The following is a 57,671-nucleotide window of genomic DNA, read 5'->3' on the forward strand; positions in this document are numbered from 1 at the left end:
GACGGGGCTGGAATTTTGCCGGGCGCTGCGGGCCATGCCGTCTCAGGCCTATTGTTATTTTATCCTTTTCACCTCCAAGAGCGGCAAGGGCGAAGTTGCCCAGGGGCTGGATGCCGGTGCGGACGACTTTTTGACCAAACCTGTAAATTCGGATGAATTGAGAGCCCGAATCGCCGCGGGTGCGCGAATTCTCAGTATGGAGCGCGAGCTATCCGAAAAGAACCGGATGGTCTCTGAAACCTTGGGGGAATTGCAGCGGGTCTATGATGCGATTGACAAGGATCTGATCCAGGCGCGCAAGATCCAGGAATCTCTGGTCCCAGAGTTGTCGCGAGAATTTGGAACGTCCCAGGTAAGCCTGCTTTTGAAACCCTGTGGGCACATCGGAGGTGACTTGGTTGGGATGTTTTCACCGGGTGTGAACCGGTTGGGGTTCTACAATATTGACGTGTCTGGACATGGTATCACTTCGGCGATGATGACGGCCCGGTTGGGTGGATATCTGTCTTCTCAGTATTTTGATCAGAATGTTGCCATGGAAAAGCGGTTCAATCGCTTTTATGCCCTGCGCCAGCCCAGCGAAGTTGCCAGCATGTTGAACGCAAGATTGGTCGCGGATGCGGGAATAGAAGAATATTTTACAATGGCTTATTGTATCGCTGATTTGCGAAACGGGCATGTAAAAATGGTCCAGGCTGGCCACCCGCATCCGGTAATTTTGCGGCTGGACGGAACAGCTGAATTTGTTGGCGATGGCGGTGTGCCAATAGGTTTGATCCCCGATATCCCTTACTCGCAGATAGATATCCATCTGAAACCGGGAGATCGGTTGTTGCTGTATTCCGACGGATTCACCGAAGCTCGGCTGCAAAACGGAGAGATGTTGGAACCAGAAGGTTTGTTGGACTTGATCCAGCAATGCCAGTCCCGACAGTCCGGGCAGGAGTTTCTGGACGATCTGTTCTGGAATTTGACACAGGTTCAATCGCAAGAATTTGGTATGGAAGATGATGTTTCAGCCACTTTGTTCGAATACAATGGGGCTTGATCCGAACATGATTTGCGTCGATCCACCCTGGTGCACCTACAGGCGCAATCATCCGCTTGGATAAAACGATGCAATGGACACCCATGGCGTAGGTAATGCGTTTTCAACTGATCGTCATGATGTATGGATGCGATGTGTTGTGCAGAACCACGCCGGATGAATGACCATATAGAAAACCGATGCTGGAGATTGAACATCACAGCGCGGGTCAGGAGCGATCAGATAGATCCCGCGTTCAGAAGACGATGCGCAAAATATCGGTCTCCGGCATTGCCAAGCGCTGCCGAGGCCTGATCGATGTCCAACCAAACCGCTTCGTGGTCTGGTTCACTGGGCGGCCCACGACGAACCAAAGGGCGGGCCAGATAGATGTTGCAGATCTTTTCTGCCCATAGGTCATATTCCGGCATATAGACGAAACGGCGGAACACACCGAACCATTTGGGCGTTGTAATCGACCAGCCGGTTTCTTCACGTACCTCCCGGTGGAGGGCCAATATCGGTGATTCGCCTGGGTCCACACCTCCACCCGGCAGCTGCAAATCCGGGTTTGGATCATAGTAGCAGGTCAAAAGTAATTTCCCGTCCCGAGGCAACAGAGCATAGGCTCCGGGGCGGCGATTATAGGTTTTGTCCGCCTGTGGCGGCTCTCCAAATCGTCTGATCACGTGCTACCCTCTTCCATCCGCTGTCACGAGCCCTATATAGGCTCGATATGCCAATCCTGGGCGTGTAAGGAAACCCCATGACTTTCGGATCAAAAATCGCGTGGGACGATACAGTCCTGCCTTTCCAGCTTGATGTCTCTGACATGCGCGGGCGCATTGCGCGTCTCGACGGTGTTCTTGATGGCATCCTCAAACAACACGACTACCCTGCAACCGTCGAAGCATTGGTTGCCGAGATGGCTGTGCTGACGGCGCTGATCGGGCAAACCATAGATTTGCGTTGGAAGCTGTCGCTGCAAGTGCAGTCCAAAGGTGCGGTGCGCATGATTGCCACCGATTACTATGCGCCTCAAGTCGACGGTGAACCGGCCCAGATCAGGGCCTATGCCAGCTATGATGCTGACCGGCTGACTGACGCGGTGCCGATCGCGCAGGTCGGCGAAGGTTATTTCGCCATCATGATCGACCAGGGCAAGGGTACCAAACCCTACCAGGGGATCACTGCGCTGACCGGTGAATCGCTGAGCAATTGCGCCGAGGCCTATTTTGCCCAATCTGAACAATTGCCGACACGGTTCTCTCTCAGCTTTGGCAAATCCACAGAAGCAGGTGGACAGGAGCATTGGCGTGCCGGCGGCATTATGTTGCAGACCTTGCCCAAAGCGTCGCCGTTTGTGGCAGCAAATGATGGGGACGGGGATCAACTGAAACCAGCGGATCTGGTGTCAGGCGAACAAGAAGAAAACTGGAACCGTGTCAACGTTCTGCTGAATACGGTCGAGGACCTGGAACTGATCGGACCCTCGGTACCGCCCATTGACCTGCTGGTACGCCTGTTTCACGAGGAGCAGCCGCGGGTTTATGATGCGCAACCGGTTCGATTTGGATGTACCTGTTCTGAAGACCGAGTGCGTCAAAGCCTGTCGATCTATTCGGCAAAGGATATCGCAACGATGACAACGGATGACGGGGACGTCACAGCAGACTGTCAGTTCTGCGGAGCACATTACGTCCTGGATCCGAAATCGGTCGGCTTTGAGGCGGAGACACCCGAGGGTGAATGATCTCGCCCGGACATTGCAGGCTGCGCTGGGTCAGCCGGGAGAGGGATCTTCGGATTTCGATTTGAACCCTGACACCGTGCTGCCCGAGGGGCGCAGGCTGCGTCCGGCCGGGGTTTTGATTCCGGTTAGTGTGGCGCATGGGGAGCCACGGGTGATTCTGACCAAACGGTCATCGGCTCTAAAACATCATCCTGGGCAGATTGCCTTTCCCGGAGGCAAGCAGGATGACGGGGATCGGGATGTGATTGCCGCGGCGCTGCGTGAGGCACGCGAAGAAATTGGTCTGCCCGAAACCGTGCCGCAAGTCATCGGACACCTGCCGCAACATGAGACGGTTACAGGGTTCAATGTAACACCGGTTGTCGCGCTGATCACCCAGACGTTTGAAGTTGTTCCTGAACCCGGTGAAGTGGACGAAGTATTCTCGGTACCGCTGTCACATCTGACGAACCCGGCCAATTACCTGATCGAATCTCGGATCTGGAGGGGGACACGGCGCTATTACTTTACTGTTCCGTTCGGGCCTTATTACATCTGGGGGGCCACGGCTCGCATGTTGCGGGGGTTGGCGGCACGGATTGCGGAATGACACGGATTGATCAACCTTGGCTGACGGACACGGCGACGCAAACCGTTTGCGCGGCCTTGACTGTTGAAGGGGCGCAGGCACTGTTTGTGGGCGGATGCGTGCGCAATGCCCTGTTGGATCAACCGGTTTCCGACCTGGACATTGCCACAGATGCGCAGCCTGAAACTGTTATTGCATTGGCAAAACGCGCCGGAATCCGGGCAGTTCCGACAGGGATTGATCATGGTACAGTGACGTTGATCGAACACGGGGTTCCGTTCGAAGTCACCACATTTCGTCGTGATGTTCTTACAGATGGTCGGCGCGCTGTGGTCGCGTATTCCACAGATATTGCCGAAGATGCCCGGCGCCGTGATTTCACTATGAATGCGATCTATGCCCGCCCGGATGGCGAGATCGTTGACCCGCTAGGCGGGCTGGCCGATCTGAATGCGCGCAGGGTGCGTTTCATAGGAAACGGTGAAAACCGAATTCGCGAAGATTACCTGCGCTCGTTGCGATATTTTCGGTTTCACGCCTGGTACGGTGATCCGCAGGCGGGAATTGACCCCGAAGCACTGGCTGCGATCTCTGCCAATCTGGATGGGCTGGCACAGCTGTCCCGGGAACGGGTTGGGTCGGAGGTGCTAAAATTACTGGGCGCGCGGGATCCGGCCCTATCGGTTGCTGCGATGCGTCAAAGCGGCGTGCTCGCTCAGATCCTGCCGGGGTCAGATGACCGGGCGCTGGCCATTCTTGTACATTTGGAAGGAGAAGCTCCAACAAATCCAATTCGTCGTTTGGTCGCGCTGGGCGATCCGGAGATTGCCAAGGATTTACGCCTGTCCAAACAGCAGTTCACCGAATTACGCATGTTGCGAGAGGCTGCCGTCGGTTCTCAGGGTGCGGCCGAGCTGGGGTATAAGCTGGGTCATGACCATGCGCGTGATGCGATGTTGCTGCGTGCCGCCTTGATGGAACAACCGATATCACCTGAAGTCGAGACAGATATCGCATTAGGGGCAGGCGCGACATTTCCTGTGTCGGCCCGTGATCTGATGCCGGAAATGACAGGTCCAGAATTGGGTCGCGCGCTGAAATCGCTTGAACGGACCTGGATTGACAGCGGGTTCACCCTGGACCGTGATCAGTTGGTGGGAACGCTTGGCTGACCCTACGTCAAATTGTCGGGGGGTGACAAAACGGCGAATCTGTTTTACCTCTTTGAGGCAATCGTACGTATTGGGAGGAATGCTAATGTATTACGGGATCTGGTTTCAATAACGCCTGAGACCCTGCCCGTTTGGTTCGGGGGGCCTTTGGCGCTGCCCTGAAAACTCATTTGCATTTCACTATGCTCGCACTTTGGAGCACCCCAATGTTTCGCTTTTTCGAAAATCTGATCGACCCCTATTGTGACTACGTCGAATCCGACACGCCGCCAACGCGGTTGTGGCCGTTTTTGCGCGATTATGCACAGCCGTTCAAACGCATCTTTTGGCTGACTGCCATCATGTCGGTGATTGTGGCGGCGATTGAAATCGGCCTGATCTATTACATGGGGCGGGTGGTTGACCTTTTGTCAGGTGAACCGGCGCAGGTCTGGGCCGAATACGGCACGGAGTTGATTGTTCTGGCTGTATTAATTCTGACGGTGCGGCCCGCATTACAGTTGTTTGACGTGCTGTTGCTCAACAATACGATCCTGCCCAACTTTGGCACCTTGATCCGATGGCGGGCGCATAAACATGTGCTGCGCCAGTCGGTGGGGTGGTTTGAAAATGATTTTGCCGGGCGGATCGCCAACCGGATCATGCAAACACCTCCGGCCGCTGGCGAAGTGGTGTTCCAAGTGTTTGACGCCATTACTTTTGCTTTGGCTTATCTGATCGGGGCGGCAATCCTGCTGATGGCGGCAGATCCACGTCTATTGGTACCGTTGGTAATCTGGTTTGGGTTGTATGCGCTTCTGACCAAATGGACGGTCAAACGGGTTGGTCCGGCCTCCAAGGCCGCCTCTGATGCGCGGTCAACGGTGACTGGACGGGTGGTCGATAGCTATTCAAATATTCATTCGGTCAAAATGTTCGCCCACCACAATCGCGAGCTGAGTTTTGCGAAAGAGGCCATAGAGGGCACCCGCAAGACGTTCCAGGCCGAAATGCGGATCTATACGATCATGGACGCGGTTCTGGTGACATTGAATGGTTTGTTGATCGTCGGCGTTGTTGGGTGGGGAATTGCCCTGTGGATGCAGGGATCGGCCTCGGTCGGGGTGGTAGCGGCGGCAACGGCGTTGACCCTGCGATTGAACGCGATGACCGGCTGGATCATGTGGGCGCTCACCACGTTCTTCCGCCAACTGGGTGTTGTGGCCGAAGGGATGGAGACCATTGCTCAGCCTATCGACCTGGTGGATGCAGCCAATGCAGAACCGTTGCGTCTGACAGAGGGCAAAATCGAACTGCGCAATCTGTCCCATCATTATGGGCGCGAGGCTGGCGGTCTGGATCAGATCAACCTGACCATACGACCGGGTGAAAAGATTGGTTTGATCGGCAGGTCAGGTGCCGGGAAATCGACCTTGGTCAAACTGTTGCTTCGCTTTTATGACGTGGATCGGGGGCAAATCCTGATTGATGGGCAGGACCTGCGCGCCGTGACCCAGGACAGTCTGCGCAGCCACATTGGCATGGTGCAGCAGGACAGTTCGCTGTTGCATCGGTCAGTGCGTGACAACATCCTGTATGGCCGCCCCGATGCGACAGAGGCTGAAATGCTGGGTGCTGCCAGTCAGGCAGAAGCCCATGAATTCATTCTGGACCTTGAGGATCCACAGGGGCGCAGCGGCTATGACGCCCATGTGGGCGAGCGCGGGGTGAAACTTTCCGGTGGACAACGTCAGCGGGTCACTCTGGCGCGGGTCATTCTGAAAGATGCACCAATTCTGCTCTTGGATGAGGCAACTTCGGCTTTAGATAGTGAAGTCGAGGCCGCCATTCAGGACACGCTTTATGGCATGATGCAGGGGAAAACCGTGATAGCCATTGCGCATAGATTGTCGACGATCGCCCAGATGGACCGAATTCTGGTGATGGACCAGGGTCGGATCGTGGAAGAGGGCAACCATTCCGAGTTGCTGGGCGCTCAGGGTCTGTATTCGCAATTTTGGGCACGTCAATCTGGCGGGTTCCTCAATCCGGAGGCCGCTGAATGAGGCTGGGCCACCTGATCAACCCGTTTGGATCGGACCACACCCCTCCACCGGAAACTCTGGGCGCATTCCTGCGCTGGGCCTTGAAGGGGGCCTGGCCGATCCTGTTTGTGGCAGCCTTCTTTTCTGCTTCGGCTGGCGCGATGGAAGCGGGAACTGCCTGGATCCTGGGGCAGGTGATTGACACTGCGGTGGCGACCGGGACTGACGGGTTTTTTGATCCGCGCAATGTCGGAATGATGATTGCGGCTGTGGCCTTTTTCATGCTGTTGCGCCCGGCGTTGTTCGGGATGTCGGCGCTGTTCAACAACTATGTGGTCATGCCCAATGTGATGCCTTTGGTGTTGGCCAAACTGAATCGGTGGACGTTGGGTCAATCGGTGACCTATTTCGACGATGATTTCGCGGGGCGGATCGCGCAGAAACAGGTGCAGACATCGAATGCCGTGGCATCGGTGGTATCCGAGATCATCAGCGCCATCGTGTTTTCGCTGGCGTCTCTGGTTGGCGCCTTGGCACTTCTTGGATCGATTCATCCATATGTAGTGCTGCCGTTTATCGGTTGGTTGGCGATCTATTTCTTTCTGATCCGCTGGTATTTGCCGCGGATTCGAAAACGCTCGGCGGCGCGGGCCGGCGCGCGCGCAACTGTGACCGGGCAGGTGGTCGATACCATTACCAATATCAAGACGGTCAAGCTGTTTGCGTCTGCAAACCACGAAGACATTGCCGCCCGTGATGCCATGGTGACCTACCGGGAGCGCGCGCTGGAATTTGGTGCGATGGCAGCGTCCTTTCGGTTTCTCCTGATGGCGCTGGCCGGAGTCCTGCCGGTATTACTGATCGGAGCCACATTGCTGTTGTGGCGCAACGGAATGGCAACCGCTGGGGACATTGCAGCGATTGGGAATGTTGCAATTCGCATCGCTCAGATGACTGGCTGGGTCAGCTTTACGCTGATGGGCATGTACGCGAATATCGGCGAGGTAGAGAATGGCATGCGCACCCTGGCACCTGCACGCCGCATAGAAGACTCTGAAAACGCACCGGACCTGAAGGTCGCGGGAGGAGAGATCCGGTTCGAGAACACCGGTTTTGCCTATGGGCGGGACATCGGCGGGGTTCAGGACATTTCTCTGACCATTGCTCCGGGTGAAAAGCTGGGTATTGTCGGCGCGTCAGGAGCGGGTAAATCGACACTGGTTTCGCTTTTGCTGCGGCTCTATGAAGGAGAAAATGGCCGAATTCTGATTGATGATCAGGATATTTCGACCATCACTCAGGACAGCCTGCGCCGTCAGATCGGCATGGTTACCCAGGAAACCGCGATGTTCAATCGTTCAGCGCGGGACAATATCTTGTATGGCCGGCCCAATGCGTCTGAGGCCGAGGTTATCGCTGCTGCGAAAAAGGCCGAAGCGCATGAGTTCATTTGTGGATTGCAGGATGGACAGGGACGCCAGGCCTATGATGCGCATCTGGGTGAGCGCGGTGTCAAATTGTCGGGTGGTCAACGACAGCGGATTGCATTGGCCCGCGCGATCCTCAAAGACGCTCCGGTTCTGGTGCTGGACGAAGCGACCTCGGCATTGGATTCCGAGGTCGAAGCCAGTATTCAGACGGCATTGCACCGGGTGATGCAGGGCAAAACCGTTTTGGCCATTGCGCACCGTTTGTCGACGCTCAGCGAAATGGACCGGATCATTGTGCTGGACAACGGTCGCATTGTCGAAGAAGGCAGTCACGAAACATTATTGGTCCAAGGCGGGCTGTACGCCCAGTTCTGGCATCGCCAATCTGGCGGGTTCATTAAAACCGACGCTGACGTCGAAGCTGCTGAATGAGGTTTCCGCTCTTTCTCCAGCTGCCAAGTCAGGCTATTGAGCGGCCATGAACACCACAGTCACAATCAATCGTTTGGGACATCAAGGCGACGGCGTCGCCGATGGTCCCTTGTTTGCACCGCGCACCCTGCCGGGTGAAATCGTTAGCGGTTTCGCCAAAGGTACCCAGCTGACCGATATCCGGATTGAAACGCCGTCCGAACACCGCGTAGCCGCCCCCTGTCGCCATTACAAATCCTGCGGCGGGTGCCAATTGCAACATGCCGACGACGGATTTGTTGCAGCGTGGAAACTGGACATCGTACGCCACGCCCTGGCCGCGCAGGGATTGGAAACCGAAATGCGACCGATCCACACATCGCCACCACACAGCCGTCGTCGGGCAACTCTGGCAGCCCGTCGAACAAAAAAAGGCGCTTTGGTTGGATTTCATGGCCGGGCGACAGATGTGATCACCGAAATTTCCGACTGCCAGTTGTTGGAGCCGGTTTTGATGGGGGCTATTCCAGTGGCCGAAGATCTGGCCATTTTCGGAGCCAGCCGCAAAACACCCTTGGCAGTGACCGTGACCCAGTCCGACATCGGTTTGGATGTGTTGGTCCAACACGGCAAACCATTGGATAGCGAGCTGCGACAGCAGTTGGCGATGCTGGTCGACAAATACAGTCTGGCGCGCCTGGCCTGGGATGACGAACTGATCGGGATGGAGCGCCCTCCGACACAGCCATTTGGCGATGCCCGCGTTTGCCCACCTCCCGGTGCCTTTCTCCAGGCCACCCGAGACGGCGAGGCCGCATTGTTGCATGCTGTGGAAGAAGTCACCCAGGGTGCGCGGCGTATTGTTGATTTGTTTGCGGGTTGCGGAACCTTCTCTTTGCCTTTGGCGCGCACGGCCCAGGTTCACGCCGTTGAAGGCGACGCCAATATGATCCGTGCATTGGACGCTGGCTGGCGGATGGCGCAAGGATTGAAGCAGGTAACCTCGGAGACCCGGGATCTGTTTCGCAGACCGGTATTGCCGGACGAACTGAACCCATTTGGCGCACCATTCGAAGCAGCGGTGATTGACCCGCCTCGCGCCGGGGCAGAAGCACAGATTGCCGAACTGGCCAAAGCTCAAACCGCAAGGATCGCATATGTTAGCTGCAACCCGGTGACGTTTGCCCGGGATGCCAAGGCTCTTGTATCTGCCGGTTACACGCTTAACTGGGTGCAAACAGTGGATCAGTTCCGCTGGTCCGCGCATACCGAACTTGCCGCTTCATTTTCGCTTTGATTGACAGATTGTTCTGATGACACAAACCGTGAGACCTTCGAAGACTTCAGCCCTGATCCGATTTTTGGAAAAACCGGGTTTTGGGCAGTTGATCACCGGAGTCATCCTGGTCAATGCCGTTTTACTGGGGATGGAGACGTCCCCAACCTTGATGGCTCGCTTTGGCGAGATGATCCTGTTGCTCGACAAGATCTGCCTGGCGATCTTTGTTATCGAAATTCTGTTAAAGCTCGTTGCCTATAGGGTCCGTTTCTTTTTCAACGGCTGGAACCTGTTTGATTTTGTGATTGTCGGCATCGCGCTGGTGCCGGCCGCACAGGGGCTGTCCGTTCTCAGGGCGCTCAGGATTCTACGGGTATTGCGCGTTATCTCGGTGGCTCCACGGCTGCGACGCGTGGTCGAAGGTTTCATCACCGCGCTGCCGGGCATGGGAAGCGTGTTCCTGTTGATGGCAATCATTTTCTATATTGGTTCGGTGATCGCCACCAAACTGTTTGCCAGCACTTTTCCCGAATGGTTCGGCACCCTGGGGCTGAGCGCATATTCGCTTTTCCAGATCATGACTCTGGAGAGTTGGTCTATGGGCATCGTGCGACCCGTGATGGTGATCTACCCCTACGCGTGGGTGTTTTTTGTGCCTTTCATCATGGTTACGACATTCGCAGTGGTGAACCTGTTGGTGGGTTTGATCGTGAATTCGATGCAGGACGCACACCATGAAGAGGATGGCGAGCGAACCGACGCCTACCGGGATGAGGTTCTGAGCCGGCTTGAAGCGATCGAACAGCGTTTGAGTGAGCACACCGGTGCTCAGACAAAGAAGTGATTTTGAACCCACCCTGAAACCCAGTAAGGGAAAAGGGGCAGAACAATCGGATTGAGATGCAGGTTATGGAACGACGTGTATTTGGAATTGGAGCCATTGCCGCCTTGTCTCTGGCGGGATGCGGCGCGTCGAGAGGCCCTAGCAAGTTTCGTCGCTACAATGGACCCAAGGTGACATCGGTGGTGGTGAACAAGGGTGCACGCAAGATGTACCTGATGCATGATGAAAAGATTCTACGCGAATACAAGGTAGATCTGGGGTTTGCGCCCAATGGAGACAAGAAGATCGAAGGGGACGGAAAGACACCCGAAGGTACCTACCTGATCGACCGGCGCAATCCCAACAGCTCGTTTCATCTGTCAATTGGGATTTCTTATCCCAATTCCAGAGATATCGCCGAGGCAAAGGCTATCGGCAAAAAGCCTGGAGGCGAAATTTTCATCCATGGGCAACCAAACTTGTTGCGCGATCTGAAACGCGCCCGCAAGACACCGGATTGGACAGCTGGTTGCATTGCCGTCAAAAACCACGAAATTGAAGAAATCTATGCCATGGTGCAGGACGGCACTCTGATTTCACTCCGGCCGTGACGCGCAAAAGTTTTGAAAAACTTTTGCCAATACTTTTCTAAAAGTATTGGCTGTTGGCGGATCAGCCGCCCATAATCAATGTCCACCACAGTTTGCCGCTGGATTCCTGGTGCCATGCGAAACCCATGTTCGTGGCATTGGCATCCAGAATGACGCTGCGGGTTCCTGGTTCTTCCATCCAGGCCGCCAGAGTTTCCAATTCGGTTTCATAGGTTTCAGAAATCACTTCGCCCAGCATTGGTCCATTGTAACCAGCGCGGGCGACACGATCGAGCGGAGACGATCCATCAGACCCAAAATGCCACGGGCGGTTCTGAACCGACATATCGCGAGAGTGAGTTGCTGCAGCGGCAGTCAACTGAGCATTCAGCTGGACCGGTGATTGGTTTGCCGCCTGGCGCAGGGCGTTCACCGAATCGAGAATCCGGAATTGCAGCTTCCCAGTTTCGCCGCCCCGAATGCGATAGGCTTTTGGAAGGGGTTTACCGTCGGATCCCAGTTGGTTGCTGGACGGAACCGGCGTACAAGCTGCTAGCGCCGTGAAAACGACCAGAACAATCGAAATAATCCGCACAGTTTCAGCTCCTTGCTGTCCAATGTATCAGGTTCACTTAACCTGCGATTCCGAGCGGCGCAAATCAACAAGCCAATTACTGCCACACTTCAAGCTGGTTTGATTTGCGACTGCGGCTTTCCGGTCATATTATGCCCGGTAATCGAGGATTCAGACCCCAGGTTGGTTATCACATGTCTCACAATGAATTCAAATTCCCGTCGCGCCGACAGTTTATTGCCGGTTCTGCTGCCCTGATCGGCGCACCTGCTTGGGCGCAGGATCTTTCGGAAGTCGAAGAAACGCAGGAATACGACCCGCTGCGCCCGCCGCCAGAGCCGGAGCCAGCGGTCCGCCGTAACATTTCGTCGTTCCGTTCCCTGGATTGGCGTCCATACTTTAGCGGGCTGAAGGGCGGAGCGATCTTGGTAGATACTCAGTCGCGTGCGTTGCACTATTGGTCCGCAGATGAATCTGTTTACAAGCTTTATCCTTCGTCGGTGCCTTTGTCCGAAGAAATGACCCGTCGCGGGCGAACCAGTGTTATTCGCAAAGTCGAGGGACCCAGCTGGGCGCCGACACCGTCGATGAAGAAGCGGAATCCGGAATGGCCAAGTTTCATTCCTCCGGGGCCAGACAATCCCTTGGGAACACACGCATTGTATCTGTCTTGGAAATACTACCGTATTCATGGCACACACGACACGCGCAAAATTGGTCGAAGATCGTCCAACGGCTGCATTGGTCTATATAATGAACATATTGCAGAACTGTTCTCGATGGCCAAGGTCGGAACCCAAGTGTTGCTAATTTGACGACATTTCGGTGCATAGACGGGTGTTTAGGAAAACAAGCATTTGCAATCAGCCCATTTTGCTGCAAAGAAAAACATACGAGGTAAGTCTTGGGTGCGTGGTACGGATTCGTCTGTTCTGCGCGAATTCTGGAGGTTAATATGAAAAAACTCGTTCTCGCCGCTGCTCTGACTGGTGCTGCTTCGACCGCCTTTGCTGGCAACGTTGCTGAGCCTATTGTTGAAGCACCGGTTATCGTTGAGCAAACCACAAGCTCTTCCAGCGGCATCCTGCTGCCGCTGTTGCTGCTGGTTCTGGTTGGCGCAGCTGTTGCAAGCAACTAATTGCTTGTACGCTGAATACCAAAGAAAAGGCGATGGGTTTTCCCATCGCCTTTTTTATTGCCTGAGGCAATTGTTGTGATGGGTGCGTGCAAGCACACACCCTACAGTCCAAACCTCAGGTGACTTCGGAGAGTACCTGGTTCAATGCCCAAAGGATCATATCGACATCTTGGGTATCAATTGTCAGGGGTGGGCGAATTTTCAGGATATTATCCTTGGGTCCTTCGCTGCCGACTAGGATGCGGAAATCGCGCATTCGGTTTTTGACATAGGAACAGATCTGCGTGGCTTCGGTCCGATCCGGGTTGACTATCTCCACTCCGACAAACAACCCCATCCCCCGCACGTCGCCGATACATGCATGTGTTTGCTTCAAAGTTGCGAGTCCATCAATCAGCCTGGCACCCATGACGCGTGCATTGTCCTGAAGGTTTTCGTCATCGACAATATCCAGGACCTCTTTGCCAATGCGGCATGACAGGGTTGATCCCCCAAAGGTCGAGAAGAATTCGATCCCGTTGTCAAAACTTTCTGCTATGGCTTTGGTTGTGACCAGCACACCCAGTGGATGACCATTGCCGATCGGTTTACCCATGACAACAATATCAGGCAGGGCACCCTGATGTTCAAAACCAAAATAATAGTGCCCCAATCTGCCCAGTCCGGTCTGGACTTCGTCTGCTATGCAGACACCACCCTCTGCGCGGATTTTGTCGTAGACAGCAGCCAGATAGCCCGGAGGCGGAATGATCTGGCCGCCGACCGAAGGAAAAGTTTCGGCAATGAAGCCAGCCAGCCCGTGTCCTTTGGCCTGGAGACGTTCGATAGCCTGGTCCACAAGCTCGGCAAACTTGGTAGCCCGATCTGGGTCGTTGCGTTTGAATGACCCGCGATAGTCATCCGCTACTTCGACAAGTTCGACCCAATCCGCCTGACCGGTTCCACCGGGTTTGTTGAATTTGTAGGCCGAAATGTCGATCGTTCCGGTGGTGTTGCCGTGATAGCCGTGGTCGGGTGTGACCATCCCGCGCGCACCGGTATGTGCACGGGCCAGACGCAGGGCCAGTTCATTGGCTTCCGTTCCCGAGTTCACAAAGAAACAAACCTCGAAGTGGTCTGGCAATTTGGACAGTATCTTGTCGGCAAATGCCGTCTGGGCAGGGTGCAGATAGCGGGTGTTCGAGTTCATCCGTTTCAACTGGTCTGCGGCAACGGATTGGATCCGGGGGTGCGCGTGACCCACGTGGGGAACATTGTTGTAGGCGTCCAGATAAGGGCGGCCCCATTCATCGAACAAGTGATGCTTCCAACCGCGCACCAACATGACCGGGTCATTGTAGGTGAGGCTGAGGTTGCCACCAAAATGGTCGCGGCGGTCCTGTAGTACTCCCGCCTTGTCGGTCGGGTGATAACGCACCAGATCGTCAGCGAGGTTCAGCAGCGCCGCCGGATTGGGGCAGATTGCGCGCCACATATACATCTCGTCCGGGTCCCCGACACCGGGCCAATCCGCCTCGATCCCTTCGGTGGTCAGCGCAAGTTGGAAATGCACATGCGGGGCCCAGCCACCATTCTGCGTGGGGTCTCCCAGACGGCAGAACTGCTGGCCCTTTTCGATGACATCGCCGGGTTTCAGTTGGTCCAGAAATTCGGGGTTCAGGTGGCCATAGAGCGTATAGAACGGGTCTCCATCCGGTGTTTCATGCCGCAGGATGATCACCCCGCCATAGTCCAGATGACCGGCGCGATATTCGGCGACAAAAACTTCGCCACGCAGCGGCGCGAACATTGGCGTTTCGGCAGGGGCGAATGCATCGACCGCCAGATGCACGGTGCGCCGGTCGCTGGCCTTCCATGGCCCTTTGCGAAAGGCCGGTTCAGCATAGATCAGCCGAGGTTCGTGGTAATAGCCCAGCCAGATGCGGCCATTGTCTTCGAACTCCTCACCTACGCGGGCTGCTTCCTCCAGCAGCATGTGAAACGGGTTCTGCGGCCAGGTGGAGTGTTCCACCGACAGCGACCCCAGCGGCGCGTCGCCCAGATCCTCACCCATCAGCGGAGCGAAATTACCGCGCTCGTTGTTCACCCACGCCATTACCCGATCTGCGCCGTCCACCACAGGCAGCCCACAGGCCGCGCGCAGGCGGGCAGTGATCAGGGCGGGGTTGATGTCCTGAGCTTCGAGGAAACGCCAGGCAGGTGCCTGCGAGATCGTCACATAAGGATCGTCCGGGTTGTCCGCTGCCATCAGCGTTGAATTCACCACGCTGACAGCCAGGCGGGTCCGCAGCAAAGGCCAGACCAGGTCAATTTCATTCGGTGTTAGCGGGTTGGCCGAATGGTACCCGGCCACCAGCGCGGCCAACGCGGCTTCGAGTGCTGGGTGGTCCAGCACGATGTAGGCAGCAGCAATCGCAAGGTCGCAGATCCGGGGTGCGCGGCACATATCGCCTAGGTCGATAAGGCCCGAAATGGTGCGCGGTTCGTTCAGGGTCCCTGTGACGAGAATATTGTAATCATTGGCATCATTGTGGATCGCCTGTTTGGGAAGCCGGGCCAACGCAGATGTCAGGGCTGTGAAATCGGTATGGATTTGCTCTAGGATTGCATGGCGTTTGGGGTCGATCACCACATTCAGATCATCGCCAATCCACCCGGCGTTCATCAGATCCCATTTGAAATCTCGGTCCAGACCTTTGTGGTCGAAATCTTCCAACGCTTTGGCAGCCCCGCCCAAAGCGACGCCAACCCCATGGATCAGGTCAGGACGTTTGGGCTCGGTCTGGGCATAGCAGCGACCTGGTAGACGTTCGAGAACCCAAACCAGACGCTGTGCCCCCTGGTCGTCGGCAAGTGTCACGACCGAACTGTGATCAGAGGCGCGAATGACAGCAGGAAACGGAAGCTCTGGCGACACCGCCCGGATGTGGTCCAGCGCCTTGATCTGCATGTCGACCAACCAGGATTCACAATCGGGCCGCATGGCCTTGAGGATATACCCGGTCCCATCCGACGCAGTCGCCAGAAAGTTCAGGTCGTATTCACCGTCCAACCGTGTCAGATCGGCGCGAATTCCCCAATTATCCAACAGGGCACTGGCCCAATGTGTGTTGCTCATTCCTTGCTCCCCGGTCCAGTAGAATTCCAGATCCAATATTGGATCCTATTTGAACCGGGTCGGTCGTTTAGTCCAGCCACCCTTTGAGATTGTCCTGAATGATGGATGACAAAGCCGAAATATGGGCGTCCTGATCATTCAGGCAGGGGATATAGGTAAAGCGCTCGCCGCCCGCATGTTCAAAACTCTCGCGGATCTCTTCGTTGATCTCCTCGAGCGTTTCGATGCAATCGGCAGAAAAGGCCGGAGCGATAACCGCGATGTTCTTTTTGCCTTGCTTGGCCAACTCGGCAACATGATCGACGGTATAGGGCTTCAACCATTCTTCGGGGCCGAATTTGGACTGAAAGGTGCTGATGATATCCGTGTCGGTCCAGCCCAGGCGCTCTTTCAGCAGGCGCGTGGTTTTCTGGCATTGGCAGTGATACGGATCACCCTGTTGCAGATACCGTTCCGGCATTCCGTGGTAGGATACAACGAGGATATCAGGTTTGCTGTCCAGCGCGGCATAGGCCGTTTCGACTGATCCAGCCAGGGCGTCAATATAGGCTGGTTGGTCGAAATAGGCGGGTACTGTACGTGCAGAAGGCTGCCAGGTTTCCTCCATCAGGGCGCGAAAGAACTGGTCATTGGCGGTCGCGGATGTGGCACCGGCGTATTGTGGGTAAAGCGGAAAGAACAGAATTCGGGTACATCCGGCGGCGACCATTTCCTGCACCTTGGATTTGGTCGACGGGTTGCCGTACCGCATACAGAAATCGACCATGACCCGGTCGCCATATCGGTCGGCCATCGCGGTGGTGATCTTGGCTGTCTGATCCTTGGTGATGGTCATCAATGGGCTTTCGCCCTGGTCGTGGTTCCAGATGGATTTATACGCTGCGCCCGAACTGAAAGGCCGTTTCGTCAGGATGATTGCCTGCAACAGCGGTTGCCATTTCCATTTCGGGTAGTCGATCACCCGTTGATCCGACAGGAATTCATTCAGATACCGCCGCATTGGCCAGTATGTGTAGTCATCCGGCGTGCCCAGGTTGGCCAGCAGAACACCCACCTTTTCTGATGGAACCTTTGGATGGTTCGCCGGGGCGTGGGCGGGGCAGGTGGCTTGGGATTTGGCGTCCAGCATGGCGGGTCCTGTCAGTCTGAGGGCGTATGGGATCGAGATAAGCGGAAACCGAGCCGGGTCAATCAGGCAATTTTGTCTCAGGCACTTTCAGGGCATCGGCCAACCGGGATTTTGCCGATCCGGGACGCAGCGGTTTGGGTTGGCTGTCAGACGGGGACCATCCGGTCAGGCATATGACTTCGAACATCGCGGGAATGCGACCTTTGGCGGTGGCGAAATGTTCAAAATACAATCTGTTGGCCTCGTCAAACAGGGTACGGGTGGTGGGCTTGCGCAGCCGTGCCGACATGGCGTTGGTTTCGCCCATGTGGCGCAGGTCGTGCATCAGATGCCAAATGTCGCGGTATTCTGCGGTTAATGGTACCACGTCAGCCACAGGCAGATTCACCCCGGCGCGTTGCAGCAATCCACCCAGATCACGGATTTCCGCCATTGGCGCGACACGCGGTGAAAGCCCGCCAGACACGCGGGTCTCGGCTTCGGCCAGGACGGCGCGCAATTGGTGCAGGGTTTGCCCGCCCAAGGCTACAACCAGCAGCAGGCCGTCTTCTTTCAGCGCGCGACGGCATTGGATCAACTGGCCAACCGGGTCATTGGCCCAATGTAGCCCCATGGCGTGGATCACCAGATCGTATGAGCTTGGTTCCAGATCCAGCACGTCGTCATCCGGAACGATTGTGGCATTCGGAAAACCCGGGGCCCAGAAATCTGGGACTGGGGTCACAATCGCCGGGGTTGTAAAGATTCTGTTAACCATGGAGAGGCGATCCTGTACCTCGTCCAACGCTGTCTGATGCAGGAACAACGCGTCCGGGCGAATGCGGGCGCGGTGCGCGATCAGCGCAGTCCTGTCAAAAAGTGGGGCCTGATTCGGAGTCTGGTTCGGTGCTTGAGTCATGGGGGCTAACTAAAGAGATGTGGTCCGGTTTTCAAACAGCAGTTCGTCTCGTCTATCCGTCGCGATGCCTGGGGTGTGGTGATATGGTCGACAGCGACTTTGGCCTATGCGGGCCGTGCTGGCGGGATACGCCATTTGTGTCAGGCACGGTATGCGAAGCCTGCGGAACCCCGGTGATGGGTGCCCCGGACGGATTTCGGATCGAATGTGATGATTGTATGGAACGGCCGCGCCCGTGGAACATGGGGCGGTCGGCGCTGGTCTATGAAGGGCGGGCGCGCAAGTTGGTGTTGGCGTTGAAACATGGTGATCGGCCTGAAATCGCCCGTCCGGCGGCGCTGTGGATGGCCCGGGCGGCGAAACCCTTCCTGCGACCGAACCTTTTGATTGCGCCGGTGCCGTTGCATTGGACCAGGCTGGTCCAGCGTCGCTATAATCAGGCGGCGCTGTTGGCGCAGGCGTTGGCTGATGAAACCGGTTTGAGCTGGTGTCCGGATCTGTTGGTTCGAACTCGTCGTACCCCGATGCTGGACCACAAGGGCGTAGATCAGCGGTTCGCAACGCTAACCGATGCCATTACAGATCATCGCAAGCGACGACACAGGATGGCAGCCCGCGATATTGTGTTGGTGGATGATGTGATGACATCAGGCGCAACGCTGACCGCCTGCGCCAACGCCTGTTTGCAGGCAGGCGCACGTGAGGTGTTTGTCATCACTTTGGCGCGGGCCTGTCGGGACCGATAGATTGCTGAGTTCCAGGCCCAACCGACGCATATAACGGAAAGGAGACAATCACCTTGTCGTGAAATGGTGGTGACAGTTGCAATGACTCCCTAAATCGCTCAAAACATCATCAAACCCGAATAGGAGCCACCGCATGAAGCCGGTTGAAATCTATACATCGCCCCTGTGTGGCTTCTGCCATGCCGCCAAACGACTGTTGAATCAAAAGGGCGTAGAGTTCTCGGAAATCGACGTGCTGGTACATCCCAAGCGCAAAGCCGAGATGATCGACCGTGCCAATGGTGGGCGTACAGTACCGCAGATTTTCATCGGGGAAACCCATGTGGGCGGCTGTGACGACCTGTTTGCACTTGAAAATGCGGGCAAGCTTGACCCGCTGTTGGCGGCCTGATTGATGCGGACCGCGCTGCTTCAGCTGACCTCTTCGGATGACCCGGTCGAGAACCTGGCTACGGTCACTGACATGATCAACACGGCTGTTGCGGGCGGTGCCGAATTTGTGCTGACCCCGGAAGTCACCAATTGTCTGTCCACATCGCGACGCCATCAAAAGGCGGTGCTTTGTCACGAAGAGGACGACCCGACTCTGGCCGCATTGCGCCAGGAGGCGGCGCGCCACGGAATATGGCTGTTGTTGGGGTCGCTGGGGATCAAGACCCACGATGACGATGGGCGCTTTGCAAATCGACAGTTCCTGATAGCCCCCGACGGCGAAATCGCAGCACGATACGACAAGATCCACATGTTCGATGTTCAGGTGTCCCCCGAAGAGACATATCGAGAATCAGATGGCTATCGCCCGGGGACACATGCAGTGGTGGCTGAAACGCCTTTTGCCTGCATTGGCATGACCATTTGCTATGACGTGCGTTTCCCGCGTCTGCACCGGGCCCTGGCGCAGAGTGGCGCACAGATTCTGACTGCACCCGCAGCGTTTTCCTATGTTACGGGCGCGGCGCATTGGCATGCACTGTTGCGGGCGCGGGCAATTGAGACCGGGTGTTTCATCCTGGCCCCGGCTCAGACGGGGAAACACAAATCCAGCCGAGGCCAAAGCCGCCAAACCTATGGTCATAGCCTGGTTGTGGCACCCTGGGGCGATATTTTGTTGGACGCTGGTGAAGACCCGGGCGTGAGTTTCGTTGATCTGGACATGGGTTTGGTGGCACAAGCACGCAAACGCGTACCTTCACTGACCCACGATCGTGAATTTGACGGACCCTGAAACGGACCCGAAATGGATGACAACAACGCATTGGCTGTTTCGCTGTTCAGCGAAATTCTTATGGCGGACCAGCTTGCCCGGTCTCGCCTAACTCGTGCGTTGCCGCGCGGCATGGAACTGTCGCATTTTTCGGTGCTGAATCATTTGGTTCGGGTAGGGTTGGAACGGACGCCCGCGCAATTGGCCAAGACGTTCCACGTCACCCGTGGGGCAATGACCAATACGTTGGGCAAGCTCGAGATGGCCGGGTATATCCATATTCGCCCGGATTGGGACGATGCCCGACGCAAGATGGTTGCCATCAGCCCGGCAGGGCGAAACGCGCGGGATGCAGCTATCGCCGGAATCGCGCCAATCATTTCCGAAGTGGTTGCCGAATTGGGTCAGGAGCGGGTCAAGGCAACATTGCCCATCCTGCGCGAACTGCGGACCAAGTTGGAAAATGACGGTTAGGGCGTGATCGCCTGATCCAGGGTACTGTGATGGATGGTCATGCAGCCCAGGTGACAACCGAAATGAAAAACGGGACGTCTATCCCCAAACGTCCCGTTCTTCGCTCCAAAATGCCCCGTGAGTGTATTTTGGCTTTTGGATAAACCCAGCTCTTGAGGAACATGGGGTATTACTCACTCGGTGAAGACCTCTCGGTCTGCTTTTGTGGCGTTGGCCGTTCCGCCTGTCCACCTACTCAAACTAGCAACTACAGCAATCGGCTCAACTGTGCATTAGGATCTAATCCTATACGAAAGGATAGATAATGTGACGCCAACTGGCGTCACACTGTTTCGAGGATACTTGGAAGATCAAGAAAAAAGCGTTAATAAATAGTAATTTAAGCCGCAAAAAGAGGGTGACGCTAGTTAGGTTCACATGAATGACCTTACTTGGCGTCACCTTGTTGTCTGGAACGGGTTGGCTTTACGCACCCACGGCAAATCTCATCAAAGTGGTTTGGTGCTGGCAGTAACGTAATTGACGCTCAGGTCGCGATCGGAAATCGACCAGCTCCAGGCCAATGGGTTGAAAACGAACCCCTTGCGATCCACCGGCGTCAGCCCAGATGTGCTCAACAATTCGAACAGTTCATCGGGAGTGATGAATTTGGACCATTCATGGGTGCCACGGGGCAGCCAACGCATCACGACTTCGGCTCCGACGATCGCCACGGCAAAGCTTTTGGGATTGCGGTTGATGGTGGAACAGATCTGTAAGCCACCGGGTTTCAACAAACGCCGCGTCGCAGTCAGAAATTCCAGTGGATCGGCCACATGTTCGACAACTTCCATGTTCAGAACAACGTCGAATTGCTCGCCCGCGTCTGCCATGGCTTCGGCAGTTGTGTGGCGGTAATCAATCTCCAACCCGGATTGCTCAGCATGGACACGGGCCACAGGCAGGTTGCCCTCGGCCGCATCGGCACCGACAACAGTGGCACCCAGGCGGGCCATCGGTTCGGACAACAATCCACCGCCGCAACCGATGTCGAGCAATCGTAGGCCCTGAAATGGCTGGGGCGACTTGAGGTCGCGGTCAAATTCCCCTGCGATCTGAGTGGTGATATAGTCCAGACGACAAGGATTGAGCATGTGCAGCGGCTTGAATTTGCCCTCGGGATCCCACCATTCGGCGGCCATCGCCTCGAATTTGGCGATCTCGGATGGGTCAACGGTGGATTGAGGCGCTTGCATTCCTGTCTCCGTATGCTCTTTTACCAGTCAGTGATTAATATAGGCCTGTAATGGACAAATACCCGGATCAAAAGCGCGCAGTGCAATATTTGTACCCGCCGATCGAACCCTTTGATCAGCGTATGCTGGATGTAGGCCAGGGTCATCGAATCTATGTCGAGCAGAATGGGAACCCAAACGGGGTCCCTGTTGTTGTGTGTCATGGCGGACCGGGTGGTGGGTGTAGCCCAGCGATGCGGCGGTATTTTGACCCGGCGGTTTACCGGGTGATTCTGTTTGATCAAAGGGGCTGCGGTCGGTCGCGTCCCCATGCAGCCTGCGAGGACAATACCACCTGGCATCTGATCGCCGACATGGAAAAAATCCGGCAGGGTCTGGAAATCGACAGTTGGATGGTGTTTGGCGGCAGTTGGGGCGCAACCCTGTCGCTGCTCTATGCCCAGACGCACCCGGATCGGACCAACCATCTGATCCTGCGTGGTGTGTTTCTAATGACCAAAACAGAACTGGAGTGGTTCTATGGCGGAGGAGCTGGCAAATTCTGGCCCGAGCCATGGGCCCGTTTTGTATCGTTGATTCCCGAAAATGAACGCGACGATCTGATCGGGGCCTATCACAAACGGCTGTTCTCGGGCGACCGCGCCGAAGAAATCAGCCATGGTCGTGCCTGGTCCAACTGGGAAAACGCGTTGGCGTCGATTCATTCGAATGGGGTCGTGGGTGAAACGCCAGGAGAATATGCCCGCGCGTTCGCCCGGCTCGAAAATCACTACTTTCTGAACGATGGTTTTTTGGAATTCGACGGACAGATACTGGCCAACATGGCGCGAATCTCGCATATTCCCGGAGTTATTGTTCAGGGACGCTATGATATGATCTGCCCGCCCTCATCGGCCTGGAAGCTGAACGAGCTGTGGCCCGCCGCTGATCTGCGGATGGTGCGCAATGCAGGTCACGCCATGTCAGAGCCAGGAATAAGCGCCGAACTGGTACGGGCAATGGATCGGATTGCCGAGGAGATGCAATGACCCGGATCGACCGACGTGCGTTATTCACTTCTGGTGCGGCCGCGGCCTTGCTGGCGGCAACGGGCACGTCCGTAACAGCGGCGCCTCGCCGTGGTGGGGTGCTGCGTTTGGCAGTGCCGCGGGATGGCAAGATGCTCGAATCCGTGGCCCGCGGTGCGGTCTATGACACGTTGACCGAAATCGGCCCGGATGGCGTTCTAAAGGGTGAATTGGCGACCAGTTGGCGTAGCAGCCCGGATGCGCGGGTTTGGCATTTTCAGTTGCGCGACGAAGTACCGTTTCACGATGGCGCGGTGCTCAACGCCGAGGATGTGGCTGCGTCCTTGCGGGCGCATGATTTCCCCGATGGATGCCTAGGAATCAAGGTAATCGGCACGACACAATTGCAGTTGGAGCTGGTCAAACCGAATTCGGATCTGCCCTACCTGTTGGCTGACCCCAAATTGATCATCGCCCGTGCGGGCCAGATTGGGGCACCGTTGAATGCGGCCATCGGAACCGGGGTTTATCAGGTGTCTCAGGCGCAGGAGGGTCGTCATTTCAGCGCGATCCGCTTGGCGCAGCATTTCAAGGACGGGCAGGCCGGATGGGTCGACAGGGTCGAAGTCATAACCATCCCCGATGCGTCTGTGCGCGCCGAAGCGCTGCGCGATGGATATGTCGATATTGCCGCCCTTCCAGAACCCAAAGGCCTGTTGCACCGCGGTGAGTTCACCTATCACCCGTCGGCCCACGATATGGCGCTGGCGACGCACGCCGGTGTCGGTCTGCCGCGCCGCATCGGAGCCAGGGCTCCAATGGATGATGGCCGAATCGTCCAGCGGTGGTGGGTGGCATGAAAACGGATATTGAGTGAACGACAAAGTCAGGACTTGAAGTATCGGGAGTTGCGGCGTATATGCCTCTCTCAACAGCGGCGCGTCGGGCACCAACCCGGGGTTCCACCGGATAGTTTCACGGGCCGCGCGCCCGTTTTTTTGTGTTTGGACGACCTGATGACCAACGACCTGATCGCCAAGGCAGCCATTGATCGCCGCATGGCCGAAATCATCACTCCGGTGATCGAGGATCTCGGCTTTGAACTGGTGCGCGTTCGGCTGATGTCTGGCAAGACTTCGACGCTGCAAATCATGGCTGACAAAGCGGACGGTGGAATCGAGGTCGATGACTGCGCCGAGATTTCCAACGCCGTCAGCGCGGTTCTGGATGTCGAAGACCCGATTCTGGATGCCTATACACTCGAAGTGTCCAGCCCCGGGATTGACCGGCCTTTGACACGGCTCAAGGACTTTGAGGCATTCGAAGGTTATGAAGCGAAGCTGGAAACAGACGAGTTGATCGATGGGCGTCGCCGGTTCAAGGGAGAACTGGCCGGGATCGAAGGCGAAGACGTGCTGATCAATATCGAAGATCAGGGTGAGACCGTGACCATTGGTCTGCAATTTGATTGGCTGAGCGACGCCAAGCTGGTGCTGACCGACGACCTGATCAAGGAAATGCTACGCCAGCGCAAAGATGCTGGCGACCTGAACGAAGACCAATTCGACGAGATCGAGACCGAAGGGTCCGAAGAGGAGACGAAGTAATGGCAATCACCTCTGCAAACCAGCTCGAGCTGTTGCAAACCGCCGAGGCCGTGGCCCGCGAAAAGATGATCGACCCCGGTCTGGTCATCGAAGCGATGGAAGAGAGCCTGGCTCGCGCTGCCAAAAGCCGTTACGGCGCGGAGATGGACATCCGTGTGTCCATCGACCGCAAAACTGGTCGCGCCACCTTTACCCGTGTTCGCACAGTGGTCGAGGATGAGCTGCTGGAAAACTACCAGGCAGAATTCACCGTTGATCAGGCCAAACAGTACATGGCGGACCCTCAGCTCGGCGATACATTCGTCGAAGAAGTCCCGCCGGTCGAGATGGGCCGGATCGCCGCGCAATCGGCCAAGCAGGTGATCCTGCAAAAGGTCCGCGAAGCCGAGCGCGATCGTCAGTTCGAAGAATTCAAAGATCGTGCCGGGAGCATCATCAACGGTCTGGTCAAGCGGGAAGAGTACGGCAACGTCATCGTCGACGTGGGCGCTGGCGAAGCGATCCTGCGCCGCAACGAAAAGATTGGTCGCGAAAGCTATCGCCCGAATGACCGTATCCGTTGCTATATCAAGGACGTGCGTCGCGAAGTGCGTGGCCCGCAGATCTTCCTGAGCCGAACTGCACCAGAATTCATGGCCGAACTGTTCAAGATGGAAGTGCCGGAGATCTATGACGGTATCATCGAGATCAAGGCCGTTGCCCGTGATCCGGGTTCGCGGGCCAAGATTGCCGTGATTTCCTATGATGGGTCGATTGACCCCGTAGGGGCCTGTGTGGGTATGCGCGGCAGCCGCGTGCAGGCCGTTGTCAATGAATTGCAGGGTGAAAAGATCGACATCATCCCGTGGAACGAAGATCAGCCAACCTTCCTGGTAAACGCTTTGCAGCCTGCAGAAGTGTCCAAGGTTGTCCTGGATGAAGAAGCCGGCAAAATCGAAGTTGTCGTGCCCGAAGAACAGCTGAGCCTCGCAATTGGCCGCCGCGGTCAGAATGTGCGCCTGGCCAGCCAGCTGACCAACCTCGACATCGATATCATGACCGAGGAAGAGGAATCGGCGCGTCGCCAGAAGGAATTCGAAGCGCGCACCGGTCTGTTCATGGAAACACTGGATCTGGACGAATTCTTTGCCCAGCTGTTGGTGTCCGAAGGCTTTACCAACCTCGAAGAGGTCGCGTATGTCGAGCTGGATGAACTTCTGGTCATCGATGGTGTGGATGATGGCACCGCCGAGGAACTGCAGGCTCGTGCCCGCGATTATCTCGAAGCACAGGCCAAGGCGGCCCTGGATGCAGCCCGTGCGCTGGGTGCCGAAGAGAGCCTCATTGAATTCAACGGTCTGACGCCCCAAATGGTCGAGGCTCTGGCCAAGGATGACGTCAAAACCCTGGAAGATTTCGCCACTTGTGCGGATTGGGAACTGGCTGGTGGCTGGACCACAGCCGATGGTGAGCGGGTCAAGGACGACGGTATTCTGGAACCCTTTGGCATGACGCTGGAAGAAGCCCAGGACATGGTCATGACTGCGCGTATCCTTCTGGGTTGGGTTGATCCTGCGGATTTGGAAACAGAAGAAGAAGCCCCTGAAGGTGAAAGCCAGCAGGAGGACGAGGCCTGATTTCAGGTCTCGTTGGAGGTGTAAATGGGACGCGGTGGTGTCACAAAAGACCATTCGGACGGTCCGGACCGGAAATGCATTGCCACTGGTGATGCTCAGCCCAAACACGGGTTGGTCCGCTTCGTCATGGGTCCCGATGAACAGGTGGTTCCTGATGTCATGGGCAAGTTGCCTGGGCGCGGGGTCTATGTAACGGCGGATCGCGAGTCGTTGGACAAAGCGGTGGAGAAGAAACTCTTTGCCCGCGGCTTCAAGGCTCAGGTCACCGTTCCAGACGGGTTGGTGGACGAAGTCGAACGACAGATCGTCCGCCGGATCGTCGAACTGCTGAGTTTGGCCCGTAAGTCGGGCCATGCGGTTGCAGGTTACGAAAAGGTCAAGGACTGGCTCTCCAAAGAGGAAGCCGAAGTTCTGATCCAGGCCTCGGATGGGTCTGGGCGCGGCAAATCGAAACTGAGCACACCGCATTACGGAAAATATATCGGAAGCCTCACGGCAGACGAACTAGGCATGGCTTTTGGTCGCGAAACTGTGATACATGCGGCGCTCGCCTCTGGTGGACTCGGCAAACGTGTTGTAGAGGAAGCGCAACGACTGAACGGTATGCGTAATGTTGTCGGTGGCAAGGGCCGCCGAACGGAAGGATAAAGAGCTTTATGAGCGATAGTGACGGCAAAAAGACTTTGGGTCTGCGTAGTGGGGCCCGTCCGGGCAATGTGAAACAAAGTTTCAGCCACGGACGGACCAAAAATGTCGTGGTGGAAACAAAACGCAAGCGCGTTGTGGTTCCCAAGCCGGGCGCTGGCAAAGCGGGTGGTGGTGCTACACCATCCGGTGATCCATCGCGCCGTCCTGCCGGGATCTCTGATGCAGAAATGGCGCGTCGTCTGAAGGCCCTTCAGGCGGCCAAGGCGCGCGAAGCGGAAGAGACAGCCAAGCGTGCTGCCGAAGAAAAGGCCCGCGAGGAAGACCGCGCACGCCGCCGGGCCGAGATGGAAGCCAAGGAACGCGAACAGCGTGAAGCTGAAGAGCGTGCCCGCCAGAAGGCGGAAGACGAAGAGCGGAAGAAGCGTGAAGCTGAAGATGCTGCCAAACAGGCGGCTGCCGAAGCCGCTTCTGTCGCGGACAAGAAAAAAGTCGAGCCTGCCGCCCAGCAGCCGCGGACCTTTAAGACCCCGACTGGTGCCGATGCAACGCCCCGCAAAACCGACCGCGACCAGCGTCAGCCGGCCCGCAACAAGGGCCGTGATGATAGCCGCCGTTCTGGCAAGCTGACGCTGAGCCAGGCCACAGGTGGTGCAGGCGGACGTCATCGTTCTGTCGCCGCGATGAAGCGCAAGCAGGAACGTGCCCGTCAAAAAGCCATGGGTGGCGCAGTCGAGCGTGAAAAGGTAATCCGCGACGTTCAGTTGCCGGAATCCATTGTAGTTTCGGAACTGGCGAACCGTATGGCCGAACGTGTGGCTGACGTTGTCAAAGAGCTCATGAAAATGGGCATGATGGTAACGCAGAACCAGCCGCTGGATGCCGATACCGCAGAACTGATCATTCAGGAATTCGGTCACAATGTTGTGCGCGTTTCTGATGCAGACGTCGAAGATGTTATTGCTGATATCGATGATGACGAAGGCACATTGCAGTCGCGTCCGCCGGTCATCACCATCATGGGCCACGTTGACCACGGTAAAACCTCGTTGCTGGATGCGATTCGCGACGCCAAGGTTGTGTCTGGTGAAGCAGGTGGGATCACACAGCACATCGGTGCGTATCAGGTGAAAACCGAGAGCGGCACCGTTCTCAGCTTCCTCGATACACCTGGCCACGCTGCGTTTACTTCGATGCGGTCGCGTGGTGCTCAGGTCACCGATATCGTGGTTCTGGTTGTGGCCGCCGATGATTCGGTCATGCCGCAGACAATTGAGGCGATCAACCACGCCAAAGCGGCCAAGGTTCCGATGATTGTTGCGATCAACAAGATCGATAAACCGGCCGCCGACCCGAACAAGGTGCGCGCCGAACTGCTGCAACACGAGGTGGTCGTAGAGCAGATGTCCGGTGAAGTGCAGGACGTCGAAGTGTCCGCTGTCACCGGTCAGGGTCTGGACGAATTGCTCGAAGCAATTGCGCTGCAATCAGAGATCCTGGAACTGAAGGCCAATCCTGATCGTGCTGCCCAAGGTGCAGTGATCGAGGCTCAGCTGGACGTGGGACGTGGCCCGGTTGCTACGGTTTTGATCCAAAAAGGTACTTTGCGTCAGGGCGATATCTTTGTTGTGGGTGAGCAATACGGTAAGGTCCGTGCGCTGATCAACGACAAGGGTGAGCGCGTCACCGAAGCGGGCCCGTCGGTTCCCGTCGAGGTTCTGGGCCTGAACGGCACTCCCGAAGCGGGTGACGTGCTGAACGTGACCGAGACCGAAGCCCAAGCGCGTGAAATCGCCAATTATCGCGAACAGGCGGCCAAGGACAAACGTGCCGCTGCGGGGGCTGCGACCACGCTGGAACAGCTGATGCAGAAGGCCAAGGACGACGAAACCGTCTCTGAGCTGCCAATTCTGGTCAAAGCTGACGTGCAAGGGTCTGCTGAAGCCATCGTTCAGGCGATGGAGAAGATCGGCAACGACGAAGTGCGCGTACGGGTTCTGCATTCGGGTGTTGGTGCGATCACCGAAACCGATGTGGGGCTGGCCGAAGCGTCCGGCGCTCCGATCATGGGCTTCAACGTACGTGCCAATGCCTCGGCCCGGAATACAGCCAACCAAAAGAGCGTCGAGATCCGGTATTATTCGGTGATCTACGATCTGGTCGATGACGTAAAAGCAGCCGCATCTGGCTTGTTGAGCGCAGAGATCAAGGAAAACTTTATCGGGTACGCCACGATCAAGGATGTGTTCAAGGTCTCCAACGTTGGCAAGGTCGCCGGGTGTCTGGTTACCGAAGGTGTCGCACGCCGCTCTGCGGGCGTGCGTCTGCTGCGCGACAACGTGGTCATCCACGAAGGCACGCTGAAGACCCTGAAGCGCTTCAAGGACGAAGTGAACGAGGTCCAGTCGGGTCAGGAATGTGGTATGGCATTCGAGAACTATGATGATATTCGCGCAGGCGATGTCATCGAGATCTTTGAACGCGAAGAGGTTACCCGGACACTGACGTGATCCAACCGACCTTATGAAACCAAAAAAGGACAGCTGAAAAGCTGTCCTTTTTTGGTTTGTGAGTGGTGTTGAACAAGTTTGATATGGGCAAGTAAACCAAACAAGTTGCCAAAATCGTGTTAGGCGGCGGTTTGCACCGGTCGCCCCTCATATACATTTCGACCAACCTTTACGGCGATCCTGCCGTCCGGGAACGCCCGAACAAATGTACCTTGCACTGAGACGCAACTGCCCAAAGTGATAGTCCTTAGCATGCCAAATCCTCCCCAAAGAACGAGACAGCTTCTTTTTACACCAAAATGATTAAAAAATGATCTACAAAATTACCATAGATTTTACACCTTTAGCGATCCTTCACACATTATGTAGCCGAATCACACTGTGCCCCCCCCAACATCCTGATGATGTTGAACACGTCAGGGTTGTGGGGGAAATTCATAACCAATCACGCAGGATCGGAATCAGGGGAATATCGGCAGGCGGCATAGGATAGTTGCACAGCTCATTCGTGCGAACCCACCTGAGTGTTTGGCCTTCCTGTGCAACCGGTATTCCCTGCCATTTTCGGCATGCAAACAGCGGCATCAACAAATGGAAGTCATCATAGCTATGGCTGGCAAAGGTCAAAGGTGCCAGACACGAAGCCCAGGTATCAATACCCAACTCCTCGTGCAGTTCGCGAATCAGTGCGGCTTCGGGTGTTTCACCGGCTTCGACCTTGCCACCGGGGAATTCCCAAAGCCCGGCCATGGATTTCCCTTCGGGGCGCTGCGCAAGCAGCACCCGACCATCGACGTCAATGAGAGCAACAGCTGAAACAAGTAGTGTTTTCACGATCGGTAATCCGCGTTGATTTCGATGTACCCGTGGGTCAGGTCACAGGTCCAGACAGTGCAAGCACCATCGCCCAAACCCAGATCCACCTTGATCACGATTTCGTCGTTCTTCATCAATGCGGCAGCGGACTCTTCGCGATAATTCGGGGAAACCCATCCTTTTTCCGCAACCAAAACATCACCAAACCAGATGCTTAGAAGATCGCGGTCCGCCGCGGCACCGGATTTACCCACGGCCATGACAACGCGCCCCCAATTTGCGTCCTCACCAGCAATCGCAGTTTTGACGAGCGGTGAGTTGGCAATCGACAGGCCGTGTACCTTGGCGTCGGTGTCATTGGCTGCGCCTGTGATCTGAATTTCGATGAACTTGCTGGCACCTTCCCCATCGCGCACAACCTGATGGGCCAAATCCAGCATCACGGTGTTTAGCGCCTGGGCAAAGGCTTCATTCCCTTCTGCATCCACACCGGATGCGCCCGTGGCACATAGCAACAGACTGTCCGAAGTCGAGGTGTCACTGTCCACAGTGATGCAATTGAAACTGGTGTTGTTCAGGTCTGACAGCAGGGCCTGCAACGCGCCCTGTTCGTATTTCGCGTCGGTAAAGATATAGACCAGCATGGTCGCCATATCTGGCGCGATCATGCCTGACCCCTTGGCAATTCCGGCAATTGAAACAGTGCTGCCGTTGATTTCAACCTGGGCAGTGGCCGCTTTGGCAAAGGTATCGGTGGTCATGATTGCGTTGGCCGCATCTTCCATCCGACCAGCGTCGAGTCCATTGTTCAGCTCGCCAATCTTGGCGACGATACGGTCTTGCGGCAATGGCTCCCCAATTACCCCGGTGGATGCCGTAAACACGCGATCAGCCGGGACATCGACTGTGGCAGCGACTGCGGCGGTGATATCTGCCACAGATTTCTGGCCATAATGCCCGGTAAAGGCATTGGAATTTCCCGAGTTGACCAGAATCGCTGCCCCGGTCGCGCTATCTCCGCCCAGTTTGGCCTGACAATCCAGAACCGGTGCTGAGCGTGTTGCAGATTGCGTGAACACCCCAGCTACAGATGTGCCCGGGTCCAGAACTGCCAGCATCACGTCGGTTCGCCCCTGGTATTTCACACCGGCTGCCGCCGAGGCAAATTGTGCGCCCTTGATCACGGGCAGATCGGGAAAGCTGGCCGGTGCCAGCGGAGAACGGGGCAGCGATTGCGCCATGATTAATTCCTCACCAGATCAAGATCCTGGATCATGTCAAACGACAGATCCTCAATTTCGGGATACTCCACCTCGGCGGCCTCGACCAGTTCAACAACGCGTTTCCCGACGGCTTCCTCACGCAGCTCGGCTTCCAATTCGCCCCGCACAGCGTCCAATTCAGGCGCGGATTGCTGGCGTTTGTCACTCAGTTGGATCAGGTGCCAACCAAATTGCGTGGCAACGGGATCGGATATTTGACCCGGCTCAAGCGATTTGACCGCTTCTTCGAATTCGGGGACCATGCGTCCTTCGCCAAACCAACCCAACGATCCCCCGTTCGGACCAGAGGGGCCGGTGGATTTTTCTTTGGCCATTTCGGCAAAATCTGCACCTGAATCCAATTGATCCTTGATGTCCAACGCGTCTTCCTTGCTTTCGACCAGAATGTGCGAGGCGTTGTATTCCGTGCCGCCAAAGCCGTCGGCGTAACGTGTCTCATAGGCAGTGCGTACATCGTCTTCGGTGGCAGCGTCCTGCATGACGCGGTCGATGGCTTCGCCCGCCAAGAGCGAGCGGCGTTCGTTTTCCAGCGACAGTTCGACCAGCTGCGGTGTCGGTCCCTGAAGTGATTGTTTCAGAGCTGTTTGCTGAACCAGCTGTTTCACGATGGCATCATATAACACGTCATTTGGAAGCTGCTGATACTGTTGCGGCAAAGTTTGCCGGGCGATGATGACGTGACCCAATGTGATCTCTTCGCCGTTGACACGGGCCACCACGGTTTCGGAATGTGGTGCTGCCGCACTGGCAATGGGCATGGCAAGGCTGGCTGCCAATACGAGAGATGGCAGAAAAGTGAGACCTTTGAGCATAGATTCATCCTATTCGGGGGCCGCGACCGGACCCGGCGTTGACACTGTTGTACCTGCCCCTTACATCGCCTTGAGGCCTTGTGCAGGACCGTCTTGTCCCCCGTATCTATGGGTTGTGAACGAGGCGGGCAAGACTGCCCGATTAACAGGACCGTTATAGATCCGTTGGAGTGAATATGCTGGGTATTGGAACTCTCGCCAAAAAGGTGTTCGGAACACCGAATGACCGCAAGATCAAGGCGACGCGCCCGCTGATCGAACAGATCAACGCGCTGGAACCGGAGTTCGAAAAGCTCAGCGACGAGCAGCTCAAGCAAAAAACTGCCGAGCTGCGGGAAAAGGCGCAAAACGGTACATCGCTGGACGACCTGCTGGTCGAAGCCTTTGCCAATTGCCGCGAAGCGGCCCGCCGGGCCTTGGGTCTGCGCGCTTTTGACACGCAGCTGATGGGTGGGATCTTTCTTCACCAGGGCAATATTTCAGAAATGAAAACCGGTGAAGGTAAAACGCTGGTTGCGACTTTCCCGTGCTATTTGAATGCGCTGGTCGGCAAAAGCGTCCATGTCGTCACCGTCAACGAATACCTGGCCAAACGTGACAGCGAATGGATGGGCAAGGTGTTCAATGCGCTGGGTATGTCCTGCGGGGTGATCTGGTCAGGAATGGGCCCCGAGAACAAGCTAGCCGCGTATCAGAGCGACGTTGTCTATGGCACCAACAGCGAATTCGGTTTCGACTATCTGCGCGACAACATGAAGTCTGAGCTGAACGAACTGTTCCAGCGTCATCACTATTTCGCCATTGTTGACGAAGTCGACAGCATCCTGATCGACGAGGCACGGACGCCGCTTATTATCTCGGGTCCTGCCGAAGACCGTTCTGAACTGTATGTCACTATTGATCAGGTGATTCCGTTGTTGACGGAAGAACACTACGAGCTCGATGAAAAGACCCGCAACGTCACATTTACCGACACTGGGAACGAATTCCTGGAACAGCAATTGATCGCCCGTGGTTTGTTGCAGGAAGGCGCGTCCCTGTATGATCCGGAAAGCACATCCGTGGTGCACCACGTCAATCAGGGCCTGCGCGCGCACAAGCTGTTCCTGAAGGACAAGGATTATATCCTGCGCGACAATCAGGTGATGTTGGTGGACGAATTCACTGGCCGGATCATGGATGGCCGCCGTCTATCCGAAGGTCTGCACCAAGCGATCGAGGCCAAGGAAGGTGTCGAAATACAGCCGGAAAACGTGACACTGGCGTCTGTTACCTACCAAAACTTCTTCCGTCTTTACAACAAGCTGGCCGGCATGACCGGCACCGCTGCGACAGAGGCCGAAGAATTCGCCGAGATCTATGGTCTGGGTGTGGTCGAAGTGCCTACCAATCGTCCGATTGCCCGTGTGGACGAAGATGACCAGGTGTTCCGCACAGCTGCCGAAAAATACAAGGCGATGGCGGATGAAGTGAAGACCGCCAACGAAAAAGGGCAACCGGTCCTGTTGGGGACAACTTCGATTGAAAAATCGGAATTGATGAGCCAGCTGCTGACTCAGGCCGGGATCAAGCACAGCGTTTTGAACGCCCGTCATCATGAGCAAGAGGCACAGATCGTTGCCGACGCCGGTCGTCTGGGCTCGGTTACCATCGCCACCAACATGGCCGGGCGGGGCACCGACATTCAGCTGGGCGGAAATGTCGAGCTCAAGGTTCTGGAGGCGCTGGCCGAAAACCCCGAAGCTGACCCGGTGGCTACCCGTGAGGCCGAAGAAGCCAAACACGCCGAAGAAAAGCAAAAGGTGCTGGATGCCGGTGGCCTGTTCGTTCTGGGGTCAGAGCGGCACGAAAGCCGTCGGATCGACAACCAGTTGCGCGGCCGGTCCGGTCGTCAGGGTGACCCGGGACGCACGGCGTTCTATCTGAGCCTTGAAGACGATCTGATGCGTATCTTTGGTTCGGATCGTCTGGACAAGGTGCTCAAGACGCTGGGCCTCAAGGAAGGCGAAGCGATCGTGCATCCTTGGGTTAACAAGTCGCTGGAACGCGCCCAGGCCAAGGTCGAAGGCCGGAACTTTGACATGCGTAAGAATGTGTTGAAGTTCGATGACGTGATGAACGATCAGCGCAAGGTGATATTTGGCCAGCGGCTGGACATCATGGCTGCCGAAGACTTGTCTGAAATTGTTTCTGACATGCGGTATGAGGTGATCGACGACCTGCTCGACGCGCATATGCCACCCAAATCCTATGCTGAACAATGGGATACCGAAGGCTTGTATGCGCAGGTTATCGAACAGCTGGGCATCGACGTTCCGGTCATTGAATGGGCCGCAGAAGAAGGCGTTGATGACGAAGAAATCCGCGAGCGGCTGATCAAGGCATCGGACGAGATGATGGCCAAGAAGGCGGTGGATTTTGGCCCCGAAAATATGCGTCTGATTGAAAAGCAGGTGCTGTTGCAATCCATTGACACCAAATGGCGTGAACACCTGTTGACGTTGGAACATCTGCGATCCGTCGTTGGGTTCCGCGGCTACGCACAGCGCGATCCTTTGAATGAATACAAGAACGAATCCTTCCAACTGTTCGAGAACATGTTGGAGAGCCTGCGGGCCACGGTGACCAAGCAATTGGCCCTGGTTCGTCCGCTCAGCGATGAGGAGCGCCAGCAAATGATGTTGCAGATGGCGCAACAGCAACAGGCGATCCAGGATACAGCCCGTGAACAGGCCCGTGCAGCGGCAGGTATCGCGCCCGAAGGGGCTTCGGATGGGTTTGTAGAAGATGATCCATCAACCTGGGGTAACCCGTCACGCAACGACAAATGCCCCTGTGGCAGCGGTAAAAAGTTCAAACATTGCCACGGCCGTTTGTCTTGAACTTGCCACAAATGACCCAATGACTCCCCAAGGCGGCCACAAACTGGCCGCCTTTTTCCATGACAGTTGTCCCGACCTGCTAGGTAGTGGAGGGTGTCATGTTGAACAAACGTCTGGCCGTAATGATTGGTGGAACCGCAGCCTGTGCGCTGGGAATTGGCTTTGTCATGCAAAAGACGATTCCGGCCCCGCAACCGGTGCCGGTTATCCAGGCCCAATCTATCAGCGATCCGGTCATTCAGACCAATCCTGTCTCGGATGAGCCGTTGGAAATCGACGGTATCACCCTGACGTCGGCGCAACCCGACGAGGACCTGATTGTTGCCCGTTCAACCGCGCCGGATCAATTGCCGGAAACTCCAAAAGACCCGAAAACGCCCCGTTTGGGTTGTGATGTAGATCTGTCCGCCATCGCCGTGGACCAGGGTCATGTACGGATTGGCGTCATTGCGCCTTGCCAGCAGAATGAACGTCTGACTGTGCATCACAGCGGTCTGATGTTCAGCGCCGCGACGGATGAAAACGGGATCTATTCTGTGCTTGTTCCGGCGATGTCAGAACAGGCCGTCTTTATCGTCGACTTTGCCAATGGCACTGACATGGTTGCGTCGGTGTCTGTGCCGGATTTGGCCGGATATGATCGCATAGCTGTTCAATGGAGCGGCAATTCGGGTTTTGAAATTCATGCCCGTGAATTTGGTGCCGGATACGGAGATGATGGGCATGTTTGGTCCGGGACGGATACATCTGCAACAGGTCAGGTCGTTCGATTGGGTGAAAATCAGAGCCTGAACCCGCTGATGGCCGAAGTCTACACCTTCCCCCGCGCCACCAATACCCAGGCAGGATCCATCGCGATGACAGTCGAAACAGAAGTCACGGCCCACAACTGCGGCAAGGACGTTTCGGCCCAATCCATTGAATTGCGTGACGGTCAATCCCTGCGCACCCGCGATATGGTGCTCTCTGTCCCGAATTGTTCTGCAATTGGTGACTTTCTGGTGTTGAATAATTTGGTGGATGACCTGAAAATTGCGGCCAAGTGATCCGCAATTTTAATAGGATTCTCACATGGCTTTTCTTCGTGCGGCGGTCTTCGCCGCACTTTTTCTTGGTTGGATTGTACCAACACCTGCCCGGGCACAAGATGTTACTCTGACATCGCCAGATGGTGCGGTCGAAATTTCGGGAACCCTGTTGGGGTTTGATGGCGAATTTTATCGGGTTGATACCCAATATGGCGAACTGACAGTGGACGGGTCCGGGGTAATTTGCGACGGGCCAGGATGCCCGAACCTCTCGGAATTTGTTGCCGAGCTCGCCTTTTCCGGGTCATCGGCCATGGGTGAGGTATTGCTGCCTGCCCTGATCGAAGGATTTGCGCTGCGCAAAGGGCTCAGAACCAATCGCATAAACCAGGATCCGACCCATTTTGATTATAGCCTGCACCGGCCTGATGATGGTGCTGCTGTTGCCAGGTTTTTGTTTCGCATCACCACCACTGACGAAGGATTTGCCGACTTGTTGGCGAATGAGGCCGACGTGGTTATGGCGCTGCGGGAAATTCGGTCAAATGAACATCAGCGCGCCTACGAAGCGGGTATGGGCAATATGACTGATGCCCGGCGCAGCCGTGTTCTGGCATTGGATGCTATGGTTCCAGTGGTCGCGCCGGGAAATCCGGTACGGACGGTTTCCGTTCCACAATTGGCACAAGTCTTTTCTGGTCAGATCGTGAACTGGCAGGAACTGGGGGGACCAAATGCACCAATTGCCCTGCACTTGCCTGCGGTTGGATCTGGAATGGCACAGGCGGTCGAAGATCGCCTGTTGGCTCCGGTTCGCTTGGATGTTGCCGACGACATTCAGCGACACGATCGCAGCGGTACCTTGGCGCGCGCGGTCACCACTGATCCGTTCGCGTTGGGTATCGCCAGCTTTTCCGAAACCGGCACTGCCCGTCCGCTGACACTGACAGGATCCTGCGGCTATCGATTGTCGGCGACCCGCCGCACGATCAAGACCGAAGACTACCCGTTGACCTCGCCCATGTTCCTGTATCTTCCGGCCCGCCGGCTCCCCCAGATCGGTCGCGAGTTTCTGTCCTATGCCCAAAGCCCGGCAGCCCAGGTTGTCATCCGCCGTGCCGGGTTTGTCGACCAGGCACCAGAGTATATTCGGGTCAGCGCACAGGGAGATCGCCTGGCCAATGCGATCCAAGCCGCGGGGGAAGAGGTTAAGCTGTCCGAGTTGCACAGGATGGTGAAAATGATGAAACCGACAACACGGTTGTCGACGTCGTTTCGCTTTGAGACCGGATCAACACGTCCGGATGCGCAGTCTCGGGCAAATATCGCGCAATTGGCCCGGGCGCTAGAGGTCGGCACTTATGATGCGCGCAAACTGATCTTTGTCGGGTTTTCTGACGGGGAAGGCGCTGCCGAGGGAAACCGTAGGATTGCCTTGAAGCGGGCACAGGCGGTTCGGGATGCCGTGCTGGCCGCGGCCGAGACGATGGATTCCACCCGTACTGAAATTGGGATCGAAGCCTTTGGCGAGGCCTTGCCCATGGCCTGTGATGACAGCGCATGGGGACGCCAGGTAAACCGGCGGGTTGAGGTCTGGGTGAGGTAACCCGTTCTCTGTCCGAGCCATATTGGCGATCTATATGTGAACGCCTTTCTCTCTCCGGGTTCTGACCGGGAATGGAAGGGCGCGGCCCATCGGGCAGGAGGGCTTGTGTGAGGCCGGCTGGGCGCGCATCGGACCCTTTACAGATATCCTTCGCTGCGAAAGCTGAGCTCAGTTGATTTTCCGATGATCAGATGGTCGTGCAAGGAAAGACCCAGGGCAATACAGGCCTGATTAATCTGATCTGTCATCACGATATCAGACTCAGACGGTGTTGGATCACCAGACGGATGATTGTGAACGAGGATCAAGGCAGTGGCATTCAGTTCCAGCGCTCGCTTGGCAACTTCGCGTGGATACACCGGAACATGATCGACGGTGCCGCGCGCCTGTTCTTCGTCTGCAATCAGCGTGTTCTTTGGATCCAGAAACAGAACGCGGAATTGTTCGGTCTCTCGATGTGCCATCGTGGTGTGACAATAGTCCAGGACTGCGTCCCAACTCGAAATCACATGACGCTGCATTACCCGCGCGCGGGCCATTCGGTGGGTGGCTGCCTCGACGATTTTCAGATCGGTGATGACTGCATCTCCGATACCTTGGATCCGGGCGAGCTGGTCGGGTTGGGCGGATAACACCCGGTTGAAGTCGCCAAATTGATCCAGCAAAGCCCGAGCCACCGGTTTCACATCCCGACGCGGTATCGAGCGAAACAGGAGAAGTTCAAGAAGTTCGTAGTCTGGAATAGCAGCGGCACCACCAGTCATAAAGCGGTCCCTTAGGCGCGCACGGTGGTCTTTGATATAGGAGGGAAGCTGGCCAGTTGGCAGCCGCGTAGCCGGGGCCTCTTCGCCGTCGGCAAACAGCGGCAGCGACATTTCCTGAAAGGCAGATGGGCGGCTCATTCAGGGACAATAGCCCGATCATGGTGAAGAATTTGTTAACCCGCTGGGGCCGGACATTGTGTGATGAATGTCGCGCACACGGGGCTTTGCCCCCGCAGCCTGTGGCTGCTCCCCCAAGGTATTTTGGGCCAGAAAGAAGCAACAAGGCCCCAGGAACCCCGCAAAAAAAACCGCGGTTTGAAGCCGCGGGTTTCTTTGGTTCTTCTGAATGGGATCGCGATGCTTAACCCTTCATCGAATCCCAAAAGCTTTTGACAGACTTGAAGAAGCTATTGCTTTCAGGGTTGTTGTCCTCGCTCAGATCATTGAACTCGCGCAACAACTCCTTTTGACGGGAGGTGAGATTGACGGGTGTTTCCACAGCCAATTCAATGAACATATCGCCGATTCCACCGCCACGCAGAGCTGGCATGCCCTTGCCACGCAGGCGCATCTGGCGCCCGGATTGACTGCCTTCGGGGATCTGAACCCGCCCGCGCCCACCATCTATGGTGGGGACTTCGATAGAGCCGCCCAGAGCAGCCTTGGACATGCTGACCGGCACCCGGCAATAAAGATTGACGCCATCGCGTTCGAACAGGTCATGTTGGGCCACCTCGACAAAGATGTAGAGATCACCCGGTGGGCCGCCGCGCATGCCCGCCTCGCCTTCGCCGGCCAGGCGAATTCGCGTGCCGGTTTCAACGCCGGTGGGGATGTTGACGGACAGTGAGCGATCTTTTTCCACCCGACCCTGACCGTGACAGGATTTACAGGGGTTCTTGATCACCTGGCCCAAACCCGAACAGGTGGGACAGGTGCGTTCGACGGTAAAGAACCCTTGTTGCGCGCGCACCTTACCCATGCCGGAACATGTCGGACAGGTGGTTGGTTCGACGCCACCTTCGGCTCCTGTTCCATCACAGGAAGAACATCCCACAGCTGTGGGCACCCTGATGGTCTTTTGCAGGCCGGAAAAGGCGTCTTCGAGCGTGACGCGCAGGTTATAGCGCAAATCCGATCCACGCGCCGCACGACGGCCGCCACCGCCACCGCGGCCCCCCATGAAGTCTCCGAACAGGTCGTCGAAGACATCCGAGAATGCCGAAGAGAAATCACCAGACCCAAAACCGGGGCCTCCGGGACCACCGGGGCGCCCGCCGCCACCCATGCCATTTTCGAAAGCTGCATGGCCAAAGCGGTCATAGGCCGCCTTTTTCTCGGCGTCCTTCAGAACTTCATAGGCCTCGCCAGCTTCCTTGAACTGGGCTTCGGCATCGGGGTTGTCCTTGTTGCGGTCGGGGTGCAGTTCCTTGGCTTTGCCGCGGAACGCTTTCTTGATTTCATCCGCCGATGCGCCTTTGGACACGCCGAGCACTTCGTAATAGTCGCGTTTTGACATCGATCTATCCTTTTGCCTCAACGAAAGCGGGCCGGTCCGGGGTCCGGACCGGCCCATTTTTGGCCAAGTTCACGCCTTAGCGCTTGTTGTCGTCCAGGTCTTCGAATTCGGCATCGACGATGTCGTCATCGCCGGGACCGGTGTCTGTGTCGGCTGCCGCCGGTTCATCACCAGCTTCTTCGGCAGAGGCCTTGTAGATGGCTTCGCCCAGCTTCATGGCCGCTTCAGTGACGTTCTGGACACCGGCTTTGATCTTGTCGGCGTCTGCCTTGTCACTGTCGAGATCGTCCTTGAGCGCGGCAATCGCCAGCTCGATGGCTTCGATGGTGGTCGGGTCGACCTTGTCGGCGTGCTCTTCCATCGACTTCTCGGTGGAATGGATCAGCGATTCGGCCTGGTTGCGTGCTTCGACCAGCTCCTTGCGGGCCTTGTCGGCGTCGGCGTTCTCTTCGGCGTCCTTGACCATCTTTTCGATGTCGTCGTCGGACAGACCACCCGAGGCCTGGATGGTGATCTTGTGCTCTTTGCCCGTGCCTTTGTCTTTGGCCTGGACCGACACGATGCCGTTGGCATCGATGTCAAAGGTCACTTCGATCTGCGGCATGCCGCGCGGTGCGGGCGGGATGTCTTCGAGGTTGAACTGGCCGAGGATCTTGTTGTCGGCTGCCATTTCCCGTTCGCCCTGGAACACGCGGATGGTCACGGCGTTCTGGTTGTCTTCGGCGGTCGAGAAGACCTGAGACTTTTTCGTCGGGATCGTGGTGTTGCGGTCGATCAGGCGGGTGAACACACCACCCAAGGTTTCGATCCCCAGCGACAGCGGGGTCACGTCCAGCAGAACCACGTCCTTGACGTCGCCCTGCAGAACACCGGCCTGAATGGCAGCACCCATTGCAACCACTTCGTCCGGGTTCACACCCTTGTGCGGCTCCTTGCCAAAGAACTTACTCACTTCTTCGGCCACTTTGGGCATACGGGTCATACCGCCGACCAGAACCACTTCGTCAATGTCACCGGCCGAGATGCCCGCGTCTTTCAACGCAGCGGCGCAGGGCTTCATCGACGCTTTGATCAGGTCGTTGACCAGCTGTTCCAGCTTGGCGCGGGTCAGCTTCATGACCATGTGCAGCGGCTGACCGCTGTTGGGGTCCATCGAGATGAACGGCTGGTTGATTTCGGTCTGGCTGGCAGACGACAGTTCGATCTTGGCCTTTTCAGCGGCTTCTTTCAGGCGCTGCAGGGCCATCTTGTCCTTGGACAGATCGACACCGTTTTCCTTTTTGAACTGGTCCGCCAAATAGTTGACGATACGCATGTCAAAGTCTTCACCACCCAGGAAGGTGTCACCGTTGGTCGATTTGACTTCGAACAGACCATCGTCGATTTCCAGAATGGTCACGTCGAATGTACCACCACCAAGGTCATAAACCGCGATGGTCTGGCTATCTTCCTTGTCCAGGCCATAGGCCAGAGCCGCAGCCGTGGGTTCGTTGATGATGCGCAGCACTTCCAGACCGGCGATCTTGCCCGCGTCTTTGGTGGCCTGACGCTGGGCGTCGTTGAAATAGGCAGGAACGGTGATGACTGCCTGAGTGACTTCCTCACCCAGATAGCTTTCCGCAGTTTCCTTCATCTTGCCCAAGGTAAAGGCCGAGATCTGCGACGGGGAGTATTTCTCGCCCTTGGCTTCGACCCATGCGTCGCCATTGCCACCGTCAACGATGTTGAAGGGGACCATTTTTTGGTCTTTGGTTACGGCAGCATCGTCGATACGACGGCCGATCAGGCGCTTGGCACCAAAGATGGTGTTGTCAGGATTGGTCACGGCCTGGCGTTTCGCAGGCTGCCCAACCAGACGTTCATTGTCGGTGAATGCGACGATTGAAGGGGTTGTCCGGGCACCCTCGGCGTTTTCGATAACGCGGGGCTGGCTGCCGTCCATGATGGCCACACAGGAGTTGGTGGTGCCAAGGTCAATGCCGATTACTTTGCTCATTTTTGATCCCTTTACTCTTCAAGGCGATTACCCGAGACCTGAACCCGTTTTGGCATCCTGGCCCCGATTCTCATGCGACGGGTGGGCTTCACCACATCGCGTCTCGGCGTATATAGGGAGCGAAAATACAGCCTGCAACCGCCCTTTGACGCTGGTTTTCGCGAATCTGTGATGAAATTGGAAAGTCTCTGGCAAGAAATGGAAATCAAGTGATGGTGCGGCTCAATGTTCGCGGGTTTGAAATTCACAAGTCCTTTTTGGATCCTGCCGCCCAGGCTGCGCTGATCGAGGCGCTGAAACCGGTCTTGAAAGCTGCGCCCTTGTTCACACCTACGGTGCCAAGCGGGCGCAAGATGTCCGTGCGTATGACATCGGCAGGAAAATTGGGCTGGGTGTCAGACACACAGGGATACAGATATCAGTCGGATCATCCTCTGGGGCAGCGGTGGCCACAGATTCCGTCCAAGGTTCTGGAGGTATGGCGGGATTTGGCAGGCGGAGTCCGGGATCCGGATTGCTGCTTGATCAACTATTATGGTGAAGAGGCCCGCATGGGGCTGCACCAGGACAAGGACGAGGCGGATTTTTCCTTTCCCGTGGTGTCTATTTCTTTGGGAGACGACGGATTGTTTCGCATCGGCCAACAGGCGCGCGGTGGCAAGACCGAATCAATCTGGTTGAACTCGGGAGATGTTGTGGTGATGGGCGGACCGGCGCGGCTGACTTACCACGGCTTGGACAGGATCCGGTTCAAATCGTCGCGTCTGCTACCAAAGGGGGGGCGGTTGAATCTGACGTTGCGCGTAGCGACCTGAGATTGCAAACAAAGGGGGCATGGAACCGCAGGCAGGTTTACCTGACTGCGCCACGCCCAACGGGCGGAAGCTCCCCGATAGGGGAGCGACGACGGGCGGGAGCCGCTGCTGATGCAGCAAGAGCGGACATTCAGGTCGCGAGCTGCGACGACTTGTCAGCGACGCGCACTCCAGCTGAGCGAAACCCGGCGGCGTGTGAAAAATTCGCCCATCAGGCCGATGACAATAAAGACAACACTCAGCCAGAACGCATATTGCCAAGTGGTGAAATGCGGGTTGTAGTTGATGAACGCAAACCCTCTGGATTGGTCGATAATATGAAACAGAGGGTTCCAGTCGAACATGACCAACATGGATGATGGCAGCGTATTCGCCAGAAACATCTTGCCGGATGCGATCATGTTGGCCCGCTGGTAAACAGTTCGCAAAATGCCGGTGATACTGGGAAACCAGGGCTGAAAACCCAACAATAGCAACCCGATCGAAACCCCTGAAAACCATGACATCAACACCATTCCGAATGTGCTGACCGGATCCTCGATGTGCACCGGAGTAAAAATGATGTGGTATCCCAACAGGATGATACCCATGGTCAATACCTGCAGATACAGGGTCGACATGGCCGCAGACACAATCGAAATAATCGAATTCATCGGTGAATGCATCATCATCGGGCTGTTGAGACTGCCCGCTCCGGCGACAGCGGAAATCGTCTTGGTCTGCAACATGAACAGCATGATACCTGTCATGATGTACAATATGATGTCGCCTCGAACTGCCGAGCTTCGCATGCCCATAAGGGCGAACATCAGATAGAACACGACAACAAAGGTGACGACCTGCATCAGGCTCATTCCCAACGCAACCAATGCGTTGTTATGCCGGGATCGGATATTGCGGACGATCGAATGAAAGGTGACCTCGGCCATGACCAAAAGGCCGCCGATATTCGATTGATGCCGTCGTTGCTGAAACATGACAACCCGCCTTGTACGCTGCTGTACTCAATGTGACACGGAATTCTTGCTGTTCCGTTTCAAGCACACCATAAGGGGGCAAACGTGGATTTTCAATAAAACCCCATCGCTGGAGAGATTTCGTGAACTATGACGCCCTTATCCCGGTAATCCGTACTCTGGCCATTCAGGCGGGAACACGGATCATGGAAATCTATACGGCCGACGATTTTGACGTAAAGGTCAAATCGGACGACAGCCCCGTGACCGAAGCGGACGAAGCTGCGGACGCGCTGATCTCCGAAGGATTGCGGTCTGCGTTCCCGGACGTGATGTTGGTGACCGAAGAACAATCGGCGTCGCATTCAACCACCGGCGACACCTTCCTGATTGTTGATCCTCTGGACGGGACCAAGGAGTTCATTCACCGCCGCGGTGACTTCACCGTGAATATTGCACTGGTCGAAAACGGTGTGCCGACGCGGGGTGTTGTCTACGCGCCTGCCAAACAACGGATGTTCTTTACTCTGGCGGATGGGTCTACCGTCGAAGAAACCGGCGATTTCGACCCCGATACCATCGGCGCAACGCGCCCGATCCGCGTGGCAGACAGCAACAATGCGGCCTTGATGGTCGTGGCGTCCAAATCCCACCGCGATCAGGCGACCGAAGACTATATTAACAAGTATAATGTCAAAGACAGCAAGAGTGCAGGCTCGTCATTGAAATTCTGTCTGGTCGCCACGGGCGAAGCTGACATCTATCCGCGTGTCGGACGCACCATGGAGTGGGACACGGCCGCTGGTCATGCCGTTTTGCATGGCGCAGGCGGCAAGGTGGTGCGTTTTGATGACCATGCGCCCCTGACGTACGGCAAGGACGGGTATGCCAACCCGTTCTTCATCGCCTATGCACCGGGTGTAGAGTTGAAGGAAGCCTGATGTCCGTTCTGGTTGTTATCCCTGCCCGCTATGCCTCGACCCGATATCCGGGGAAACCGCTGGTTCCGCTGACCGGTGCCAATGGAGACAAACGGTCTCTGGTCGAACGATCCTGGCTGGCAGCCAAGGCTGTGACCGGCGTTGACCGGGTCGTGGTGGCAACGGATGATGACCGCATCCACGACGCAGCCCAAGCCTTTGGTGCCGAAGTGGTGATGACGTCTGTCGATTGTGTCAATGGAACTGAACGGTGTGCCGAGGCGCATGAGGTGCTGGGTGGGGGCTATGACATCGTGGTCAACCTGCAGGGCGACGCCCCGTTGACTCCGCATTGGTTCGTCGAAGATCTGGTTGCTGGCCTGCGTGACAATCCGGACGCCGAAATCGCGACGCCTGTTCTGCGCTGTGACGGTGCGGCGCTCAACAGCCTGTTGGCGGACCGCAAAGCGGGCCGTGTGGGCGGAACTACTGCGGTATTTGGTGCCGATCACGGTGCTCTCTACTTCTCCAAGGAAGTGATCCCCTACACCGCCGCAACCTATGCAACTGACGATGAAACGCCGGTCTTTCATCATGTCGGCGTCTATGCCTATCGCCCCGATGCACTGGCAAGCTACCCAGAGTGGAAGGTCGGCCCGCTGGAACAGCTGGAAGGCTTGGAGCAGCTGCGCTTCATGGAAAATGGCCGCAAAGTTCTGTGTACCGAAGTGGAGGCGCGAGAGCGCCAGTTCTGGGAACTCAACAATCCAGAAGATGTACCAAAGATCGAGGCGATGATGGCAGAGATGGGATTGGATTGACCACTTTGCAGGCAGATCTCGTGCTTTTGACGCCTGCAAGATCGCTGGGGAAAAAAAACTTGGAATTCACACAAGATTCCGCGGTATTTACAAGATACAATGGAATTGTGAGTATTTGTAATGTCGCTGTGTATAGACGTGAAAATTTCTTGATCGAGGATGGACCATGCGTAAAAAGGTAACAAAAGCAATCTTCCCCGTTGCGGGGATGGGGACGCGGTTTTTGCCTGCGACCAAATCGGTTCCAAAAGAGATCATGACGCTGGTGGATCGCCCGCTGGTTCAATACGCGATTGACGAGGCGCGGGCGGCTGGGATCAAGGAATTCATCTTTGTGACGTCGCGCGGCAAGGGGGCGTTGGAGGATTACTTTGATACCTCTCCTGTTCTGGAGCAGGAATTGCGCAAGAAGGGCAAGGACGAGCTTCTGGAGACGCTCAAGGCGACCAATATGGAAAGTGGTGCCATCGCCTATTTGCGTCAGCACCGGGCATTGGGTCTGGGGCATGCAGTCTGGTGCGCGCGGCGGCTGATCGCCAATGAACCTTTTGCCGTGATTTTGCCGGATGATGTCATTGCGGCCGAAACCCCCTGTCTGCAGCAGATGGTGGAGGCCTACGAAGAAACCGGCGGCAACATGGTTGCGGCGATGGAAGTCCCGCCGGAAAAGGCCAGCGCCTATGGGGTGCTGGACGTCAAGGAGGACATGGGGTCGATCGTGTCGGTCAATGGGATGGTCGAGAAACCCAAGGCCGAAGAGGCCCCGTCGAACCTGGCGGTCATCGGGCGCTATATCCTCAGCCCCAGCGTGCTGAGCAACCTGAACAAGATCAAATCCGGTGCCGGCGGGGAAATCCAGCTGACCGATGCGATCGCCGCCGATATCGACGCTGGCACGTCGGTCTATGGCTACCGCTTCCGCGGGCAGCGGTTTGACTGCGGCTCCAAGGCCGGCTTCCTGCAGGCCACCGTCGCCTTCGCCCTCGCGCGGGACGACCTCAGAGACGATCTCATGCAGTATCTCGATGATATTCGGCAGGTCGGCAAAGCCGCGGAATAAACGCACCAGACATAATCTGATCGACATGCTGGCAACAGGCAGTGCGGGTTACTTTGCCCGCACGCCGGAACGCCAATGTTTGGCCTCGGTTTTTGCCGGCTGCGCGGGATTATCTGACGACAGGTTGTGCATGGACAATCCAGTTGACCAAGCCGGCGACTCTGATGCCAAAGCCAAAGGCGCGCGGGCGGCAGTGCAAATCTGGTGTGATCCGGGTCGGGTTGACCCTGCTGATGTTGACGGGGCCGGAACGATGGGCGGCGCTGGGCAATGAAGTGGTCACAAGTGACCTCGGTGATTGCGGAGGTTTGAAAATGGCATCAAACTGGCCACTATGACCACGAAACACCTGCCTTTGACATGACAGACACGACCGCCCCGGGGATGCGCGCTTTGACTTGGCTTGAAGCCTACCGCATGCGGTGGAAGCGGCGACGGCTGCTGTGGCGGTCCTTTCGGTCGCGCCGTCAGCTGACCGAAGTCGTCAACCGCACCCGAACCATTGCCCAGAGCGACATTCTGGTTGTGCTGGTCGTGCGCAACGAAGCCGGGCGGATCCCATATTTTCTAGAGTATTACAGAAAGCTGGGTGCAGGGCATTTTCTGGTTGTCGACAACGACAGCGACGATGGCAGCGATCAGTTGTTCGCCGACCAACCTGATGTATCGCTGTGGCGCACCAGTGACAGCTATCGCGCGTCACGCTTTGGTCTGGACTGGATGACCTGGTTGCAGATCCGTTACGCAGACGGGCATTGGTGCCTGATGGTGGATGTGGATGAACTCTTGGTGTTTCCGGTGGGCGACGGTGACACATTGCAGGAACTCTCGGCCAATCTGGAGGCCCGCAACCGCAACGCCTATGGCGCGGTTCTGTTGGACCTGTATCCCCAAGGTTCCCTGGGGATGCAGACATATGTTCCTGGACAGGACCCAACCGATGTATTGACCGGATTTGACGCGGGACCCTTTCGGGCCAAGCGACAATACCCGTTGGGCAACCTGTGGGTTCAGGGCGGTGCACGGGAACGTGTCTTCTTTGCGGATGATCCAGCACGCTCTCCGACATTGAACAAGCTTCCATTGGTCAAATGGAGCCGACGCTATGCCTATGTGAATTCGACCCATTCCATGCTGCCGCCTCAGTTGAATGGAACCTATGATGGGCCAACTGGTCGTGAGCCGGGCGGCGTATTGTTGCACACCAAATTCCTGCCCGAGATTGTTTCCAAATCTGAAATCGAAAAACAAAGGCAGCAGCATTTCCATACCCCTGCCGATTTTGACGGGTATTATGATCGGATCACCCAGGCACCAGATATGTCGTTTGACGGATCTTTGCGCTACACGGGACGGCAGCAATTGGAGAAACTGGGCCTGCTTCGTCCGGTGCACAGGCCAAAAAGTGATGAATCGAGACAAATTGATGAAAAGAAGCCAGAACTGTAACGGTTTCTAAATTCATTGATTTATAGAAGAAAATTGTGACATATTGCGCAAAAAGGCTGGGGCAGACAGGATCAGGAGATCAGGGGTAACGGCTGCGCTTTTGGTTCAACGGGATTGGAAAGAACGTGGGCCTTTGGGATTCTTATCGAATGCGGGTACGGCGCAAACGCCGGATCATACGCTCCATTCGTAAATCCAGTGAGTTGAATGTGGTGCAGAACCACACCGGGCGTATTCGTCCGGACGATATCATTTTGGTTTCGACCATGCGCAACGAACAGATCCGCCTGCCGTATTTTCTGCGGTATTACAGGGATCTGGGCGTTGATCATTTCCTGTTCGTAGACAATGACAGCACCGACGGCACACAGGAGTATTTGATCGGGCAACCAGATATCTCGTTGTGGCACACACGTGCCAGCTACAAGCGGTCGACATATGGCGTGGACTGGATGAACTGGTTGCAGCGCAAATATTGTCACGAGCATTGGACTCTTGTTGTCGATCCGGATGAGTTTTTTGTGTTCCCGTTCTGCGACACACGGTCAATCCGGGCGTTGACCGACTGGCTGGATAATTCTGCCATTCGCAGCTTTGCCGCGATGTTGCTGGATGTTTATCCCAAGGGGCCGATTGATGCTGTGCCCTATCAGCCCGGCCAGGATCCACTGGATATTGCGTCGTGGTTCGACAGTGGCAACTATATGATTACCCGCAACCCGACCTACAGCAATCTATGGATACAGGGTGGCCCACGCAGTCGGGTGTTTTTTGCCAATGAGCCCAAAAAGGCACCAGCGCTGAACAAGACGCCTCTGGTCAAATGGGATCGAAAATACGCCTATGTCAGTTCAACCCACACGTTGTTGCCGCGTGGATTGAATCAGGTCTATGACGATTGGGGTGGCGAAAAGGCCAGCGGCATTCTGCTGCACACCAAATTCCTCGACACCTTTACCGCCAAGGCCCAAGAGGAACTGACCCGTGGTCAGCATTATTCGCAATCTGCCGAATACAAAGCGTATGCCGAACAGATCCATACCCAACCAGAACTGTGGTGCAAGTGGTCCGAGAAATATATCAACTGGCGCCAGCTTGAGATTTTGGGGCTGATGTCCAAGGGGAACTGGGCATGACGGTGGGGGTGGTCATGCTGGTGCATAATGCGCTCAACCGGGCCGAACAGGTGGCGCGTCACTGGACGGCAGGTGGCTGCCCCGTTGTTATTCATGTGGATCGCAATGTCTCCCGGCGCACCTATCGCAGCTTTGTCGAAGCGTTGTCGGATGACCCGAAGATCCTGTTCTGCAAGCGGCACAAATGCGAGTGGGGTATGTGGGGTATCGTTGCGGCGTCCCAATCCGGATCCGAATTGATGCTGAAACAGTTTGCCGACGTGCGACATGTCTATCTGGCGTCCGGGTCCTGCTTGCCGCTGAGACCCGTCCAAGAGTTGGTGGATTACCTGGCCGCTCGCCCACGCACAGACTTTATCGAAAGCGCCACAACAGCGGATGTGCCGTGGACGGTCGGGGGATTGGATGCAGAGCGGTTTACCCTCAGGTTTCCGTTTTCCTGGAAAAAACACCGCTTTTTGTTTGATCGATATGTGGATCTGCAACGTAAATTACGGGTCAAACGGATCGTTCCTGCCGGTCTGGTTCCCCACATGGGCAGCCAATGGTGGTGCCTGACCCGCCAGACCTTGTCGGCGATATTGCAGGATCCGGAACGACCGGCCTTTGATCGCTATTTCAAACGGGTCTGGATTCCGGACGAAAGCTATTACCAGACTTTGGTCCGCCAATTCTCCAGCAATATTGAAAGCCGGTCGCTGACACTGTCCAAATTCGACTTTCAGGGCAAACCGCATATTTTCTATGATGACCACCTGCAATTGCTGCGTCGGTCGGATTGTTTTGTTGCGCGCAAGATTTGGCCGCGGGCCAACCGGCTGTACCAGGCGTTTTTGACTGACCAGGCGGGGGCGATGAAACGTACCGAGCCTAATCCGGGCAAGATCGACCGGATATTCGCCAAGGCGGTCGAACGTCGGGTCAAAGGGCGCCCGGGCCTGTATATGCAAAGCCGTTACCCCAAACACGGGGCGGAAAACGGGATTACATCGAACCCCTATTCCATCTTTGAAGGGTTTACCGAACTGTTCGAGAATTTCGAACCCTGGCTGGAAAAGGCGACAGGGGCGCGGGTCCATGGCCATCTTTTTGCGCCGGATCGGGTCGAATTTGCAGATGGGCAATCGATGATCAACGGTGCCCTGTCGGACAGCGCCGAACAACGTGACTACAACCCTAACAGCTTTCTGACCAACCTGATCTGGAACACCCGTGGTGAACGGCAATGTTTTCAATTTGGTCCGGCCGACAACCAAAAAATCAACTGGTTGATTGCACGAGACCCGAATGCCCAGATCTCGGTCATCTCCGGTGCCTGGGCGGTGCCACTGTTCAAGTCGAATCGCAACTTTGCCGACCTTCGGCGCGAGGCCGCCCGCCTGCAAAGAATCGAAAGCGACCATTTGGGCGTGCTGCGATCACAATATACCAAGGCGCGGGTGCGGATCTGGTCCATGGCCGAGTTTGTCGAAGCCCCGATGGAACCGATCCAGACGATAATCGACGAAGTCGGCCCGGTGAACCAGCGCCGCCTGACCGAAGCGCCAACCATGGTCGAACTCGAAGGGTTCGGGCAATTTCTGCAAAATCTAAAAAACCAGGGTATGCACCCGTATCTGATGGGGGATTTCCCGGTGGAACAAGGACCGATGAATATGCCAAAGCCTGTCCGAAAACCATATTTGGTGCGGTAACGTCGAATGTCCAACAGCTTTGATTACTTTGTTATTTTCGCGGAAATGCGAACAGGATCGAATTTTCTGGAAACCAACCTGAATGCATTCCAAGGGCTTGAATGCCACGGCGAGGCCTTCAACCCTCATTTCATTGGTTACCCGAACACGACCGAAATCCAGGGCGTCACCCAATCGGAACGCGATGCTGATCCGTCCAGATTGATTGACCGGATCAAACAGCAATCCGGAACCCTGGGCGGGTTCCGGTTTTTTCACGACCATGATCCGCGTGTGTTGGAGCTGGTGATGGACGACCCCCGGTGCGCCAAGATCATCCTGACCCGGAATCCATTGGAGAGCTACGTATCCTGGAAGATCGCCAAGGCCACCGGACAATGGAAGCTCACCAATGTCAAAAGCCGCAAGGAAGCGCAGGCGGTTTTCAACGGTGATGAATTTGGAGCCCACGTCGAGGCGCTGCAGGATTTTCAGGTGACACTGCTGAACCGGTTGCAGCGATCCGCGCAGGTGCCATTCTATATGCCGTACGAAGATCTTCAGGACCTGGATGTTCTGAACGGGTTGGCACGTTGGCTGGGATGCGATGATCAGCTGGAACATCTGGACAAAAGCTTGAAACGGCAGAATCCGGCCCCGATCACATCCAAAGTGGCAAACGTAGATGAAATGATTTCTGCGCTCGGTGGCATGGACCGGTTCAATCTGTCACGCACGCCCAATTTCGAACCCCGGCGCGGGGCCGCTGTGCCATCGTATGTGGCGGCTGTGGCAACGCCGTTGCTGTACCTGCCGATGCGCGGCGGACCGGAACAGGATGTTCTTCAATGGATGGCCGATCTGGACCGCGTGGCGATTGACAAGTTGCCAACCAAGATGAACCAGAAACAACTGCGCCAATGGAAGCGCCGCAGCATTGGCCACCGAAGCTTTACCGTGCTGCGCCATCCTGTTGCGCGGGCACATGCGGTGTTTTGTTATCGAATTCTGCAAACTGGCGAAGGCAGCTATCTCCAGATCCGCAATACTCTGCGCCGCCAGTTCCAACTGCCGATCCCCAAGGATTGGCCAAACAAGAGTTATAGCAAATCCGATCATCGCGCCGCATTCGAGGTGTTTTTGGCCTTTGTCAAAGCCAACCTGGCAGGGCAGACAGGGATTCGTGTCGATGCGGCGTGGTGTACGCAGGCCCAGGCCCTGAGCAGTTTTGGTGATTTCAACTCACCGGATATGGTGCTGCGCGAAGAGGAGCTGGCCGAAATGTTGCCTTTGATGGCGCAGCGCTATGGGCATGTCGAACCACCCGTGCCGGTTTTGACCGGGGATGCTGAAAACGCGCCATTTGGTCTGGCCGAGATTTATGACAAGACCCTCGAAGAGGTCGTGGCAGACATCTATCAGCGCGATTACGTTATGTTCGGGTTCGGACCGTGGAAGAAAATGTGATTACCTCACAGGTCAGCTGGATGAGCCGGGTTCTGGCATCAGGCAGCTGACGAGGCCGCGTCGTGCTGACCCCGGATCTGCGGAGATGTCGCGGCCACTCCCGGTGCAAAGGGGTGGGACGTCAGGACCGTGCCCTGTGTTTCAATCGCGGTACCGGCAGCGATCTCGATCCATTCACCATTGTCAGCATCCAACGGCTCCGAAGAGATGATAATGCCGGTTTTACATTTGCGATAGAACAGGCTGGGGGCGTGACGGTCCGACGCATAGCGCGCCGCGAACAGGCGTTCTCCATCTGACCAGCAGGCTGCAAATCGCATGAACGGAAGGGCACCGCTGTCGCGGGACAGGGATTCTACCCGCGCAACGGCCCGCGCCATTGCCGCGATTGGATTTTGATCCAGCCCTTCGCCCAAAGCGATCAGAAAAATGGCCTCGCTTTCCGTGGCCCCCAACCTGTCTCCGTACAGAGAGGCCGGAATCATGCCATCCAGCTGTTGGCGGATGGCGTCATGCCCTCCGGCCTGGCCATTGTGCATAAAGCACCACCGGCCATAGCCGAAAGGATGGCAATTGTTGCGCGATGTTGCCGTTCCGGTTGATGCCCGTACATGGGCCAAAAACAACCCCGAACGGGTATGATGTGTCAGTTGTTTGAGATTGGCATCAGACCACGCCGGGTGCGTATCCTTGTAGAAACAGGGATTGTTGCGATCCGAATACCAGGCCAAACCAAACCCATCGGCATTGATGGCCGTCTTGCCGATCAAAGCATTTCGACTTTGCGCGACCAGCGACTGTTCCTGGTTCAAAACCAGCTCATCAAGATAACGCGGAGCACCGCTCCAGGCGAGAAACCGGCACATGGGACATCTCCAAATTAAGATGGCGCATATTTACCCAGACGCGCGCGGGAAAAGGTATCCAATATTGGGAAATAACGACAAAATTCAGATCAAATGATTGGGTATGCTCCTCTCAACCTATCAAAAACTTAATTCTGAAAATACGCGGGATATTCGGCGCGGAATCGTTCGGCCCATTCTTGGCTCAGTGCATCTGCGAGCTTCGCGGTTGGGGGTAGAATATCTTCCCCATATTGTGATGCGAGACCCAGGAAATTCAGACACTTTGCCAGAGTATCGGCAGGGTTGGCGGAAAGTTCATCATAGGAAATGCGCATAGGAGATAGCCCCTCCTGCATGAACCAACCTTCCCACGCCCGCTCCATCTCAATGAGCTCCAAGAGCGTTTTCTCTATCTGTTGGGGATCATAGACAGGCGGCTTGGGCGCAGACAGGCGTTCCAACTCGCTCCCGTCCGCGGCCCTGTGCCAAAGCCCGGTTTGAGTGGCTTTGACCAACGAGATCGCTTGTTCCATCTTGTTGCTTCGGGTCAGGTGGATAAAACGGGTCGATCCAAAAGAGGCCTGAATGCGATCCAGATCGCAATCGGCTTGTGGGTGGAGACCGCCGATTTGCTGAATGAAATGATCAAAGCTTGCCCTCTGTATCCTGAGACCAAATACCCCTGTATCGCCCGTACCGATTTCTATGGCTGCATTTACGACCGTTCGTACCGCCTGTTGCGCAGATGGTTCCGTCGTGCGCACCCCATAGGCCTGCAACCATCCATCCAGCGACGTGCTGTGAAAATGAGAGTCTGGGTTTCCAGCAATACCCGTTGCTTTCAGCAATGTGCACAACAGCGTACTGCCGCTGCGCGGGGTGGTGCAAATGACATAAGAGGAAATGCGCGATTTTCCTGACACAGCACCAGTCCGTTACATGTCGCTGCAAGGACCTTTGCAGACCGGATGCGCAAAACGCCTATCAGGCAGCCTGAACAGATTGGCCTTCGGTCAGAATAGTGTACAGCGTCGCGGCGTCCAAATTGGCCCGCAATTTGGTGCAGACCGAGGCTTCGCGCAGTGTACGCGACACCAAAGCCAACGCCTTGAGATGTTCAACTCCGGCCTGTTCAGGCGCAAACAATGCAAATGCGACATCGACCGGCTGACGATCCACGGCACCGAAATCCAGAGGCTTTTCTAGAATCACAAATACGCCGGTTACCTGGTCCAGATCTTCCAGACGCGCATGGGGCAATGCAACGCCATGGCCCACACCAGTTGGGCCAAGGCTTTCGCGCTCCAGCAGAGCTTCGAGCGTTGTCTGTGCGTCCAGCCCATAGGCGGACTGGGCCACATCAGATATGTCCTGGAACAGGCGTTTCTTACTCGACGCAGAGGCAATAACCTTTACGGCCTCAGGTGCGAGGATGCTCGAAAGTTCCATTGTTGCTTGCTCCGCTATCGCATTCTCGGATGCGCTGGGTCAGGTTGATTATGGATCGATCCAACCGATATTACCGTCTTCGCGACGATATACGACGTTCAATCCATCCTTCTTCTCGTTCCGGAAGATCAAAACAGGTGCCCCGGCCAGTTCCATTTGCATGACAGCTTCTCCCACGGTCAGGGACGGAATCTTGGTTTCCATCTCTGCCACGATGATTGGCTGCAACGATTCTGGTTCGGTCTCTTCTGTTTGCTCCTCCGATGCGAGGATATAAGAGGCTGCACCGAAGAGTTCAACCGGTTCGGAGCGATCCTTGTGATGATCCTTGAGTCGGCGCTTGTATCGACGTAGCTGGGTTTCCATCTTGTCACAGCAGCCTTCGAATGCGGCGTAGATCTCGTTCGCATGGGCTTTTGCCTGAGCGGTCAGGCCAGTGGACAGATGAATTGTGGTTTCGCACACATATTCATGCGCCGAACGGGAAAACACCACATTGGCGTCTGTCGGACGTTCGGCATATTTTTTCACCGCTTCGTTCAACTCGGTCTGCACATGGGTTTGCAGAGCTTCGCCAATGTCGATTTGCTTTCCACTGATTTGGTAACGCATGTGGTCTCCTTCACGTATTTTCATCTTCAGCACGGCCATCCAATCAGACGGGTCCGCTACCAGCCAAAGATGAGGGGAATAGGCCGACCCGCTGATTGCATGTGTCCAGACCTTTGGAGAAAGGTCAGATCCGGATGCGCAGAAAACAGCGTGTTTGCCATACTCCAATTCAGGCGCAACTGATCCAAAGTGTCAATGCAATCCAGTGCGGTTTTACCGGAATCTTTTTCCGGGGTCGGGAAACCGGCAAAACATCGCAGGTCTGCGCCAGACGCGTATGGGGCTGGGTCTGCTATGCGTGCGCGATCCGCTGGGGTCTGTGTTCAGCGCGCGACCGCGCGCTGCGTGGCCCAACGGCACCGGATGCTTTTTCAAAAGCAATCCGTGCGGGCGGGAGCGTCGCCTGACGGTTTACGAAATCCGAAAATTGTCACCCAGATAAACACGGCGCACGTTTTCGTTGTCGACCACCTCGTCCGGGGTGCCTGACATCAGAACCTGCCCGTCGTGCAGAATATATGCCCGATCCACGATCTCGAGCGTTTCGCGCACGTTATGGTCGGTGATCAGCACGCCAATCCCGCGTTTTTTGAGGTCGGCAACCAGATGGCGGATGTCTCCCACGCTGATTGGGTCAACGCCTGCGAATGGTTCATCCAGCAACAGGTATTTGGGGTCAGCGGCCAGGCAACGGGCGATTTCGACCCGGCGACGTTCACCGCCCGACAGGGCCAATGCAGGGGCGCGGCGCAGGTGCTCGATGGAAAACTCTGACAACAACTCTTCGAGCCGTTCACGCCGCTTGTGGCGATCGCGCTGCGAGATATCCAGAACGGCGGTGATATTGTCTTCGACCGACAGCCCGCGGAAAATCGACATTTCCTGTGGGAGATAACCGATACCCATGCGCGCGCGACGATACATTGGCAGGCTGGTGGCGTTCTGGCCATCAATCGTCACAGTGCCGGCCTCGGGGAAAATCAAACCGGCAATCGCATAGAAGCTGGTGGTTTTTCCAGAGCCGTTGGGGCCCAACAGGGCCACGACTTCGCCCCGGTCCAACGTCATGGACACATCCCGGATCACGATGCGTTTGCGATAGGATTTGCGCAGCTTGTCGATACGCAGCCCCGAGGACCCCGACGTTACAGTCAAATTGGGGCGCGCCATCAGTTGTTGCCGTCGGAATTGAGAACAGTTTTAACGCGGCCGATCATCTGAGCCGTTCCATCGGTCAGATGTACGGTCATCCGGTCCGAGGTCAACGCATTGGGACCCTGGGTCAACAGAACATTGCCGCTCATTTCGATGACACCGCTGTCGATGGTGTAATCCGCCCGCTCCGCTTCTGCGGCGTCGGGGCCATTGACCAGCAAAACGTCTCCGGTTGCTTCCAGCCGTTGAATGCTGCTGGCTTCTTGGTTGTAGATCACAAGAACCCGGGCGGCAGACAGCTTCATCACGCCCTGGTTCACCAGGACATTTCCGGTGAATTCCGCAGATCCGTTTCCCTGATTGACGTCCAGATTGTCGGCGGTGACTTCGACCGGCAACGATGGGTCCGCCTTGACTGCGCCAAAGGCGACATTGGTCCCTTCTGCCGCCGCCACGGCGCCAGTCGCCATGAAGGTCAGTGAAATTAGAAGGCGACGCAAGTAGATCACAGGTTATCTTTCCGGCTTTTGGGGGGTGTATATCAGCTTCACGCCCTCATTGAAAAGCATGTGCACGGGGCCACCTTCACTTTTTGATGAAAAATGCATCGTTCCAGCCGTAAAGTCACCGATTGGACCGGCTCCGGTGATTGGTCCGGGGCTGTTTCCGGACACGCCGCTCAATGCGGTGTTCAGACGATCGGTGTTGATGACGATCCCGGTCGACGACACGATTTCGACGTTGCCGATAAAGCTGGCCTTGTCCTTGTCCAACCGCACCCGTCCCGTATCTGATTGCAGGGTCATTTCCGACCCGTCTGCCATGCGGATGCGGGCATTCAGATCGGTGGCAACTGCGGGAGTGTCATTGCCGCCCGGACGGGCCAGGCTGGCCGTGACCATGATCTCATCCCCCTGCGCTGTGGTGCCGGAAAAGAACGGGGCCGTAACCTGTTGGTCGCGGGTGCGCTCTTCGATTTCACGTTTGGCAAAGGGAATTTTGGTTTCGGTCTCGCTGCCGCGCGAAATCAGGAACAGGGTCGACAGCAAACCCAGTGCTGCCAGCGGCAGCAGCACCTTGAGAAAGGCAACAATGCGGGAATAGCCGTCCACTGTCCTATCCCAATCCGACGCGCAAACAATCGTGGATATGCAGCAGCCCGATCGGGTCGCCACCTGTGTCGGAATCCACAACCATCAGACAGGTGATGCGTGGCGAATTGGTGTTCATGAAGGCAACGGCTTCTTCGGCGAGCGCACCGGGGCGTATCGTGGCAGGATCGCGGGTCATGACGTCTTTGGCGCTCAGCGCCAGCAACCCGTCCATGTTTCGGCGCAAGTCGCCATCGGTAATGATACCGACAAGCCCCCCGTCTGCGCCCACTACACCCGTGACGCCAAACCCCTTTTGGCTGATTTCGATCAACGCATCGCCCATCGGGGTGTCCAACTGAACCAGCGGCAACTCATTGCCGGTATGCATCAGGTCCTGAACCTTGCTCAGCCGTGCGCCCAGTTTGCCACCCGGGTGGAATTCACGGAAATGTTCGGGTGTGAACTGGCGGTGTTCCATCAACGCAATGGCCAGGGCATCACCCAGCGCCAATGTCATGGTGGTCGACGTGGT

The 57,671-nt window shown here is 56.3% G+C and carries 53 protein-coding genes (2 of these 53 only partly in view); 32 read left to right on the plus strand and 21 right to left on the minus strand.

Features of this window, described 5'->3' with window-relative positions; genetic code table 11:
• Positions 1 to 1,048: the 3' portion of a PP2C family protein-serine/threonine phosphatase gene (locus QEZ52_RS01435; protein ID WP_406647325.1), read on the plus strand. 191 nt of this gene lie to the left of the window's left edge; the window shows 1,048 of its 1,239 coding nt (coding positions 192–1,239); the start codon falls outside the window, past its left edge; its stop codon occupies positions 1,046 to 1,048.
• 218 nt (positions 1,049 to 1,266) lie between these two features.
• On the opposite strand, the gene QEZ52_RS01440 is transcribed toward QEZ52_RS01435, so the two are convergent.
• The gene (locus tag QEZ52_RS01440) at positions 1,267 to 1,716 is read right to left on the minus strand and encodes an NUDIX hydrolase (RefSeq protein WP_406647327.1); all 450 of its coding nucleotides are present in this window, start codon (positions 1,714 to 1,716) and stop codon (positions 1,267 to 1,269) included.
• Positions 1,717 to 1,793: 77 nt separating this feature from the next.
• Here QEZ52_RS01440 and QEZ52_RS01445 point away from each other — a divergent pair, with 77 nt between their 5' ends.
• The 8 genes from QEZ52_RS01445 to QEZ52_RS01480 all read left to right on the plus strand — a co-directional run bounded on the left by QEZ52_RS01445 (position 1,794) and on the right by QEZ52_RS01480 (position 11,098).
• A complete protein-coding gene (locus tag QEZ52_RS01445) occupies positions 1,794 to 2,780 on the plus strand; it encodes an Hsp33 family molecular chaperone HslO (protein WP_406647329.1) in 987 nt (328 codons plus the stop codon).
• Positions 2,773 to 3,369 (plus strand): CoA pyrophosphatase, encoded by a 597-nt coding sequence (locus QEZ52_RS01450; protein ID WP_406647331.1) that lies wholly within the window; start codon positions 2,773 to 2,775, stop codon positions 3,367 to 3,369. Before QEZ52_RS01445 ends, QEZ52_RS01450 begins: the two co-directional genes overlap by 8 nt.
• A complete protein-coding gene (locus tag QEZ52_RS01455) occupies positions 3,366 to 4,520 on the plus strand; it encodes a CCA tRNA nucleotidyltransferase (protein WP_406647332.1) in 1,155 nt (384 codons plus the stop codon). Before QEZ52_RS01450 ends, QEZ52_RS01455 begins: the two co-directional genes overlap by 4 nt.
• A 206-nt stretch (positions 4,521 to 4,726) precedes the next feature.
• Positions 4,727 to 6,565 (plus strand): ABC transporter ATP-binding protein, encoded by a 1,839-nt coding sequence (locus QEZ52_RS01460; protein ID WP_406647335.1) that lies wholly within the window; start codon positions 4,727 to 4,729, stop codon positions 6,563 to 6,565.
• Complete coding sequence (locus QEZ52_RS01465) at positions 6,562 to 8,406, plus strand: ABC transporter ATP-binding protein (protein ID WP_406647338.1); 1,845 nt, start codon at positions 6,562 to 6,564, stop codon at positions 8,404 to 8,406. Before QEZ52_RS01460 ends, QEZ52_RS01465 begins: the two co-directional genes overlap by 4 nt.
• A gap of 46 nt (positions 8,407 to 8,452) precedes the next feature.
• A complete protein-coding gene (locus QEZ52_RS01470; RefSeq protein WP_406647341.1) occupies positions 8,453 to 9,682 on the plus strand; it encodes a class I SAM-dependent RNA methyltransferase in 1,230 nt (409 codons plus the stop codon).
• Between the two features lie 28 nt (positions 9,683 to 9,710).
• Positions 9,711 to 10,508, plus strand: a complete 798-nt coding sequence (locus tag QEZ52_RS01475) for an ion transporter (RefSeq protein ID WP_406647343.1) — start codon at positions 9,711 to 9,713, stop codon at positions 10,506 to 10,508.
• Positions 10,509 to 10,573: 65 nt separating this feature from the next.
• A complete protein-coding gene (locus QEZ52_RS01480) occupies positions 10,574 to 11,098 on the plus strand; it encodes a murein L,D-transpeptidase family protein (RefSeq protein ID WP_406647345.1) in 525 nt (174 codons plus the stop codon).
• A gap of 61 nt (positions 11,099 to 11,159) precedes the next feature.
• Here the strand turns inward: QEZ52_RS01480 and QEZ52_RS01485 are convergent, their stop codons facing one another.
• A complete protein-coding gene (locus QEZ52_RS01485; RefSeq protein ID WP_406647347.1) occupies positions 11,160 to 11,672 on the minus strand; it encodes a CAP domain-containing protein in 513 nt (170 codons plus the stop codon).
• Between the two features lie 173 nt (positions 11,673 to 11,845).
• Here QEZ52_RS01485 and QEZ52_RS01490 point away from each other — a divergent pair, with 173 nt between their 5' ends.
• Together QEZ52_RS01490 and QEZ52_RS01495 are read left to right on the plus strand one after the other, a co-directional pair.
• A complete protein-coding gene (locus QEZ52_RS01490) occupies positions 11,846 to 12,466 on the plus strand; it encodes a L,D-transpeptidase (RefSeq protein ID WP_406647349.1) in 621 nt (206 codons plus the stop codon).
• Between the two features lie 140 nt (positions 12,467 to 12,606).
• Positions 12,607 to 12,789 carry a hypothetical protein gene (locus QEZ52_RS01495; RefSeq protein WP_406647351.1) on the plus strand — a complete coding sequence of 61 codons (183 nt, stop codon included), beginning with the start codon at positions 12,607 to 12,609 and terminating at the stop codon, positions 12,787 to 12,789.
• A 115-nt stretch (positions 12,790 to 12,904) separates the two neighbouring features.
• Here the strand turns inward: QEZ52_RS01495 and QEZ52_RS01500 are convergent, their stop codons facing one another.
• The 3 genes from QEZ52_RS01500 to QEZ52_RS01510 all read right to left on the minus strand — a co-directional run bounded on the left by QEZ52_RS01500 (position 12,905) and on the right by QEZ52_RS01510 (position 17,934).
• On the minus strand, positions 12,905 to 15,907 hold the full coding sequence (locus tag QEZ52_RS01500; RefSeq protein WP_406647353.1) for an aminotransferase class III-fold pyridoxal phosphate-dependent enzyme: 3,003 nt from the start codon (positions 15,905 to 15,907) through the stop codon (positions 12,905 to 12,907).
• 67 nt (positions 15,908 to 15,974) lie between these two features.
• A complete protein-coding gene (gene hemH / locus QEZ52_RS01505) occupies positions 15,975 to 17,036 on the minus strand; it encodes a ferrochelatase (protein ID WP_406647355.1) in 1,062 nt (353 codons plus the stop codon).
• 58 nt (positions 17,037 to 17,094) lie between these two features.
• The gene (locus tag QEZ52_RS01510; RefSeq protein ID WP_406647356.1) at positions 17,095 to 17,934 is read right to left on the minus strand and encodes a class I SAM-dependent methyltransferase; all 840 of its coding nucleotides are present in this window, start codon (positions 17,932 to 17,934) and stop codon (positions 17,095 to 17,097) included.
• A gap of 17 nt (positions 17,935 to 17,951) precedes the next feature.
• Here QEZ52_RS01510 and QEZ52_RS01515 point away from each other — a divergent pair, with 17 nt between their 5' ends.
• The 4 genes from QEZ52_RS01515 (at position 17,952) to QEZ52_RS01530 (ending at position 20,358) form a co-directional block, all read left to right on the plus strand.
• Positions 17,952 to 18,680, plus strand: coding sequence for a ComF family protein (locus tag QEZ52_RS01515; protein WP_406650607.1), 729 nt, complete (start codon positions 17,952 to 17,954; stop codon positions 18,678 to 18,680).
• A 133-nt stretch (positions 18,681 to 18,813) separates the two neighbouring features.
• The gene (gene grxC / locus QEZ52_RS01520) at positions 18,814 to 19,071 is read left to right on the plus strand and encodes a glutaredoxin (protein ID WP_406647358.1); all 258 of its coding nucleotides are present in this window, start codon (positions 18,814 to 18,816) and stop codon (positions 19,069 to 19,071) included.
• 3 nt (positions 19,072 to 19,074) lie between these two features.
• Complete coding sequence (locus QEZ52_RS01525; RefSeq protein ID WP_406647360.1) at positions 19,075 to 19,905, plus strand: carbon-nitrogen hydrolase family protein; 831 nt, start codon at positions 19,075 to 19,077, stop codon at positions 19,903 to 19,905.
• Between the two features lie 12 nt (positions 19,906 to 19,917).
• On the plus strand, positions 19,918 to 20,358 hold the full coding sequence (locus tag QEZ52_RS01530) for a MarR family winged helix-turn-helix transcriptional regulator (RefSeq protein ID WP_406647362.1): 441 nt from the start codon (positions 19,918 to 19,920) through the stop codon (positions 20,356 to 20,358).
• Positions 20,359 to 20,846: 488 nt separating this feature from the next.
• Here QEZ52_RS01530 and ubiG read toward each other — a convergent pair whose 3' ends face one another.
• On the minus strand, positions 20,847 to 21,593 hold the full coding sequence (ubiG, locus tag QEZ52_RS01535) for a bifunctional 2-polyprenyl-6-hydroxyphenol methylase/3-demethylubiquinol 3-O-methyltransferase UbiG (protein ID WP_406647364.1): 747 nt from the start codon (positions 21,591 to 21,593) through the stop codon (positions 20,847 to 20,849).
• Between the two features lie 50 nt (positions 21,594 to 21,643).
• Here ubiG and pip point away from each other — a divergent pair, with 50 nt between their 5' ends.
• The 6 genes from pip to infB all read left to right on the plus strand — a co-directional run bounded on the left by pip (position 21,644) and on the right by infB (position 28,978).
• The gene (gene pip, locus QEZ52_RS01540; RefSeq protein WP_406647366.1) at positions 21,644 to 22,621 is read left to right on the plus strand and encodes a prolyl aminopeptidase; all 978 of its coding nucleotides are present in this window, start codon (positions 21,644 to 21,646) and stop codon (positions 22,619 to 22,621) included.
• Entirely contained in the window at positions 22,618 to 23,460 is an 843-nt protein-coding gene (locus QEZ52_RS01545; RefSeq protein ID WP_406647367.1) for an ABC transporter substrate-binding protein, read from the plus strand. The genes pip and QEZ52_RS01545 overlap by 4 nt, the downstream gene beginning before the upstream one ends.
• Before the next feature lie 156 nt (positions 23,461 to 23,616).
• Positions 23,617 to 24,207: a ribosome maturation factor RimP gene (gene rimP, locus QEZ52_RS01550; protein ID WP_406647369.1), complete on the plus strand. Its 591-nt coding sequence runs from the start codon at positions 23,617 to 23,619 to the stop codon at positions 24,205 to 24,207.
• The gene (gene nusA, locus QEZ52_RS01555) at positions 24,207 to 25,823 is read left to right on the plus strand and encodes a transcription termination/antitermination protein NusA (protein WP_406647370.1); all 1,617 of its coding nucleotides are present in this window, start codon (positions 24,207 to 24,209) and stop codon (positions 25,821 to 25,823) included. The genes rimP and nusA overlap by 1 nt, the downstream gene beginning before the upstream one ends.
• 24 nt (positions 25,824 to 25,847) lie before the next feature.
• On the plus strand, positions 25,848 to 26,471 hold the full coding sequence (locus tag QEZ52_RS01560; RefSeq protein ID WP_406647372.1) for an RNA-binding protein: 624 nt from the start codon (positions 25,848 to 25,850) through the stop codon (positions 26,469 to 26,471).
• A gap of 8 nt (positions 26,472 to 26,479) precedes the next feature.
• Entirely contained in the window at positions 26,480 to 28,978 is a 2,499-nt protein-coding gene (gene infB / locus QEZ52_RS01565; RefSeq protein ID WP_406647374.1) for a translation initiation factor IF-2, read from the plus strand.
• 435 nt (positions 28,979 to 29,413) lie between these two features.
• Here the strand turns inward: infB and mutT are convergent, their stop codons facing one another.
• Genes mutT through QEZ52_RS01580 form a run of 3 tightly spaced genes read right to left on the minus strand, consistent with a single transcriptional unit; the run spans position 29,414 to position 31,889 of the window.
• Entirely contained in the window at positions 29,414 to 29,812 is a 399-nt protein-coding gene (gene mutT / locus QEZ52_RS01570) for an 8-oxo-dGTP diphosphatase MutT (RefSeq protein WP_406647376.1), read from the minus strand.
• On the minus strand, positions 29,809 to 31,035 hold the full coding sequence (argJ, locus tag QEZ52_RS01575) for a bifunctional glutamate N-acetyltransferase/amino-acid acetyltransferase ArgJ (RefSeq protein ID WP_406647378.1): 1,227 nt from the start codon (positions 31,033 to 31,035) through the stop codon (positions 29,809 to 29,811). Before argJ ends, mutT begins: the two co-directional genes overlap by 4 nt.
• A 2-nt stretch (positions 31,036 to 31,037) precedes the next feature.
• A complete protein-coding gene (locus QEZ52_RS01580) occupies positions 31,038 to 31,889 on the minus strand; it encodes a peptidylprolyl isomerase (RefSeq protein ID WP_406647380.1) in 852 nt (283 codons plus the stop codon).
• 176 nt (positions 31,890 to 32,065) lie between these two features.
• Between QEZ52_RS01580 and secA the strand changes: the two genes are divergently transcribed.
• From secA to QEZ52_RS01595, 3 genes are all read left to right on the plus strand, one after another.
• Positions 32,066 to 34,771, plus strand: coding sequence for a preprotein translocase subunit SecA (secA, locus tag QEZ52_RS01585; protein WP_406647382.1), 2,706 nt, complete (start codon positions 32,066 to 32,068; stop codon positions 34,769 to 34,771).
• 98 nt (positions 34,772 to 34,869) lie between these two features.
• Positions 34,870 to 35,817 (plus strand): hypothetical protein, encoded by a 948-nt coding sequence (locus QEZ52_RS01590; RefSeq protein ID WP_406647384.1) that lies wholly within the window; start codon positions 34,870 to 34,872, stop codon positions 35,815 to 35,817.
• A 25-nt stretch (positions 35,818 to 35,842) separates the two neighbouring features.
• Complete coding sequence (locus QEZ52_RS01595) at positions 35,843 to 37,405, plus strand: phosphate ABC transporter substrate-binding/OmpA family protein (protein WP_406647386.1); 1,563 nt, start codon at positions 35,843 to 35,845, stop codon at positions 37,403 to 37,405.
• 137 nt (positions 37,406 to 37,542) lie between these two features.
• Here QEZ52_RS01595 and radC read toward each other — a convergent pair whose 3' ends face one another.
• From radC to dnaK, 3 genes are all read right to left on the minus strand, one after another.
• Positions 37,543 to 38,307 (minus strand): DNA repair protein RadC, encoded by a 765-nt coding sequence (gene radC / locus QEZ52_RS01600; protein WP_406647388.1) that lies wholly within the window; start codon positions 38,305 to 38,307, stop codon positions 37,543 to 37,545.
• 223 nt (positions 38,308 to 38,530) lie between these two features.
• Positions 38,531 to 39,688: a molecular chaperone DnaJ gene (dnaJ, locus tag QEZ52_RS01605; RefSeq protein WP_406647390.1), complete on the minus strand. Its 1,158-nt coding sequence runs from the start codon at positions 39,686 to 39,688 to the stop codon at positions 38,531 to 38,533.
• Between the two features lie 76 nt (positions 39,689 to 39,764).
• A complete protein-coding gene (gene dnaK / locus QEZ52_RS01610) occupies positions 39,765 to 41,684 on the minus strand; it encodes a molecular chaperone DnaK (RefSeq protein ID WP_406647392.1) in 1,920 nt (639 codons plus the stop codon).
• Between the two features lie 212 nt (positions 41,685 to 41,896).
• On the opposite strand from dnaK, the gene QEZ52_RS01615 reads away from it, so the two are divergent.
• Positions 41,897 to 42,499: an alpha-ketoglutarate-dependent dioxygenase AlkB family protein gene (locus tag QEZ52_RS01615; protein ID WP_406647394.1), complete on the plus strand. Its 603-nt coding sequence runs from the start codon at positions 41,897 to 41,899 to the stop codon at positions 42,497 to 42,499.
• 155 nt (positions 42,500 to 42,654) lie between these two features.
• Here QEZ52_RS01615 and QEZ52_RS01620 read toward each other — a convergent pair whose 3' ends face one another.
• Complete coding sequence (locus tag QEZ52_RS01620) at positions 42,655 to 43,476, minus strand: ABC transporter permease (RefSeq protein WP_406647397.1); 822 nt, start codon at positions 43,474 to 43,476, stop codon at positions 42,655 to 42,657.
• A gap of 122 nt (positions 43,477 to 43,598) precedes the next feature.
• On the opposite strand from QEZ52_RS01620, the gene cysQ reads away from it, so the two are divergent.
• From cysQ to QEZ52_RS01655, 7 genes are all read left to right on the plus strand, one after another.
• Complete coding sequence (gene cysQ / locus QEZ52_RS01625; RefSeq protein WP_406647399.1) at positions 43,599 to 44,396, plus strand: 3'(2'),5'-bisphosphate nucleotidase CysQ; 798 nt, start codon at positions 43,599 to 43,601, stop codon at positions 44,394 to 44,396.
• Complete coding sequence (locus QEZ52_RS01630) at positions 44,396 to 45,196, plus strand: 3-deoxy-manno-octulosonate cytidylyltransferase (protein ID WP_406647400.1); 801 nt, start codon at positions 44,396 to 44,398, stop codon at positions 45,194 to 45,196. Before cysQ ends, QEZ52_RS01630 begins: the two co-directional genes overlap by 1 nt.
• 166 nt (positions 45,197 to 45,362) lie before the next feature.
• On the plus strand, positions 45,363 to 46,256 hold the full coding sequence (galU, locus tag QEZ52_RS01635) for a UTP--glucose-1-phosphate uridylyltransferase GalU (protein ID WP_406647402.1): 894 nt from the start codon (positions 45,363 to 45,365) through the stop codon (positions 46,254 to 46,256).
• A gap of 360 nt (positions 46,257 to 46,616) precedes the next feature.
• Positions 46,617 to 47,705: a glycosyltransferase family 2 protein gene (locus QEZ52_RS01640; RefSeq protein WP_406647404.1), complete on the plus strand. Its 1,089-nt coding sequence runs from the start codon at positions 46,617 to 46,619 to the stop codon at positions 47,703 to 47,705.
• Between the two features lie 149 nt (positions 47,706 to 47,854).
• Positions 47,855 to 48,841 (plus strand): glycosyltransferase family 2 protein, encoded by a 987-nt coding sequence (locus tag QEZ52_RS01645; protein ID WP_406647406.1) that lies wholly within the window; start codon positions 47,855 to 47,857, stop codon positions 48,839 to 48,841.
• Complete coding sequence (locus tag QEZ52_RS01650) at positions 48,838 to 50,535, plus strand: beta-1,6-N-acetylglucosaminyltransferase (protein ID WP_406647408.1); 1,698 nt, start codon at positions 48,838 to 48,840, stop codon at positions 50,533 to 50,535. The genes QEZ52_RS01645 and QEZ52_RS01650 overlap by 4 nt, the downstream gene beginning before the upstream one ends.
• Positions 50,536 to 50,541: 6 nt before the next feature.
• On the plus strand, positions 50,542 to 51,981 hold the full coding sequence (locus tag QEZ52_RS01655) for a nodulation protein NodH (RefSeq protein ID WP_406647410.1): 1,440 nt from the start codon (positions 50,542 to 50,544) through the stop codon (positions 51,979 to 51,981).
• 38 nt (positions 51,982 to 52,019) lie between these two features.
• On the opposite strand, the gene QEZ52_RS01660 is transcribed toward QEZ52_RS01655, so the two are convergent.
• The 8 genes from QEZ52_RS01660 to QEZ52_RS01695 all read right to left on the minus strand — a co-directional run.
• Positions 52,020 to 52,847, minus strand: a complete 828-nt coding sequence (locus QEZ52_RS01660; protein ID WP_406647413.1) for a class II glutamine amidotransferase — start codon at positions 52,845 to 52,847, stop codon at positions 52,020 to 52,022.
• Between the two features lie 128 nt (positions 52,848 to 52,975).
• The gene (locus QEZ52_RS01665; RefSeq protein ID WP_406647415.1) at positions 52,976 to 53,752 is read right to left on the minus strand and encodes a Stf0 family sulfotransferase; all 777 of its coding nucleotides are present in this window, start codon (positions 53,750 to 53,752) and stop codon (positions 52,976 to 52,978) included.
• Positions 53,753 to 53,813: 61 nt separating this feature from the next.
• A complete protein-coding gene (locus QEZ52_RS01670; protein WP_406647417.1) occupies positions 53,814 to 54,278 on the minus strand; it encodes a PTS sugar transporter subunit IIA in 465 nt (154 codons plus the stop codon).
• A 48-nt stretch (positions 54,279 to 54,326) separates the two neighbouring features.
• Positions 54,327 to 54,890 (minus strand): HPF/RaiA family ribosome-associated protein, encoded by a 564-nt coding sequence (hpf, locus tag QEZ52_RS01675; RefSeq protein ID WP_406650610.1) that lies wholly within the window; start codon positions 54,888 to 54,890, stop codon positions 54,327 to 54,329.
• 411 nt (positions 54,891 to 55,301) lie between these two features.
• Complete coding sequence (gene lptB, locus QEZ52_RS01680) at positions 55,302 to 56,060, minus strand: ABC transporter ATP-binding protein (protein ID WP_406647419.1); 759 nt, start codon at positions 56,058 to 56,060, stop codon at positions 55,302 to 55,304.
• Positions 56,060 to 56,515 carry an LptA/OstA family protein gene (locus QEZ52_RS01685; protein ID WP_406650613.1) on the minus strand — a complete coding sequence of 152 codons (456 nt, stop codon included), beginning with the start codon at positions 56,513 to 56,515 and terminating at the stop codon, positions 56,060 to 56,062. The genes lptB and QEZ52_RS01685 overlap by 1 nt, the downstream gene beginning before the upstream one ends.
• A gap of 42 nt (positions 56,516 to 56,557) precedes the next feature.
• The gene (locus QEZ52_RS01690; RefSeq protein ID WP_406647420.1) at positions 56,558 to 57,157 is read right to left on the minus strand and encodes a hypothetical protein; all 600 of its coding nucleotides are present in this window, start codon (positions 57,155 to 57,157) and stop codon (positions 56,558 to 56,560) included.
• A gap of 4 nt (positions 57,158 to 57,161) precedes the next feature.
• On the minus strand, positions 57,162 to 57,671 hold the 3' portion of the coding sequence (locus QEZ52_RS01695; protein ID WP_406647422.1) for an SIS domain-containing protein. The gene runs 456 nt beyond the window's last position; only the last 510 of its 966 coding nucleotides appear in the window; its start codon lies off the right edge, out of view; the stop codon is at positions 57,162 to 57,164.

Origin of the sequence: Aliisedimentitalea scapharcae (assembly GCF_045277565.1) — a bacterium.
Classification (GTDB): Bacteria; Pseudomonadota; Alphaproteobacteria; order Rhodobacterales; family Rhodobacteraceae; genus Aliisedimentitalea; species Aliisedimentitalea scapharcae.

Bases quoted from the DNA above. Each gene is read 5' to 3' on its own strand.
- QEZ52_RS01640 (WP_406647404.1), top strand. From the start codon at position 46,617: ATGACAGACACGACCGCCCCGGGGATGCGCGCTTTGACTTGGCTTGAA.
- QEZ52_RS01560 (WP_406647372.1), top strand. From the start codon at position 25,848: ATGGGACGCGGTGGTGTCACAAAAGACCATTCGGACGGTCCGGACCGG.
- argJ (WP_406647378.1), bottom strand. From the start codon at position 31,035: ATGGCGCAATCGCTGCCCCGTTCTCCGCTGGCACCGGCCAGCTTTCCC.
- QEZ52_RS01595 (WP_406647386.1), top strand. From the start codon at position 35,843: ATGGCTTTTCTTCGTGCGGCGGTCTTCGCCGCACTTTTTCTTGGTTGG.
- QEZ52_RS01470 (WP_406647341.1), top strand. From the start codon at position 8,453: ATGAACACCACAGTCACAATCAATCGTTTGGGACATCAAGGCGACGGC.
- galU (WP_406647402.1), top strand. From the start codon at position 45,363: ATGCGTAAAAAGGTAACAAAAGCAATCTTCCCCGTTGCGGGGATGGGG.
- QEZ52_RS01650 (WP_406647408.1), top strand. From the start codon at position 48,838: ATGACGGTGGGGGTGGTCATGCTGGTGCATAATGCGCTCAACCGGGCC.
- QEZ52_RS01615 (WP_406647394.1), top strand. From the start codon at position 41,897: ATGGTGCGGCTCAATGTTCGCGGGTTTGAAATTCACAAGTCCTTTTTG.
- infB (WP_406647374.1), top strand. From the start codon at position 26,480: ATGAGCGATAGTGACGGCAAAAAGACTTTGGGTCTGCGTAGTGGGGCC.
- ubiG (WP_406647364.1), bottom strand. From the start codon at position 21,593: ATGCAAGCGCCTCAATCCACCGTTGACCCATCCGAGATCGCCAAATTC.
- QEZ52_RS01460 (WP_406647335.1), top strand. From the start codon at position 4,727: ATGTTTCGCTTTTTCGAAAATCTGATCGACCCCTATTGTGACTACGTC.
- hemH (WP_406647355.1), bottom strand. From the start codon at position 17,036: ATGCTGGACGCCAAATCCCAAGCCACCTGCCCCGCCCACGCCCCGGCG.
- QEZ52_RS01455 (WP_406647332.1), top strand. From the start codon at position 3,366: ATGACACGGATTGATCAACCTTGGCTGACGGACACGGCGACGCAAACC.
- grxC (WP_406647358.1), top strand. From the start codon at position 18,814: ATGAAGCCGGTTGAAATCTATACATCGCCCCTGTGTGGCTTCTGCCAT.
- QEZ52_RS01480 (WP_406647345.1), top strand. From the start codon at position 10,574: ATGGAACGACGTGTATTTGGAATTGGAGCCATTGCCGCCTTGTCTCTG.
- pip (WP_406647366.1), top strand. From the start codon at position 21,644: ATGGACAAATACCCGGATCAAAAGCGCGCAGTGCAATATTTGTACCCG.
- QEZ52_RS01630 (WP_406647400.1), top strand. From the start codon at position 44,396: ATGTCCGTTCTGGTTGTTATCCCTGCCCGCTATGCCTCGACCCGATAT.
- nusA (WP_406647370.1), top strand. From the start codon at position 24,207: ATGGCAATCACCTCTGCAAACCAGCTCGAGCTGTTGCAAACCGCCGAG.
- QEZ52_RS01490 (WP_406647349.1), top strand. From the start codon at position 11,846: ATGTCTCACAATGAATTCAAATTCCCGTCGCGCCGACAGTTTATTGCC.
- QEZ52_RS01530 (WP_406647362.1), top strand. From the start codon at position 19,918: ATGGATGACAACAACGCATTGGCTGTTTCGCTGTTCAGCGAAATTCTT.
- QEZ52_RS01545 (WP_406647367.1), top strand. From the start codon at position 22,618: ATGACCCGGATCGACCGACGTGCGTTATTCACTTCTGGTGCGGCCGCG.
- QEZ52_RS01685 (WP_406650613.1), bottom strand. From the start codon at position 56,515: ATGGCGACTGGCGCCGTGGCGGCGGCAGAAGGGACCAATGTCGCCTTT.
- QEZ52_RS01620 (WP_406647397.1), bottom strand. From the start codon at position 43,476: ATGTTTCAGCAACGACGGCATCAATCGAATATCGGCGGCCTTTTGGTC.
- QEZ52_RS01645 (WP_406647406.1), top strand. From the start codon at position 47,855: ATGCGGGTACGGCGCAAACGCCGGATCATACGCTCCATTCGTAAATCC.
- QEZ52_RS01500 (WP_406647353.1), bottom strand. From the start codon at position 15,907: ATGAGCAACACACATTGGGCCAGTGCCCTGTTGGATAATTGGGGAATT.
- dnaK (WP_406647392.1), bottom strand. From the start codon at position 41,684: ATGAGCAAAGTAATCGGCATTGACCTTGGCACCACCAACTCCTGTGTG.
- QEZ52_RS01590 (WP_406647384.1), top strand. From the start codon at position 34,870: ATGTTGAACAAACGTCTGGCCGTAATGATTGGTGGAACCGCAGCCTGT.
- QEZ52_RS01510 (WP_406647356.1), bottom strand. From the start codon at position 17,934: ATGACTCAAGCACCGAACCAGACTCCGAATCAGGCCCCACTTTTTGAC.
- QEZ52_RS01655 (WP_406647410.1), top strand. From the start codon at position 50,542: ATGTCCAACAGCTTTGATTACTTTGTTATTTTCGCGGAAATGCGAACA.
- radC (WP_406647388.1), bottom strand. From the start codon at position 38,307: ATGAGCCGCCCATCTGCCTTTCAGGAAATGTCGCTGCCGCTGTTTGCC.
- QEZ52_RS01525 (WP_406647360.1), top strand. From the start codon at position 19,075: ATGCGGACCGCGCTGCTTCAGCTGACCTCTTCGGATGACCCGGTCGAG.
- QEZ52_RS01515 (WP_406650607.1), top strand. From the start codon at position 17,952: ATGTGGTCCGGTTTTCAAACAGCAGTTCGTCTCGTCTATCCGTCGCGA.
- QEZ52_RS01670 (WP_406647417.1), bottom strand. From the start codon at position 54,278: ATGGAACTTTCGAGCATCCTCGCACCTGAGGCCGTAAAGGTTATTGCC.
- QEZ52_RS01660 (WP_406647413.1), bottom strand. From the start codon at position 52,847: ATGTGCCGGTTTCTCGCCTGGAGCGGTGCTCCGCGTTATCTTGATGAG.
- rimP (WP_406647369.1), top strand. From the start codon at position 23,617: ATGACCAACGACCTGATCGCCAAGGCAGCCATTGATCGCCGCATGGCC.
- QEZ52_RS01465 (WP_406647338.1), top strand. From the start codon at position 6,562: ATGAGGCTGGGCCACCTGATCAACCCGTTTGGATCGGACCACACCCCT.
- secA (WP_406647382.1), top strand. From the start codon at position 32,066: ATGCTGGGTATTGGAACTCTCGCCAAAAAGGTGTTCGGAACACCGAAT.
- QEZ52_RS01495 (WP_406647351.1), top strand. From the start codon at position 12,607: ATGAAAAAACTCGTTCTCGCCGCTGCTCTGACTGGTGCTGCTTCGACC.
- lptB (WP_406647419.1), bottom strand. From the start codon at position 56,060: ATGGCGCGCCCCAATTTGACTGTAACGTCGGGGTCCTCGGGGCTGCGT.
- hpf (WP_406650610.1), bottom strand. From the start codon at position 54,890: ATGCGTTACCAAATCAGTGGAAAGCAAATCGACATTGGCGAAGCTCTG.
- QEZ52_RS01445 (WP_406647329.1), top strand. From the start codon at position 1,794: ATGACTTTCGGATCAAAAATCGCGTGGGACGATACAGTCCTGCCTTTC.
- QEZ52_RS01580 (WP_406647380.1), bottom strand. From the start codon at position 31,889: ATGCTCAAAGGTCTCACTTTTCTGCCATCTCTCGTATTGGCAGCCAGC.
- dnaJ (WP_406647390.1), bottom strand. From the start codon at position 39,688: ATGTCAAAACGCGACTATTACGAAGTGCTCGGCGTGTCCAAAGGCGCA.